A 57671-nucleotide genomic window follows, 5' to 3' on the forward strand; every position below is an offset into this window, starting at 1 on the left:
GCCGCAGCTGACCGGCTGATAAAACTGCTTGTGGAAGTCGACGCTGATGGAGTCGGCCCTGTCGATACCGGCCAATTTATAGCGGCGGGTTCTGCTCAAAATCAACGCCCCGCCATACGCGGCATCAACGTGAAGCCAAAGCCCGCCGGCATGCGCGGCATCCGCAAGCTCGGAAAGCGGATCGATGCTTCCGAAGTCCGTCGTACCGCATGTGGCAACAATCGCAAATGGATGTAAGCCCGATTCCTCAAGCAGCGTTGTTTTTCGCTTTAAATCGTAAAGGCTCATCCGCTTTTCATCATCTGTATCGACGAGTACGACGGCGCGCTCTCCAAGTCCGAGCTGGGAAGCCGACTTTTTCACGGTAAAATGAGCATCCTTTGAACAGAGGATCCGCAGCCTGTCCGCTTCCGGCGGCAGTCCGTCCTTCTGTACGTTCCAGTTCCACTGCTTTTCACAGAAAGCATCGCGGGCCAACAGAAGTCCCATGTAATTAGACTGTGTGCCTCCGCTCGTAAATGTTCCGTCAGCATCCTTTCCGTACTCGAACTTTCGGCAAAGCCACTGCACCATTTCTTCCTCGATCAATGAAGCCGCTCCGCTTTGATCAAACGAATCCATCGACTGATTCAGCACACTGATCAGCATCTCTGCAGCGAGTGCCGGGATGAGCGGCGGACAGTGCAAGTGTGCGGCGCATTTTGGATCTTCAACATGAATCCGGTGCGGCAAATAGGCTTCTTTTAGATCAGCGAGAACATCCGCAAGCGGTTCTCCCGCTTCCTTAAACGAAAACAAGTTTTTAATTTCGTGCTTTAATTCATTCGGCATCTTCCCGCTGTAGGGCTTCATTTTATTTTTCCAATCGGCCCACAGCGTCTCTACAGCGGCCTCGGCCGCGTCACGGTATGCTTTGATCCCCTGTTCGCCGTTGTGCATAAACAGGGAATCAAAGTTTTTCTGTTTACTTGACTGCTTCATAGACGGCCTCTCTGAAGATCGTGATGATATCGTCGATTTGCGCCTCTGTTACGATGAGCGGCGGCAAGAAGCGGATCACGCTTCCATGGCGTCCTCCCGTTTCAACGATCAGTCCTTTTTCAAAGCATTTTCTTTGAATCACGCTTGCAAGCTCCGCATCAGCCGGATAGCTGCCGTTTGCGTTTTGTTTTTTATGCGGTGCGACAATTTCGGCGCCGATCATCAGCCCCCGTCCCCGGACATCACCGATTTCAGGAACGTGTTCCTGAATGTCTTGCAATTCCTGCATGAGCTTCGCGCCGACTTTTTCTACATGTGACAGTACATCGTGCTCTTTTATATATTTTAACGTTGCACTTCCGGCCGCCATCGCCATCTGGTTCCCTCTGAATGTACCGATATGCGCCCCCGGTCCCCATTGATCAAGGTCTTGATCATAGATGACGACAGACAGAGGAAGGCTTCCGCCGATCGCTTTTGAAAGGACGATGACATCCGGTATAATGCCGGCGTGCTCGAACGCAAACATTTTTCCGGTTCTGCCGATGCCGGTCTGCACTTCATCAATGATCAGAGGGATTCCGCGTTCTTTTGTGATCCTTCTCATTTCTTTTATCCATTCAGCCCGAGCCGGAACTGAGCCTCCTTCTCCTTGTACGGCTTCAAAGATCATCCCGGCCGGCTGTAAAATTCCGCTTTCCGGATCATCCAGCATATTTTCGATATATGCGCTCGACAGCTTGTGGCTCGCCTCTCCTCCTCTTCCAAACGGGCAGCGGTATTCATACGGATATGGCAGGAAATGCACATCAGGCATAAGTCCCTGGACATTTTCCTTTGGAGATAAATTACCGCTCAGCGCCATCGTTCCATGAGTTGCACCATGATAGGCACCGTGAAACGACAAGATGGTTCTTCTGCCCGTTGCCGTTTTGACAAGCTTGAGAGCGGCTTCGATCGCATCGCCGCCGGTCGGACCGCAAAACTGGATCTTCGCCCGTTTGGCAAACGCCTCAGGAAGGCTTGCAAATACTTCGCTGACAAACTCTTCTTTGATTTCCGAAGTGATATCAAGCGTGTGCAGCGGGCGTTTTTCATCAAGCATTTTTTGAATCGCTTCAATCACAACTGGATGATTATGACCAAGCGCAAGCGTCCCCGCTCCTGCCAGGCAGTCATAATATTGCTTTCCATCCGCATCAGTCACCAAGACGCCTTCCGCGGTTTGCATGGCGAGCGGAAATCTTCTCGGATATGAACGCGCATTAGACTCTCTTCTATTTTGCTGCTCCAAAAACACTTGATTTTTAGAACTCGTTTGTACAGGCATAGAAAGCATTCCTCCAATTGATAAAGATTATCATTTTCAATGACAAAAAAAGTGTATATTTTGTGACACCGGCATGTCAATAAGATTCAGAAAAATAGGACGTTTCTCACAATGAGGCAACATGAAGATTTCCTCTACTGCAAATCCAGCTGCTAATATGAATCAATAGTTCCTTGAATGATATGTTAATGGGATTTTTTGGACTGTTTTTAAATAACCCCAGACCTGAAATAAAAAGGGGCGGCTGCTGAACGTCGATTTTTCAGCAGCCGGTACAGCCGGGACTCACATGAGCTTCCCGGCGAGTTCTGCGATCGTTTGAATGCCGTAGCGAAGCTCTGGCAAAGAGGCGTACGAATAGGACAATCTGATGCTGTATTTGGCTTCTTTATCGTAGAGGGTGCCGGGATTGATGAGGATGTTTTTCTGTAATGCTTGTTCGAACAAAGCGCTGAGCGAGAGCGGCTTTAGAAATGTGACCCAAATGTAAAACCCGCCTGAAGGCTTTTCCCAGCGGGCGATTCCTCTGCAATAGGTCTCAAGACACCGGAGCGCCTCATCCCGCCTTCGTCTCAGTTCGCCTTTGATCCGGCTGAGATTTTCATCATAAAGTCCGCTTGAAAGCCACTTTGCAGCCGCCCATTGCGACAATGAACTTGAGCCGTAGTCAGTCTGCATTTTAATATCGGCCAGCCTCTCGATGACGGGCTCCGGGCCTGCGATCCAGCCGATGCGAAGGCCGGGGCTGACGGTTTTCGATAATGTACTGACATAAAGAATGCTGCCTTCTCTGTCCATGGCCTTCAGCGGCGATGACGGCGGACCGTCAAGCCGCAAGTCGCCGTATGCGTCATCTTCAATAACCGGGAGCGACAGCCTTTTGCTCATTTGAATCAGCTCGCGCTTCCGGTTTTCCGACATCAGTTTGCCCGTCGGATTGTGAAATGACGGAATCGTGTACAGTAAATCGGCGCCATGCCGTTTTTTTACCGCCGGAATGACGGACGGGTCTAATCCCCCGCCATCCATTGGAAGCCCGCAAAGCCGCATGTCCATCGATTGAAAAACGTGCAGCGAGTATAGGTATGACGGCTTTTCCGCCAACACGACGGCTCTCCGCTTCAAAAGGCCGATCGATATGAGCTGCAGCGCTTGGAGCGCTCCGGAGACAATCAGAATCGAGTCGGCCGATACACGCACACCCTTCCGGCCCAGATGCTCCGCCAGCACCTCTCTTGTATAGCGGCTTCCTTTCGCTTCTTCATACCCGAGCATCAGCCTATCAGACGGTGCGCGGCGAAGAATCTCTTCCATCTGTTGATAGGGCAGCAGTTCAGGCGCTAATTCACCTGTGCCGAGCCTGATGATCCCTTCTGTAAACTCCTGCCTGTTGATTTCCTGAACCGTCATTGAATTGGGACGGTGAATTCCCGAACGTACATAACTCGTCCAGTCAAGCGGCGGCCCCGCCGTCAATTGTGACCATGTTTGATTGGCCACCTTTGTGCCTCCGCCCCGGTTGCCTTCAAGAAATCCTTGGGCTGTCAGCTCGTCCAGAGCCGCGGTAACCGTGCTTCTATTCACTTGAAAGATAGATGCCAGCTTGCGTTGTGAAGGGATTTTCGTCCCGGCCGGCCATTCGCCCTGTAAAATCTTCTCTTTTATGATCTGTTCGATTTGCTGGTATAACGGAATGTCTGAATGTCTGTTCAGCTGTCTGTTCACTTCATGTTCAGCTCCTTTTTTAAAAGATAGCATTTGGCTGGGCAATTAGACCAGCCAAATGGCCGGAGACATTCCCTGCTTCTTACTCTACAATAAAACGGATGTTTTGAATGAAAGGGGTTTTTACAGTCATGAACGCAGTTATTCACGGAATGATTCTCGCTTTTGGACTGATCTTGCCGCTCGGCGCGCAAAATGTCCTGATTTTTCAGCAAGGGGCCGCATCATCGAGCATTTGGCGTGTCTTGCCGCTTGTGATCTCCGCATCGTTGTGCGATTCCCTCCTGATTATACTGGCAGTCACAGGTATTTCCGCGGCTGTCGCCGGCCTTCCTGAAGTTAAATTTGTCCTTTTGACCGGAGGATTTTTGTTTCTCATTTATATGGGATGGATCACATGGAAGAGCAAACCGGCGGTAGGAAACGCGTCCGAAGCTATGCCGCCCAAAAAGCAAATCGCTTTTGCTGCGGCCGTATCGCTCTTAAATCCGCACGCCTTGCTCGATATCGTCGGCGTGATCGGCACCAACTCTTTAGCGTATGAAGGTGCGGATCTTTGGCTGTTCACCTGTGCATGTATGATCGTTTCGTGGCTATGGTTCCTTGGACTTGCCGCAGCGGGAAGACTTCTCAAACAGCTCGATTCACAGGGGATCGTCATGACCTTGTTCAATAAAGGATCTGCGGCTGTCATGTGGGGGCTTGCCGCCTACCTCGGCGCCTCGCTGTTTACCTGATCCTGCGGGAACGCGGCTTCTGTCCGCATAAACCTGAGAAGCAGCGAGCACAATAAGGACATCCGGTAACCCGGCAATGATCAATCGCTGATGAGGGATGTCCATGTTTCGAAAATATAAAAGAAAGGGAGCCGGATTGCGGAGCGCTCCCATTACGAAAGATGCCCTTCTTGACGCCACCGCCGGTATGGCTGATGCGGTGATCGAAGAGCATGAAACAAAAGGCGGACAAAAAGCAGTATTTTACTATTTACATACCATCATTGATCGGGTCATGCTGCAACAGTCGATCATCAGGCCTCTGATCATGAGCGCCGAAGAAGAGTCAATATATCGCTGTTTAAAAACCTTTGTTTTGCACGTTGAACCGATCGTATCTTTAGAAACCGCAAAGGAGTGGCTGATGTCCGGTTCGATCATCATCCATGATCCGGACAGGCAGCAGTGGTTTGCCATTCCCATTGAAAATCGGGTCGGCCGGCAGATCGAACCGTCTCAAACCGAAACGGTGATGTACGGTCCGAAAGACAGTTTTACCGAGCAGCTCGACGTCAATCTTTCTTTGCTGCGGCGCAGGCTGCCTTTAACCAATTTAAAAGCGGAAAGGCTGACGGTCTGTTCGCTCAGCAAAACATCTGTTGTTATCGTTTATATTGCCGGATTAACCAATCCGGAATTGATTGAGGAAGCCAGAAAAAAAATCGCGGAAACCGATTTTGACATGATCTTCGATTCCGCACAGCTCACTGAATTGATTGAAGATCATCATCATTCGATTTTTCCGCAGTTCCAGCAGACCGAGCGTCCCGACATTTCCGCATACAATTTAAGCATTGGCAAAGTCGCCATTTTGGTCGATCAGACGCCGTTTGTATTACATGCACCGATCACGTTTTTTCACCTTTTTCACTCCGCTGAAGATTATACGACGCGCTGGCCGGTTGCCAGCTTTTTTAGAATGCTGCGCTACGCCAGTTTTTTTCTGTCTATTTTGCTCATCCCTTTTTATGTGGCTTTGTCGACTCATCATTATCATATGTTTCCGCTCCAGATCCTTTATGTGCTGATCGAATCAAGGAGCAAAGTGCCGTTCACCCCGTTTTGGGAAGCGGTTCTTATGCTGCTCGTCATTGAAATTATTAAGGAAGCCAGCGTGCGGATGCCGACAAAATCAAGTTCAACATTGGGGGTTATCTCGGGGATTGTGATTGGAGAAGCGGCGGTGCAGGCGGGCTTTGTCAGCAAAGTGCTAATCGTTTTGGTCGGCATCTCAACGGTCGCGTCATTTTTGGTGCCCAACTACATCGTAGCTAAAGGGCACACTTTGATTCATTTTACGATGCTCGTGTTCTCCGCCTGCCTCGGTTTTTTCGGATTGATCTTCGGAATGATCGGACTGTTTGTTCATTTGAACGGGCTTACTTCTCTCAAGCAGCCTTATTTTGCGCCGATTACTCCGTTATATTGGCGCGATTGGCTCGATCTTTTTATACGAAGTCCTTTGATCTGGCTGAAAAAGCGCCCCGAATATCTGCATACCTTGCAAAAATGGCGGTACGTTAAAAGGAGATGAAGCGGCTTGAGTTCTTTTCAATTATTTCACAAGACACGGCCTCTCGGCGGAATTTACATCGCCCTCATCGCCAACCGTATGCAAGTTCTTTTTTTCATCTTAGTTCTGCCGATGTATCTGGTTCACCCTTACATGATGTTCGTTATGCTCGCTGTCGGAATGCTGTCACAGTTCAACTTGTACCTGTTGTCCAAATGGCTGTCTTCTCCAGCGGCCGCAAAAGGCTATGAAGGCTTTGCCGCTCTCTTCGGCGAACGCAAGCTGCGCTTTTTTATCCTGATCGGCTTAATTCAGCTCGCGTTAAAGATCGCGATCATGATCACAAGCTACGCCGAAACGGTGAGACACTTCATCTTTCCCGCCATCAATATCAACTGGCTTGTGATCTTGATTCTGGTGATCAGCGGATATGCGGCCTCCCGCGGCATGGAAAATACGATGCGATTTGTCATCATTGCCTTTATGTCATCATTTTGGATCGTGTTCATTTTTATCAGGTTTTATATCCCCCCGATCGCTTCCTTGACCGATTTATATCCGTTGATTCCTTTTGACTGGACTGAACATTCTTGGAAGGCGCTGCTCGTCATGTGGTCTTCTTTTTCCAGTCCCGAGTATTTGATTTGTCTGGCTCCATGGTTCAGCAAGGAAGCTAATGTGCTGAAATGTTTATCGGTCGGTAATGCGATTTCACTCTTCGAATATTTGTTTTTGTTTATCGGTGCATTATTTTTCTACGGCTCCTCTTATTTGCTGGAAACCATTTTTCCGGTGATAAACATGCTCCGCTATTTGCAGTCGCCGATTTTGGAGCGGATCGATACGTTTCTACTGTCTGCCCATATGTTTCATTTTGCGTTTGTAATCGCGATTTTTTTACTCTGCTTTTACGGAGGCCTCCGCATTTTGTTTAAAAGAATGGCCAAGCCTGTGACGCGAAGAGGATTTCTGTTCAGCTTCCTATTGCTCATGGGATGTTCGCTCGTGTTAAGCACTTGGTTTTGGCAATCCGGAAAGCAGCAAGATATGTGGTTTTTGATCGAAGTATCCATCGGAGCCGTCACTTACGCATTGACTCCGGCTATTCTTGTCATCGCCGGAAAACGAAAGGGGCGCATGCAATGATCAACGGGAAACGTCCCATATTAAACGGCTGTATCGCACTTGTGATTTTCATGACGATTGAGGGCTGCTCTCCATTTGTTGAAAACAATGAGATTGAAGAAATCTCACCGGTTACCTTTTGGTATATCAAAGAAGGAAAAAAAGGAAAGATCTCAATGAGCACCACCGTCCCTCCGGTGGGCCTTGAAAAGAAGCGGCTATTCAGCACCGAAGTCAATATGATCAAACAAGTCGGCAAGCGATTTAATTTAAATTATTACAACGAGCTGAAAAACGGGCAGCTGAGAATGGTGATGATCGAAGAAAATCTCGCCGACAAAGGCATACTTCCGATTATCAACACGCTTCTGTCAGACCCGAAAATCGGCCCTCGCCTTTATCTCATCGTCGTCAACGGCGATTTTGACAAATATATACTGAACGAATTGAAGCAAAGCGAGAATTTTGACTTTTATCTTTATCAGACGTTAAGGCATTTTGAAAGAGCCAACCAGGGTGAAATGAGCATCGTTAACCTGCATCAATTCAAAAACCAGCTGTACACCCACTATTCAGATCCTTACGTGCCTGTTTTCAGAACCGATGGTAACCAGTTCACATATGAAGGAACAGGACTTTTCCGAAACGACAAATTCGTGAAGACACTGACCGGCATAGACGATCAAATTTTTCAGCTGCTCAACAATAACAGGTATCTGAAGTTCCTCACGATTCCCAACTTGTCAATCATAATCGGCCAAGCCCGCTCAACCGTCACATTTGACTTAAATCAAAACAATACAGCTTTATCAATGAAAGTCAGCATAAACGCGGGCATTGAAGAATACACAGGCGACAAAAACCTGCAGGATCAAAGCGAGTTCAGCGCACTTGTTCATGATGTGGAATCCGAATTGGAAAAGAAAACAACGGACATGATAAAGGACATGCAAAACATTTGGGTTGATCCGCTTGAAGTCGGCGGTGAAGCGCTGTTTCCGTTTACGAAGCCGATGAGCGACAAAGCGTGGCTGCATCGTTGGGAGAAGATGGATGTCGAGGTGGACTATCAGGTGAATCTGAGACCGAATCTGAATGTGCAATAAGGGGCTTGCAGTTGATTGAAAACGCTGAGAGAAAGGGCGGCATCGGGCGGAGAAATGCTTTCTTCCGCCCTTCTTTCTGTTGATCCTATTGACCGCAGGATGATCTCCGGCATACTTTGTCTTTATCACAGCCCGTTTATGAGCCCCGTTTCATACCGTAAGCTGTTTCGTCTGATACTGAATCTTGACGGTCTTGCCTGTTGACCAGGATTCTGTGGCCGCAAGCGCGATTTCCAGATTGACTGCCGCATCCACTTCAGTCACAATCGGTTTCGTTTTGTTGCGAACACACTTGGCAAAGTGCTGCATCTCTAAGCAGTACGCTTCATGGAACCTCGCCTGGAAATCCGGAATGATATTATAGCTGCTCCCCTGCCCGGTCCGCACGGTAACCGCCGGGTTCCGCAGCGTCCCGATGAAGATGCTGCCGTCCGTCCCGATAATTTCGGCGCGTATATCGTGGCCGTAAGACGAATTGCGGCTTGCTTCCGCATCACCCGCCGCCCCCGAATCAAACTCCATATAGGTGAGCGCTTGATCGACATCATGGCATCCCGGCATGAACGCGTGCTTCAAAACCCTTCCGTGGCCGGAAACCGAAGTAATTTCAGCCCCCATTAAATAACGCGCGATATCATAATCGTGAATCGAACAATCGACGAAAATACCGCCGCTTTTTTTAATGAATTCGGCCGGAGGAGAGCCAAAATCGCGCGTAAACCCTTTATAATAGATCGGTTTGCCGATCTCTCCGGCATCGATCCTCCTTTTGGCATCCGCATAAGCAGGATCAAACCGCCTCATAAACCCCACCTGGCAAATCACGCCCGTTTCTTTGACTTTAGAAATGACTTCAATCGATTCTTCAAGATTTAATGTCAGCGGCTTCTCGACGAAAATCTGTTTGCCGCATTCGGCCGCCTGTTTGATCACTTCGGCATGGGTTGATGTCGGTGTAACGATGACGACGGCATCAATCTCTGGATCGTGGAGACATTCAAACGGATCTTCAAACCACTTTTCAACACCCAGTTCAGCGGCAATCTCCCTCGCCCTCCCCTCTGCCGGATCGGCCACAGCGGCGAGCAGGACCCCGGGCACCTCGGTTTTGAGGTTTTTCGCATGGTAATAGCCGAGCCTTCCGAGCCCTAATACGGCGCATCTCACTCGTTCTGTCATTTTCTTCTCTCCCTTCTCGCATATTGAAAGCGCTTTATTAATCAGAGAAAGCGCTTGCTCATTTCAATTCTGATTTTACCCTGTATTTATTTTATCCGCAATCCTTTTTAGGATTTAATGAGGGCAAGCGCTTGCTCTTATTTTTTTAAAAAAAGAGCGTTTTTTTCTATCAAAACCCGCTCTTTTCAGCATGTGCATCTTTTTTAAATGGAGGTGCCGTCGACTGTCTGACGACAAGTTCAGGCATGAGAATGATTTTGTTTTTCGAACTTTTCTCGCCGCTGATTTCTTCGGCCAGCAGCTCGGCCGCACGGCGGCCCATTTCTTCAATCGGCTGCGACACTGTCGTAAGCGGCGGATCGGTCATTTCGGCTAAAAACGTATTATCAAAGCCGATGACAGATAAATCCGTTGGAACTTGGAGCCCCCATTCCCTTGCAGTCTGAATGACTCCGCACGCAAGCACATCATTCATGGCGAAAACGGCGGTCGGAATGTTGTTTTCGAAAATCTGAGCGGCTGCTTTTTTGCCGCATTCCAGGGAAAAACCGGTACCGGCGATGAGCGATTCATTCACTTTGATGCCGGCTTCATCCATCGCTTTTTGGAAGCCTTTCAGCCTGTCTTTTTCTCCGGTTGTCGATCCGTCGCCGGCGATGCAGGCGATTGTCTTATGGCCGAGTGAAATTAAATGCCGCGTCGCTAAGTATCCGCCCATAAAATCGTCGATGACCACGACATCCAGGGGAACAAGGGCGCGGTCCTGAGAAATCATCACGAGCGGTATGCCCTCTTTTGCAATATCCTCGAGCGCATCCATGCTCTCCTGATTTTCGATGCCGGTCGCAAAAATGATGCCGTCGACGCTTTTTTGCTTGAGCACCGAGAAATACGTTGTCTCCTTTTTCGGATCGCGGTCGGTACTGCATATCATCATGCTGAATCCAAGCTCGCCCGCCCGCTCTTCAACGCTTTTGGCAAGCTCTCCGAAAAAAGGGTTTGCAATATCGGGCGTCAACAGGCCGATAATGTTCGTGCGCTTTCCGGTAAGCGCAGAAGCGTGAACATTCGGCTGATAATCGAGTTCTTTCATGACGGCATGCACTCTTTGCCTTGTCGACCTGCTGATTCTCCCGGTATTGTTGATCACCCGGGAAACCGTGGAAATCGAAACGCCTGCCGCTTCCGCTACATCATAAATGGTTTTTTTCATTTTGGTCCCCTCTAGTCCGCTGATGAAAGATATCTAATATTACATTATAGAGCGTGTCAGCTACCGCCGCAAATCAGCTCCCACTCCTCCCGCAATATTCCGTATCTGATTGAATCATAATAGACTCCGTCATAATATCTGACTTTGCGAATCCGGCCTTCCATCTTAAACCCCGCTTTTTCGGCGCACCTCATCATCCGCCTGTTGCCGGACCACGTCGTCATTCCGATTCTCGGCACATCGACGTTTTCAAATAGGAAGCCGACCCATAATTCTACGGCTTCCGTGCCGTAACCTCCGTTCCAGAACCGCGGATCATAGATGCCGATCCCGCATTCCAGCCAGCGTGTCGGCCGGCACTCCCAATAGTAAGAAACGGTTCCTTTCAGCTCTCCTTCGATCTCAATCGCCAAATAGCGCGGCGGTTTTTCTTTTAAAGCCGGCACAAAAGAGTCGAGAAAATATTGAAACGGTTCGGGCTGAAGCGGAAAATAAGGGGCATCCCATTTTTTCCATTCAGGGTTTCGGGTTCCGTAAATCATTCTCCATAATCCGGGCAGGTCATCCATTGTGATCGTGCGCAGCTTTACTTTTTCACCATTGATGGATGCCAAACTTTTCTCCTCCTATGCTTTGAAAATATCACTCAATATTTCTCTTCATCATCTTTCTGTATTCAACAGGCGAAATCCCTTCTATTTGTTTAAACAGCTTTGAGAAATAAGTCGGATCATCGATTCCGACTTGTTCGGCAATCGATGACATTTTGTCGTTTGTCGAAGAAAGGAGCCGCTTCGCTTCAAAAACCTTCGCCTTATTGGCGTATTGGCCCGGTGTGATGCCGAACGCCTTTTGCATGCAGCGGGTAATGTAGTCCTGGTGATAGTGAAGGGCAGCCGAGAGCTGCTCCATGCTGAGCTTCTCCTTATAGTGGCGGTCGATGTAATGCTGCGCTTCAGATGCCACACGCTCACTCGCCGAAGGAATGTGGAACGCCTCCTTCTGCAGGTGAATCAGCAGCTCTTCGAACAAGAGCTGCTTCCGAAGAGGCAGGTCGGAATTTTGGGCAGAATCGTCAATCAAACGTCTAAACTGCTGTTCAATAAACGCTTTTTGGTCGATCTTTCCCTTTCTCGGAATCTTTAAATGATATAATGTCGGCGTTTCAAACGTCCCCTTCTTCAGCTTGAGCTCGGTCCAGTTCTCACCTCCCTGCTGTGCAAAGCCATAAGACGGCTCCTGAAAGTGCAGCCAAAAATAGCGGGTATCGTCTTGACAGCCTTGGTGTCCATAATGCTCAAGCCCCGGTACAAGGATGATATATTCCCCTTCCCGGATCTGATGGGGGTCGCCGTCCTCAGTCAAAAATAGTTCCCCCTGTATTACATATAAGAGATCAAACACGGAATATTCACGCCTCACATGCTTTTCCCCTTTTTTGAACAGTCCTTCTCCGCCGGTAATCAACACAGGGAGCGGCGGAATTGTAAAGATGATATGTTCCATGTTCTCTCCCCTTTTCATCAAGTCGTATTTCTCCAAGAAGTATCGGTTTCGTCTCTTCTTATTATAAGAAAATGGCGTTACACTATAAAACGGATTTTTTAAAAGAAAGGGGTCAAACGCCATGAAAAAAACAGCACCTCAAAACCTCTCTTTATTCGCATTGACCTGGCCTATATTTATCGAGGTTTCATTATATATGTTAATGGGCAACGCAGATACCCTGATGCTCAGCCAATATTCCGATGAGAGCGTGGCAGCCGTCGGCGTCAGCAACCAAATGCTGAACTTGATCATTGTGATGTTCGGTTTTATCGCCACAGGAACAACCGTTATTATTTCTCAATTTTTAGGAGCGCGGCAAAAAGCCGAAGCGATGGAAGTCGGCTATGTTTCCATCAGCGCCAATTTTATCATCAGTCTATTCATCAGCGCAGTGATTTATATATTTGCCAAACCGCTTTTATTGATGATGGGCCTGTCCGCCAACCTGCTGGCCGAGGCCGGCATCTTTCTACAGATCGTCGGCGGACTGTCCTTTATTCAAGCGCTCATTATGACGTTCAGCGCCATTTTGAAAAGCTACGGGCATACAAAGGACACAATGGTGGTAACCATCGGCATGAATATCCTGAACATCGCCGGCAACTATCTTGTCATATTCGGGCCGTTCGGCTTTCCGGTTTTAGGCGTGGCCGGCGTAGCAATGTCCACTTCCATCGCGCGCATCATCGGCCTGTTCGCGATCGCTCTGATCGTCAAAAAGCGCGTCGGCATGCCATTGTTGTCCAAACGGCTGTTTGTCTTAAAGAAAAGCCATCTGAAAAAACTGCTGAAAATCGGGATACCTTCAGCAGGGGAGCAGCTTTCGTATAACGCGTCACAGATGATTGTCACCTATTTTATCACGCTGATGGGCGCGCAGGCGCTGACAACAAAGGTCTATACCCAAAATTTGATGATGTTCATCATGCTTTTCGGCACAGCGATCAGCCAGGGAACGCAAATCTTAATCGGACGCCATATCGGCGCGAAACAATTTGATGAAGCGTACAGCCGCTGTCTGAAGAGCCTCTCGTGGGCTCTGGCCATTACAACATTTACTTCCGTTCTCTTCGCTGTGTTTTCCAAACAGCTGATCGGCATTTTCAGCAGCAATCCCGATATTATCGCAACGGCCAGTATACTGATCCTTTTGACGATTATCCTGGAGCCGGGCCGCTCGTTTAACGTGGTCATCATTAATTCTCTCAGAGCTGCTGGAGACGCGAAATATCCGGTTTATATGGCGATTGTCTCAATGTGGGGAATCGGCCTTCCGATCGCTTATATTTTCGGCATTCAGCTCGGATTCGGCCTGGCGGGAATATGGTTTTCCTTCATCGCCGACGAGTGGGTCAGGGGAATTTTGATGTACAGAAGATGGAGATCTAAAATGTGGCTACAAAAAGGCTTTGCGGCATAACCTGCTTTCAACTGAAAGCAGGTTTTTTTATGTCATAAAATATCACAATAATTTCATTCTGTGAATACAGACCTCTCTGATAATAGGTCTAATAGATTAATTTTTTTGAAAATTCGTATTGATTTTCAATTTGATATTACGTATGATAATAAACATAACAATACACGTAATAAAACCTTACACTAAAAGGAGGATTTACATTGTGAAAAAAATCGAAACGATTATACGCCCTGAACAGTTTCCCCGCCTCCGCAAAAAGCTTGAAGAGGTTGGCATAAACGGATTAACGGTCTCAGAGGTTGCCGGCTGCGGGCAACAGCGCGGGAAACAGGCTTTGTTTCGCGGCACCTCCTACGAAATCAAGCTGCTGCCTAAAGTGAAAGTCGAAATGGTGATTGAATCGGAGAGCGTTGATGAAATTATCCAAATCATCGAAAGCACATGTTCGACAAATACGGTTGGCGACGGAAAAATCTTTGTGCTCCCGATTGAAAATGCGGTTCGAATCCGGACAGGGGAATCCGGAAAAGAAGCGATTGTGTAAAACGACCGGCTCCATCCCGCCTCTTTTTGCCGATACTTTAAGAAAGGATGATTCTTATGAAAACCAAGGTATCTTTCGTCCTGTTCCTCAGTTTTTTCCTCGCAGCATCAGCTCTGGCCGCCGAACCGACGGCGCAATCGGTCAATGATTCGGTCAACATGACATGGGTGGCCATCGGCACTCTGCTCGTCTTTTTTATGCACGCCGGTTTCGCGATGGTTGAATCTGGCTTTACGAGAGCTAAAAACACGTTAAACATTTTAATGAAAAACTTTCTGACGGTCTCTATCGGCTCCATCCTTTATTTCTTCGCCGGATACGCGTTGATGTTCGGGGACAGCGCCGGCGGGTTCATCGGCACAAGCGGTTTTGCTTTAGCAGGTGATCAGGATGTCGGATTTTTCGTCTTTCAGGCCGTGTTTGCCGCTACGTGCGCGACCATTATTTCCGGCGCTGTCGCTGAACGGATGAAGCTTGGCAGCTATATGATTTTGACGCTGTTTATGACCGGTCTCATCTACCCGGTTGTCGGCCATTGGACTTGGGGGGAAGGCTGGCTGTATGACCTCGGATTTGTTGATTTTGCCGGATCTGCGATCGTTCACATGACAGGTGCTGCGGGCGCGGTTGCGGCTGTCATCTTTCTCGGGCCGCGGATTGGAAAATATGCAAACGGAAAGGTCAATGCCATTCCAGGACACAGCATTCCGCTGGGCGCACTCGGCGTCTTTATCCTGTGGTTCGGCTGGTTTGGGTTCAACGGCGGAAGCACGCTTGCGGCTGATCCCGCCGCCGTCCCGCATGTCATCACCACAACCCTTTTAGCCGCGTCGGGCGGAGTCGTCAGCTCGGCGCTGTTCACTTATTTCCGCTACGGCAGGATCGACCCTTCCCTGACGCTGAACGGCGCGCTTGGCGGCCTTGTCGGAATTACCGCGGGCGCGGACGGCGTTTCATTTACAGGCGCGATATTAATCGGATGCATCGCAGGTGTCATTTTAGTTGTCGGCGTTCAGTTTATCGATCAGGTGCTGAAGCTTGACGATCCCGTCGGCGCCATTGCCGTTCACGGTGTTTGCGGTGTTTGGGGGACGCTTGCAGTCGGGCTTTTCAATACATCGAGCGGTCTCTTTTACGGAGGAGGAGCCGCACAGCTCGGCATTCAAGCCGTCGGCATTTTGGCGATCGCAGCCTGGACCCTCGCTGCTACATCGGCTGTCACTGCAGTAATGAAAGCTTTCACTCCGATCCGGGTATCAAAAGAAGAGGAAATATCCGGACTCGATTATGCCGAACACGGTTCTTCGGCGTACGAGTATAAAGAAAGCTACATCGAACAGGGCGATGTTGACGTCAGCTCCGCTTTCGGAACGGATCTTGTCTCACGGCTCAACAATTTAAAGCCGGGACCGTCTTCCAAAACAGAACAGGTTTGACTCTCATCCATCCAGTCTGCCGATCATTGAAATCAGCGGCGGTGTTCAAATAACGCCGCCGTTTCTTTTGCCAAAACGCAGAACACCCGGCTTATGCCGGGTGTTTTATGTTATTCCTCAATATCAATTCGATAATTCTCAAACCAAGTATGGATTTGGGCAAGGTGTGCGATCAACTGCGGTCCCTTCATCAATTGTCCGTACCAGGGAACTTGAAATGATGCGCCCTCCGTCTCAATCAGCCGCTCCAGTTTTTTCTTGTCTAAGAAAACATAAAGCGCCGAGTCTTTTTGCTCCAGCAATGACTCCAGCCAACGAATGACGGCTTTCGTATAAGCGGGGTGGTGCGTTTTCGGATATGGACTTTTTTTGCGATACAGCACTTCATCAGGCAAAATGCCTTCAAGAGCCTTGCGGAAGATGCCTTTTTCACGGCTGCCATGCATTTTGACATCCCACGGAATATTCCAGACATACTCGACAAGCCTGTGGTCCGCAAACGGAACCCTGACTTCGAGGCTCGCCCCCATGCTCATTCTGTCTTTTCGATCCAAGAGCGTTGTCATAAACCAGAGCATATTTAAGTAAAACAGCTCTCTCCTTCGTTTCTCCGCACCCGTTTCTCCTTCAAGCAGCGGTGTTTCTTTAACCGTTTCCTCGTATTTCGCCTTCACATATTCGCCGAGGTTCAGTTTTTTCTGCCAGCCGTCCTGCAGAAGTGCGATCCGTTCTTCCATTGATCTCATCCATGGGAAACCTTTCACATCTTCTGCCGAATGGAACCAAGGGTAGCCGCCGAAAATTTCGTCCGCGCATTCCCCGGAAAGACTCACGACAAAGTCCTTTTTAATCTCGCGGCAAAACCACAGCAAAGAAGAATCGACATCAGCCATCCCCGGCAAATCACGGACCAGTACGGCTTCTTCCAAATAAGCGGCCAGCTCCTCCTGGGATATCACGCAGTTGTGGTGAACCGTTGCGAATGCATCGGACATTTTTTTAATCCACGGTCCGTCGGCGTTTGGCTGAAATGAACTTGACGTAAAATATTGTTCATTGTCTTCATAATCGATCGAAAACGTATGAAGCGGCCCCTTCCCTTCTTCCTCAAAATGCTTGGCGGCCGTTGCGGTAATGGCGCTCGAATCAACCCCTCCTGATAAAAACGTGCAAACCGGCACATCAGACACAAGCTGCCTTGTGACGGCGTCCTGAAACAGCGACCGCACATTTTTCACCGTTTCGTCAAAGCTGTCGGTATGCTTCTCGCTTTTCACATTCCAGTAGCGCCAAACCGTTAAACCGTCTTTTGAGAAAATCATCGCATGCCCCGGGCGGATCTCTTTTATTCCTTTAAAAACACCGCTCCCCGGCGATCGCGACGGCCCGAGGCCGAAAATTTCGGCCAGCCCTGAACGGTCGACCTTTGCTTTCACTTCAGGGTGAGCGAGAATCGCTTTGATTTCAGATCCGAACAGAAATGATGAGCCCTGTTCGGTGTAAAAGAATGGTTTAACGCCGAGCCTGTCGCGTGCCGCAAAAAGAAGATCGCGCTTTTCATCCCATACCGAAAATGCAAAAATTCCGTTCAGCCTGTCGATGCATTCCTCTTTCCATTCCATGTATGAATGAAGCAAAACCTCTGTATCTGAGTGGCTCTTGAATTGATGCCCCCGCTGCCTAAGCTCTTTCCGCAAATCCTCCGTATTATAGAGTTCGCCGTTATAGCAAATCGTATAATCGTACCCTTGGTGTGTGCGGGTCATCGGCTGTCTGCCGCCTTCCAGATCCACAACTGCCAAGCGTTTATGTCCGAATAAAACATGGCGCTTTCCCCAAATATTCGTATCATCAGGTCCTCTGTTCGAAAGCGTATCAGTCATTTTCTCCATGACAGACTGCTCCTGAACAAGCGGCTTTTTAAAATCGACCCACCCCGTTATTCCACACATTGTCGATCAGCTCCAATTCTAATGTTCTTCCTCTGCTTTAGGCTTCACTTCCTTTGTCACTTTACCTATTTTATGCACCTTAAAATAATAGTTGAATTGTCCAACAGAGTCTTGTATGAGACAAGCCCGTTTTGGAAAAAACGAAATAAGAAAGGAGACCGCCCATGGACACCGAACGCCAAAAACGAATTTACGCCGAAAAGCGCAAATGGATTTACGGCAAAATTTTAATGGAAGACGGGATTTGCCTGATTGAAAACGAAGAAGGAGATTTATTTTTGGTTGAAAGCCTGAACAGTCCCGGAGTTTTCATCAGCATAGACGGAGAATGGCAAAAAGCCGAACTGTTTGATCAATTTGCCGTCACGGAAAAGCCGGAGACCGTGAAGCTGACAGGCGGAGAATCGATCCGTTATCTGAAAACGGTAAAACAGGCATTTCTCGAATTTTTGAACGATCTGGAAGACGGACAGTTCTATTCTTTTTTGGATCAGCTGAACAGCCTCGGCTTTTCCGTCTTTGACTGCGTCTTCGCCTATAACGGCTTGAGCTTTTGGCCCGGGAAAAAGGATGTGAAGGGCGTTTCGTTTTATCAATTTTCTCATGATATGAAACAATGCGCCCTGCAGCATCATTACGAACGAAAAGAGGAATGGAAGGACAGATTCGAATGGACCGCTTCAGACGGGGAACGAATCGTGATGATTTCAACCTTCAAGCCGCCGACATAAAAAGACACCAGTTCTCATAAAGAACCGATGTCTTTTAATTAAAACACTTTAAAGCCGAGTGGAAGACGGAGCCCAAGCACAACCGTCAAGAGCAGAACGACAATAAAGCCGATCCAGATCCCGGTGGCCGCTTTTCCGTTTTTCCTGCGAATTAAAAGCATTTCCATGAATCCGATGGTGATGAGGCCGAGCAAGGCCTTCGCTATGTATTCTCCGTTCCATGCCGTGAACTTTAAAAAGAGCTGCGCCCCGGTAATGATAACGATAATATAGAATAAGCGGAGAATCATATGTGTAATTTTTGCGCCTTTGCTGTTTCCAGATGAGTAAAGTCCGTAAGCAACGAACACTAAAATGAGCGCGATCACCCAAGACGTGATATGCATATGCGTCATATTCATTTTTCCCCCTATCAAATCAGGTATCGTTCTTATCTTATCATGAACCGGTCCATTAAACAAAACAATGTGAACGCTGTCATTTCCGCAGCAAAAAAGACGCTGAGATCATTCATCAGCGCCTTTTTCATTTATTTGCGTTTGTTCTTTTTCATGCTTTTCGTTATCTGTTTCCACCGCTTTTTTTCCTGCTGCGCCGCCCGTTTATCCGTTTTTCTTTCGAGGTATTCGAGCTCTTTTTTTAATTTCAGGTAGCTTTGGAACCGGCCGGCATCGAGTCTGCCGTCAGCCAGCGCCTCCTGCACGGAGCAGCCGGGTTCTGTTTGATGCATGCAGTCTGAAAATCGGCAGTTTTTTGCAAGCTGGTCAATATCGCTGAAGCTCTGTCTGAATCCTTCTTCCGATTCCCAAAGCTCCAAGGCCCGCATCCCCGGCGTATCGATTAAAAGTCCGCCTTCAGGCAGCAAGAACATTTCCCTGTGTGTCGTCGTATGCCGCCCTTTGTCGTCATCTTCACGGACGGACTGGACCGCCTGCCTGTCTTCATTCAGAAAAAAGTTGATGATCGTTGATTTGCCAACGCCTGACGACCCTAAAAGGGCGACGGTTTCTCCTTGTTTCACATACGCTTTCAACTCATCCATCCCATTGCCTTCATGAGCGCTGATGACATGAATCGGCACCCCGAATGCCACGGATTCCGCCTGGCGCACCTTTTCTTCAATCCGGTCAGCGATGTCGGCTTTGCTCAAGACAATGACGGGATTGGCTCCGCTTTCCCAAGCCAGCAGCAAATAGCGTTCGATTCTTCTTACATTAAAATCCAGACCGAGCGCATTGACGAGAAAGATCGTGTTGACGTTTGCTGCGGTGATCTGTTCCTCTGCCGGCTCCCCCGCCGCTTTGCGCGAAAATTTGCTGAACCGGGGAACGACCTCCGTGATCATCCCTTTCTTTTCGCCACCGCGTGGGCGCATATACACCCAATCGCCGACAGCGGGGTAGTCTCCGCGGCTCTCCGCTTCAAACCTCAGCCTGCCTGAGATTTCGGCCAGCCATTCTCCCTCTTCCGTCCATACCCGGTACAACCTTTTATGCTCAAGGGCGATCCTCCCTAAAATCAGACCTTCCTCGTCCTTTAAAGCTTCCATGATATATTTGATGCCTAATGCAGATAAATTCAATGTGGTTTCCTCCTAAAGATCTGATGATTTTTCAAACAAAAAAAGAGCCGCAAATACACGGCTCTCTCAACATATAAACACTCCATGAGCCGCTTCGACAGCCCATGGAAATATCACCAGATCCATTTGAAGAATACCAGTCGAAATATTACATGGGCTGTGCAATGATCGTTTGTTGGGCAAAAAAGACAATATCCATTCTCATCACACATCCCTCATTTCTAAAAAGTTTGACAGCTTCATTATATGCTAAAGCCAATCTTTTGACAATCCTTTATTTCACTGGATTGGAAAGCGTTTCAGCCAAAACTCTGCCTGAACCTTCCTTCGAGATCCTCCTTTATCAGGCAGGGATAACATTTCACCCAGTGTCTCAAACATGCCGTCCTTTGCAATCATTTTACAGATCGGCTGAGCGGATTGTCTGTCTTCCCTTTCATTTTAGCCAGTGATTTTATTGAATATGAAATCACTGGTAAAAAATACGATTAAACCAACCATTAAAATCAAAAATGAAATATTAAATCCTGATTCTATAAAAAATGAATATGCCGAACTTACCGATAAAGCAATCATATAAAAAACAAATCCTACTTTTGTCGCTTTTTCAGTACTTTTCTTTTCCTTTTCCGTCATTTTTCTAAAGAACAATTTCTTTCCTCCCAAACATCAATCATTATTGATAAACAATCTGCGAGCAGCCATAACACATGTCGAAAACAGGCTGTGTACTTGCCGTTGATTCGAAAAATAGCCCCTGGCAATCTCGCATATTTTCATAAAAGTTTTTTATTTCACTGGATTGGAAAGCGTTCCGATCGGTTCGATCGTAATGTCGACTTGATCGCCTTTTCGGAGGAACTTTGGCGGATTAAAGCCTTTGCCGACTCCTGACGGCGTACCGGTTGCGATAATATCCCCCGCTTCAAGCGTCATTCCTTTAGACAGCGTTTCGATCATGTCCGCAATCGGAAAAATCATGTCCTCTGTGCTGCCCGACTGGCGGAGTTCGCCGTTCACTCTCGTCTCAACCCTCAAGTCGCCTGCATCTTCAATCATTGATTTATGTACAAGAAACGGCCCCATCGGGCAAGTCGTATCAAGGCTTTTGCCGATAAAAAACTGCTTGTGCCTCTTTTGCAGATCGCGCGCCGTCACATCATTGATGATCGTATAGCCGAACACATAGTCGAGGGCTTCAGCTTTCGGGATGTTCTTTCCCGTTTTGCCGATGACAACCGCGAGCTCGCCTTCATAATCGAGCGCCTCTGTCACGCCTTCGTGGGCATCAATCCCTTCCATGTGGCCGATAACCGAAGTCGGCGCTTTTGTAAACACCATGATATGTTCGGGAATATCTGCTTCACTTCCCATTTCAATCGCATGATCCCGATAATTTTTTCCGATGCAGATCACGTTTTTCCGCGGTTCGGGAATCGGCGCAAGCAAATCAACGTCTGACAGCGGATAAATATACGAACCGCTCTCTTCGCTGTTTTTCTTTTTTGACCATTCCACTAGCTGTTCGACATGGCGGACAAACTTCTCTCCCTCGCTTACGCATTCGATAAGCGTTTCAGGTATCGTTTCAAGCTCAAACAGCTTTTTTTCCGCCTTTTGCAAATCCATTATCTTCTCATCCATGACAAGCCCTACAAATGTACGGCTGTGTAGCTTTGCTGTCGCAAACTTCATAAATATTCCCCCGCAGTATGATTTAAAACTATTCTACATATTCTCTAAAAAAACGAAAATTCCTTTTCGCTTTCTGCAAACAGCTTCGAAAGTCCCGGGCGTTCCTTCCCGGAAAAGAAAATGGCGGCTCACCATGCAGTAAGCCGCTTCTCTTATTTTTTTCGGTAGATGACTTCGGTCAGATTTCCGTCAGACCATTTTGTAATGGTTTCATAGCCGCCTCGTTTATGATGGTGAGTCTTCTTGCAGCGATGATGATCGGGGCGTTTACTTCTGCATTTATCCCGTTTTTTGCAATCGTGAGGCTTTTTGCTTTTATCCGGTTTTTTACAGTCGTCAGGTTTCTTGCTTTTGTCAGGCTTTTTGCAGTCATCAGGTTTCTTGCTTTTGTCGGGTTTCTTGCAGTCATCAGGTTTCTTGCTTTTGTCGGGTTTGCTTTTGTCGTGCTTGCTTTTATCCGGTTTTTCATGGTCGTCATGCTTTTTGCTTTTATGATGTTTTTTGCTTCTGTCCGGCTTGATCCCCCACCAAAGATCCCAAATGTTATGCGGACGCCGCTCTTTTCCCGAGCCGGCGGATTCTTCGGGTTCCCGGTCTAAATAATGGTCTCTGCCTTCGCTCTTCAGCTGATCTACCGCCTCTTTAATGTCATGATCATGGACACCACTCATCTTGTAACCTCCTGTTCTTCCTTTTTTATGTCCTGATTTATCATACGCACCGTAAAGACAAGTGTACTGAGGCAAATGACTGTTTTTGTTCAAACTTAGGCGGTCCGCTTCCGGGACTGGCTGTTTTCACATATGATATGTCAGCTGAAAAAGGAGGAAATGATGATGAGTGCCACTGCCTTGCCGGCCTTCAGGCTGCACATTCATCCGAAGCATCTGCTTGAGTTGAAAAAAGACGTCTGGAGTGATGAAGCCGTTCCGGGCATGCTCTTGACCGGTTCAGCAAAGACGCCTGTCGCAGTGTCATACAGAGGGGCCCATACCCGCAAACTGACAAAGAAGTCCTATTTCATTCAATATCCGGACAGAAAAGAAAAGGCTGAAGAAGCTGCGTTTCATTTGAACGCCGAATATCACGACCCGTCTTTCATCAGAAACAGGCTATCCTTTCATTTTTTTGAACAAATCGGCGTTCTTGCGCCGGCAGCATCGCACGTTTTCCTTTATATCAACGAAAAAAAAGAAGGCATCTATTTAAAAATCGAATCTGTTGACGATCATTTCTTAAAGAGGAGAAATTTAGAAAGGGGGGCCATTTATTATGCCGTTGATGACGATGCTAATTTTTCTCTGCTGAGCTCCTTCGATAAAAAGGCTAAGCAAAATCTCATGCAGGGATATGAAAGAAAAACGGGGTCAAGCCGCCACGATGATTACCTCCAGGAATTTATCTACTTTATTAATACCACCAAAGACGACATATTTGAAAAGGAAATCAAACGCTATCTCGATGTCAAACAATATTTGCTATGGCTCATCGGCGCCGTCTGCACCCAAAACTTCGACGGCTTCGTCCATAACTATGCGCTTTATTTAAACGATCGCACAAAAACGTTTCAAATTATTCCATGGGATTATGACGCGACATGGGGACGGAATATTCACGGGGAAGAAATGGAACATAACAGGATTCCGGCGAAAGGCTATAATACACTGTCTGCGAGACTGCTCGACATCCCGGCTTTTCAGTCCCAATACTTCAATTTAATGAAAAACGTCTTGCACCGCCAATTTACAATCAGCCGGCTTTCGCGGTTTGCGGGAGACTGGCATGAGACAATCGCGCCTTTTCTTGAATATGATCCTTATACAACCGTCACATACAGCCGACTCGAAGATGAGCAAAAACAAATTTTCCATTTTATCGAACAGAGGAAGCGGTTTCTGCTTTTCGAGCTTTCCCGATTATAAACGGGCGCTCTCCTTCAAAAAAAATGTCACATTTTTTGTCATATTGGCGAAAAAAATCCCTTTAACACAAAATAAGGTATACTAGCAATATCAAGGAACATCATTGCTGAATACCTGAAATCACCGACTCAAAATACAAATCGAAAGTTGGAGACTGCCATGATGAACAATAAAATTGAAGCAAAAAGACTGGCCTTATTTGAAGCTGCCGAAAAATTCGGCATCAACTCCAAAGAGGCCATTCAATGCAGTCAGGAATTGGACAACTTGCTGAACCAACGAATGCAAAAGGATGAGAACTGCGTGATACATGCGGAAGAAAGAAAAGGCCGCCATACGTCATGACCTCCGACTGCAAGCTGCGCCTGATGCCCGGCCTTCCCTCTCCTCCGTTTCCACATCCAATGATTTCAGGTCGCAGCTTTGGCTATTCGGCCAGTGTTTTTTGAACATAAATCACCGTGCACACACCGTAGGCAAGAATGACCGAAGGTGTAAAGGACTCTTGATACGGAATATAAACAAACCCGTTCAAGAATAACAAAAATCCGCTGTTCAAAAAGAAATACCCTGCGATTTTGGCCAGCTTATCCTGATCCCTTACCCTTTCCCGGCGAAATCCCCGCAATATCCAAGTTTGTTTTTTTATTCCAACTGCATAGGCTGCTGAAAAGAACAGCAGGGCTGTAGCGATTGACACCAAATTCCATTGAAAATACATGTCTCCTACCCCTTCCCTTATCGCACCGTTTTTTTATTCATACGTTTTCCCCTCTGATGAGTTTCACCCGCATGTGATTAGCACTCACGAAAAAACCTCTTTTTTTATCACAAAAGCGCCTAAGCAACATAGGATATGGTGTATAGCCCATAAAAAACGTTTGATTATTTAAAGGGTGTGCCATCATGCCAGCTATTGTCGGAGCTTTTAAAGTAAATGCCGTCGGTACGAGCGGCGTTGTTCATGTCGGAGACTGCATCACGATTTCTCCTTATGCAGAAGTTAAAACATTCGCAGGCGCCGGCAGTTTCAATACCGGAGACGGACTAAGCGTATATAACCAGAACAGCATCACCAACACATATGACAACGATATGATTGATCAGCCGATCGCAGGCAACCTGTAAGGAGGTGGGGGCATGAATTTTTATATCAACCAATCGATTCAAATCAACTATTTAAGAGTCGAAGGCATCAGCAACTCTTCCGTCTTGCAGATCGGGAGCGCGGGCTCCATTAAAACACTTTCCAACCTTTATAATACAGGGAGCTACACGGAAGCAGCCCCGCCTGTCGCCGGCGGCGAAGTTTTCCAAGATGCTTTTGAGGAGGGGCCGTCATCGACTTTCGTTCCTCTCATAGCTCCATCTGTTACAACAGGCTAAACGGGGGTGTGATCACTTATGAAGCAAAACAATCCCTCATATTCTCAAAACTGGTACAGCTATGTGCAGCAGCAGGCTGCTCTGATTGAAAATCTCGAAAGGCGAATGGCCGTATTACAGGCAGAATTGAACAACCTGAAAGAAAATCCCGGCACAAGGATTGACCGGATTGAATACAAATTTGACCAGCTGAAGATCGAGCGTCTTGAAGGAACGCTCAACATCGGGCTTAATCCGACAGATCCTGACCAGGTGGAAAACTTTGAAATCAGCCAGCAGCCGCCGGGTATCGGAATGCTGCAGCAGGAACTCGACGGCCAGCTGATGCAGCAAACGAGACAGCTCGTCGATGCCTACTTAAACGAAGAAACCCCTCGTTTGCTGGAACAGCTGGAAGACCGGTATGACAGTAAACTGGACGATACAAACCGCCACCATATCATCGAAGACATCAGAAAGCAAATCGACAGCCGCATCCGCTATTACGTCAAACATGTGCAGCCTGACGAAAACATCCAGCCCCGCGAGCATGCAGAACGGCTGGCCGATTATGTGAAACGTGATATCGCACGGGCAATCGAACACTTTCTCAAATCGATTCCTGACGAAATGAAAGGAAATGAAAACACATGAATTTTACCGTTGTGAACCGCTGTTTGGATGTAGGTAATATTAACATTACCGGGGTTTCAAGCTCATCTGTTTTTTTAATCGGAGATACAGAATGCATTTCCCTGTCATCAATTTTTGATACACCGCCTGAATCTCTCATTGTCGGGCCGTTTGTCCCGCTGGCGCCGGAATCAAGATGATCAGAACGTCAAAAGTAAAGTTTTTGAAAGTTCATTCAGTAGGGATCACCAGCACGCTGCAAATCGGGGATGTCGAAGAGATTATTCCTAAAGTGAAAATTCTCGCTGTTCAGCGCTACCTTTCACTTTTTTTCGGAAATGAAGGCTCATTTAATCAGGAAGATTTCCCTCTCTTTCAGCAGCCGATACCACATTTATTACCGGAAACCGGCGTCTCATCAGCTTTTTTCCATGAGGTTCCCGTCATTCGAGTCAGAGCTGTAAAAATTGCCGGGGTATCTTCTTCTTCAGTTTTTCAGGTTGGTTCGACGCGCCGCATGATTTCCGAGGCGAGAGTCAAACATATCAGAAAGCTTCCTCCTGCAAGGAACTCACAATAACCGCCCGGCCGACATATACTGGTTCAGAGACTTCTATAAAGGATGTCGATCAATCATGCCAGCCATTGTCGGACCCATTAAAATCAATGAAATCTCAGGAGGAGTAGTGAATTTCGGCGATTCTTTTTATCTATCTCCAAAAAGCTCTTCAAAGTCTGCACTCGGTTCTGGTGCTGGTAATACTGGAGATTTCCTTATCGTCAACAATGGTATAAACGCGACAAATTATATAGACCCGGATGTAAGCGACCAGAATGTTGTCGGAAATGCATAAAGCAGCCTCTTCCACTAGAAGAAGGCTGCTTTTTGGTTACCAGGTTAAATCATTTCAAGCGATACAGCTGTGCCTTTGCCGCTCGGTTCAGCCGGATGGACAATCAGCTTCTTCGGCAGCCTGGCCCGAAGTTCCTGAACGTGGCTGATCACACCGACCGACAGATTGTCAGACTGAAGCTTCTCCAATGCGGTCACGACCGTATCCAGCAAATCCTGATCAAGCGTGCCAAACCCTTCGTCCAAAAAGAAGAATTGGAGCGGATACTCTCCGCGAAGCTGGATCTGTGCCGAAAGTGCAAGCGCAAGCGCCAGTGAAGTCAGAAACGTCTCCCCGCCTGACAGACTCGTAACAGGGCGCTTGACTCCGCCGTTGGCATCGTCCCTCATCACAAAGCCGCCTTCTGAGTCGACTTCAATCGCATACCTCTGTCTTGTCAGTTCGCCGAGTCTTGCAGATGCGTCTCTTGTGACGCTTTCAAGCTGCTCTTCTGCCAAGTATTCAACAAAGCTGTTTCCTTTAAAGACGGCTTGGAGTTTATCAAGACGGTCGATGTATGTCTGCCATTCAGCCAATGATGCTTCAAGTTCCTTAAACCTTTTATGGTTCTCGCGGATGACGGCGAGAGCTTTGCCGGCCGCGCCCCTTTCTTCCAAGGCTTTGCTGAATGCCTCCTCAGCTTTGTCCTTCGTGACGGCGGCTTTTTCCCAACTCTCCTCAGAAACCGATCTCCCATCAAGCTTTTCCGTAATCCGCTTGATATTGGACTCGCACTGTTTTGTCTGATCCCAATGCATTTGAATGTCTTCTTTCAGCCGGGCAAGATCATCGCGGTCTAAAATGCTCGCTTTCACTTCAGAGGCCTTTTCAAACGGTGTACCTCCGGATTTTTCCTGCCAGATGTCCGACGCTTTCGCAAGCCTTGCTTCCGCTTCACGCAAAGCGAGCTCACACCCTTTTGTCTGTCCTCTTAAACGGCTGACTTCGGATTCGGTCTCTTTGAGCCGTCCGTAAAGCGTCTGTTCCTGCTCATGCAGCTTGGCCAATTGCGTTTTCACGTCTTGAAGCTTTTTGTCGATCGCAGCTGTATCGGGATAGCCCATCAGCTCTTTTTGATAATCGTTTATTTCTTTATTAAGGCTTTCGACTGCATAGCGGAGGTCGAGCTTTTCTTTATCAAGCGCAAACAAGCGCTCAGTGAGCTTCTCTTTTTGCTGTTCATGTTTTGTGAGAAAGCCGACGCTCGTTTCGATACGCTTTTCGAATTCCTCTGCGGCCAGATCTTTTTCTTCAATCGTTTTTTGCCATTTTTCAGCCTGTTCATAAGAGAGGCCGTCGAATTGTTCGCCGAAGCTTTTTCGGCGTTCATTTAACTGGTCATTTAATTCGCGGACGCGGTTTTGAAGCCTGTTACGCTCCTTTTCTTCATGGCTGAGTCGCTCGCTGATTTGGTCGCGATTCTTGCAGAGCTCTTTATATGTGTGAAGGAGCTTGGACATCCTGCTTTTTGTCTCTGCGAGATCCTGTCTGATTCCTTTCCATTCAAAGCTGATGCGGTTGTACCGTTCGGGAATGGTGCCTTCTTCTATCGATGCAGCGGTTTCAGGCAGTTCATGTTTGCTCTTGACTAAAAACGGGCATTCGCTCACCAGGTGGTCGGATTGCTGTTCGAGTGCCACTTTAGCCGAGAGAAACTCCTGAGCCAGCGCACCGGCTTCAGCGATGATGGCTTCCGTTTTCTCCAGTTCGGAATCCGCCTCTTTAAAGGACAGGCTTTCTATGCCGACGCGGGCGGGCATTTCATGATGTACAGATCCGCAGACCGGACAAGGCTCTCCGTCTTTGAGCTGCTTTGCCAGTTCGATTGCCAGCTGATCACGGTTTGCCTGTTCCCGTTTTGCCGCAATCTCTTCTTTTTTTTGAGATGCCACACGGATGGTCTCAGAGAGCGATCTGTCTGTTTCGCAAACGAGCGCGTACGCTCGTTCGACAGCGGCAAACAATGCCTCGATGCGTTCGGTTTCAGCTTTTACCTTTTGATCCACCGCTTGCTGTTCTTGCTGGAGCTCTTTAATCAGTGTCTCCTGCTGACCAAGCCGTTCCTTTTCTAAAGCGGCATCGTTGTTAAGCTGTTGAATGTGAAAAGCAAGCTGATTGGCATTTCGGCAGTTTTTACGCTCTTCGCTAGATACCTGGACAGATTTCAGCTCCGCTTTCAGTTGATTCTGCTTGGCTGTCCCGCGTTCAAGCAGACTTTTCACCTTGGCCAGCTCGTCTGCCGCATGCTTGATTTCCTCTTCTTTCAAACGCTGTTCGCGCTGCTTCTTCTCGGCCTCGGCCTGTGCGGCTAGCCGCTTGTTTTCAATTTCCTTCAAAGCGGTGAGCTGTTCTTCTTGCTTGAGAAGCTCCGGTTCCTTTTCATTTTTAAGACGCCTGAAATCCTCGTACTCGCGCTCTGTTTTTTTATGAAGCTCTTCATATTGTTCTAATTGTTCCCGCGCTTGTTTTTCTTCCCGGTGTGCGCGTTCGGCATCTTCCCGCGCTGCCAGCAAGGCGTCTGCATAAGGCTTGAGCGTATTTGCCGTTTCGGCGAGGTGCAGGCGGCTTTCTTTTTCCCGAATCTGTTCCTGTTTCTTTAAAAGCTCCGCCTCTTTTTTCAGATAGCTTTCTTTTTCCTGCTGCAGGTTCCAAATCTCCTGATACTCCGCAAAGCGCTGCGCTTCTGCGTCTCGTTCGCGCTTCTTGCTTTGCAAAAGGCTTTCAGCTTCTTCGAGATGCTGTTCCGCCTGTTTCAGCGCCTCTTCCCCCGCATCGCCCAATCCAGCCTGCTCGGCAAGCATCTCATTTTTTCTGGCCTGCGCTGTTTGCGCCTGTTTCTTCAGTTTTTTGACGAGCCTGTCCCCGTATTGTTCGAGGTTGAACAGGCGCTGAAGCATCTGCCGCCGCTCCGCTCCTTTTAAGGAAAGAAATTCGGCGAATTTCCCTTGCGGCAGAACGACTGCCCTTGTAAAATCGTCGATCGTCAAGCCCAACAGCTCTTCGATTTTCCGGTTCACTTCATTCGCTTTATCGGCTAGAACGATTTGTTCCTCTTTCATTTCAATGAAGCGGCAGATCGATGTTTTGACCTTGACGGCATCTGTCCGCTTAAAGACCCGTTCCACTTTATAAGCCGTCTCATGGCCTGTCTGCAGCTTAAACGTAAACGATACGGCAAGCTCATCTTCGGCATGATTCAAAATACCGTGCGTATTATTGGCGGCCCGCTCCACCTTCCCGTACAAAGCGAGAGTCATCGCGTCAAGAATCGACGACTTGCCGCTTCCGGTCGGCCCGAAGATACCGAATACACCGGCATCGCACAGGCGCTCAAAATCGATCACCTGCTCCTGCCTGAAACTGTGCAGCCCCTTAATAGACAGAGAAATCGGCTTCATGTTTCATCACCCTCTTCCTGTTCCGATCCTGCGGCGAGCTCCAGAAACAGTTTGACGGTTTCCTCATCGGGAACCGCTCCACCGGTTTGTCTTTCATAAAACGCTATAAACCGTTCTTCAATCGGAACGTTTCTGGACCGGATCTTCTCTTCATCCGAGGCGGCTTCCTCAAAAACCGGACGAATATGGATGATGCCTTGATGCGCTTTTCTCAAACGGTGAATTTCTTCAATCGACAGCTGGTCTGTCAGATGGATTTCAAGGTCGATCCACGCGTTTTTGTCCCGCTCTTCCTCCAGCCAGCTGTATACTTGGGACATCCCTTTTTCCGCCTTCCATTTAACGAGCGGTTTTCCACTCGTCAAATGGACCTCTTCCCATGATGCCGTTTGACCGGGTGCGGCTTCGACAATGGTGACCGATTTTGCGTATCCCGCTTCAGAGAAGCTGTAAGCAAGCGGTGAACCTGAATATCTGGCAAGCGTGCGGGCCCGTTTGATCGTCTGCGGGCGATGAAGATGCCCGAGCGCCACATAGGCGGCGGTTTCCGGCAGGCTTTCCGCAGCCACCGTATATGCGCCTCCGACTTCGATCGGCCGCTCAGAATCCGTCTGGCTGCCGCCCGCCACATAAATATGGCTTGCCGCAATCTGCACCGCATCCTTTCTCGCCTTGCCGCACATACGCTGGAAGGTCTGCTTGATTTTCTCATCATACTGGTCGCGCAGCAGTTTTTCGTCAAATGTTTCCGACAGCACTTCATTCAGTCTGGACTCGGAAGGATAGGCGAGCGCTGCGACTGACAGGATCTCCCCACTAGAAGCGACTTCTATATCAACTGGCTCAGTCTTCGGGTACCCGATCAAGTGGATGCCATGGTCTGTCGTTAACGGAGAGGCCGCGGAAAGGCGGTCCGGATTATCATGGTTGCCGGCAATCACGACGACCGGACGGTTTCCTTTGTCAGACAAGGCGGAGAGGCTTTCATAAAAAAGCTGTTCAGCCAGTGCAGGCGGATTCACTGTGTCAAATGCGTCTCCGGCCATGATAACGGCGTCGATCTTTTCATCTTTTACGATCCTTGTGAGCTCTTCAAGAAAGTCCGCCTGTTCTTTCAGGCGGCTTCTCCCTTCAAGCGTTTTTCCTAAATGCCAGTCCGCTGTATGTAAAATTCGCATGTGTGCCTCACCTCTCTTTTCATTAAAGCTCCCCCCGAAATCGTCAGGGGGACGCCGGTTACATATTAAAATAAGAGCACATGTCCTCCGTCAAAAAAGTACAGTGCACGCCCTTTGAGCGGCATTTTAATCATCGTTTCAACGGCTCGTGCATAAAGCTGAATTTGTGTTTCGTAACGCTTCCTTAAAATCGGTTCGGCCCCTTCGAATCCGTTTCGGTACTTTCCGTGTATCCGGTCGGTTTTGTAATCAAGAAGGTAAAAACCGTCCTCCGTCTCGAATAAACAATCGATAATTCCCTGTATCAATACAGGTTCGTCGGCTGACTCAAGATCAGGATAAACCTCTTTGGCGGACAGCGTCATGTTAAAGGGAACTTCCCGTTCGACGCGGCGGGCGCCGAGAAGCTTTTGTCCGATTTCCGTATCAAAGAATGCGAGAATATCGTCTTCCTCAATCGCTGCCCGCTGGTCTTCTGTTAATAGCTCTTTCTCAACAAGCCTGTCTAGGAGGCGGCTGAGCTCATTCATTTCAAGCGCACGGGTCAGCGGAATATGCTGCATGACGGTGTGCATCGCCGTTCCCCGTTCGGCCGCGGTCAGGCCTTTTGCCATCATAAAGGACGGCCGTTTAAACAGGAGAGCATCCTTAGTTGGGCGAATCAGCGAGCGGTCGCCGTACTCATCCTCATACTCCTTCTGCCTTTTCATTTCTGAGACAGACTGTTTTGTTCGGACTTTGGCGGCGTCTTTGTATGGATATGACCATGTCAGCCTTTCTCTGACTTGTTGCTCATACTCAAACGAACCATCGATCGGAAGCCCCATTTGAATTTGGGAGAGCCGGCCGTGTCTTTCTTCACCGGCCTGATCAATATCTTCTGCTTGAAGATCCGCGGCCGACAGCCAGCTGATCTGAAAGCGCGCCGGATGTTCACGGATCTCATCAATCACCAGCGGCGCGCCGGATTCATCCATATCTCTGTGTCTCATCAAAGCAGGTCCGATGAAATCCAGGTAAGATTTCGCCTGAAACCGTTCATAATCCGGAAGCAGCCACTCAGACCCCGCCGCTTGTGACCGCCAGTCGGCAAGCAGCTTTTCTTTATCCTTAGCCGTCCCGACCAGGTACAGCTTTTCCTTGGCCCGGGTAAGAGCGACATACAAGACGCGCAGCTCCTCTGATAAAAGCTCGCGGCGGAGCTTTTTCTTCATCGCGATCAGCGGCAGCGTCGGATAGCTGATCCGCCACTTCGGATGAATAAACTTCGTTCCGAAACCGAGTTCTTTATCCAGCAGATAAGACTTGTTCAAGTCCATCATATTAAAATTCCGTCCGAGACCGGCGGTAAATACGACAGGAAATTCAAGCCCTTTGCTTGAGTGGATCGTCATCAGCCGAACAACGTCTTCCTGTTCGCTCAGAGCTCTTGCCGTTCCGAGATCATCACCCCGCTCCTGCATCCGCTCAATAAACCTTAAAAAGCGGAACAAACCGCGGAACGATGTCGCTTCATAGGATCTTGCCCTGTCGTAAAGCGCGCGCAAATTGGCCTGTCGCTGTTTTCCGCCCGGCATTCCGCCGACATAATCCAAATACTTCGTATCCCGGTAGATTTCCCAGATCAGCTCTGCCACAGAGTGGTTTTTCGCATACGCTCTCCACTTTTTGAGCAGGGAGTCAAAGCGGCGAAGCTTTTCGCTGAGCCTTTCATCGTCGTCTGCTGCAGCAAGGTATGCTTTCATCGCTTCGTAAAACGGCGCTTTTTTATCCTTGATTCTGATCAAGGAAAGCTCATTTTCGTCAAGACCTACAACAGGCGATCTGAGAACGGACGCAAGCGGGATGTCCTGATAAGCATTATCGATGATTTTTAATAAAGACAGTGTGACCGATACTTCTGTCGCTTCAAAATAACCCGTTGAGAGGCTCGCGTATACCGGGATCCCCTGCTGTTTAAACTCGTCCATAATTTGCGGCGCCCAAGGCATCGACCGCAAAAGCACCACGATATCACGGTACTGGATGTTCCGTGACGCTTTCGCTTTGGCATCATATACTTGAAATTTTTCTGTTATCAGCCTGCGGATTTGTCCGGCCATCGCTCTTGCTTCAAGCTGGACCGCCTCAAGCTCTTCAGCCTCTTCATCCTGCGCGCCGCTCTGGTTTTCGATGAGCAGAAGCTCCGTTTTTGTCGCTTCGTTCGACGGATAAGACGCGCCAAGCTTCAATTCGGCTTGTTCGTCATATTCGACTTCCCCGACCTTTTCTCCCATGAGCTGCTTGAATAAAAAGTTCGTGCTGTCCAAAATATCTGAACGGCTTCTGAAGTTTTTATTTAAATCGATTTTTTGACCGGAACCCGAGCCATCGTCTGTAAAGCGTTTATATTTCGAAAGGAACAAAAGCGGTTCTGCCAGGCGGAACCGGTAAATCGACTGCTTGACATCGCCCACCATAAACAGGTTCCCCTCATGCTCCTCTTTGGCGACGAGCTTTAAAATCGCTTCCTGGACCAAGTTCGTATCCTGATATTCATCAACAAGCACTTCATGGAACTGATGGCGGTAAAACTTCGCCGCTTCGCTCGGCACGGCTTCGCCGGCTTGGTTTTTCCCGGATAAAATCGCAAGGCAGTCGTGTTCAAGGTCTGAGAAATCGACGATCGCTTTTTCCTTTTTCGCGTCCGCAAACCGCTTGCCATACTCCAACACGAGCTGGACGAGCGTCTGAATGACCGGCTTCATTTCCCTCAAGCTCTCAAGGTGCTGCTCGGGAGTTCGCGTAAAATAATCGCTTTTCAGCTTTTCAAGTTGCTTTTTCGCGCTGTTGCGGAGATCTGCGGCCTCATCAACCAATCGAGGATCGTACGCATCTCCTTTGCACGGCTTCAATCTTTGAAACGAAACGGCCGGTACAAGCTCGTACAGAGCCGAAAAATCATTCTGCTGCTGAATCAGCCTGTCAATCTGCGCTAAATCATCGAGGAAATTTTCGGCGCGCGGCGCAGGCCCCCCTGGCTGCTTTGTCAAATCAAGCGCACGCGTCAGCTTTTGCCGCATCCCCTCCAGAACAAGTGCGATGTCTTCTTTAATGTAAGAATAAAACGGCAGAGCCTCAACTTTCGTATCTGAAGCCGCGTCATACAGATCAACAAATGTGTGAAGCCAGCCTTCCGGATCGGGATGCGAACGGGAAAACTCGTAGACCCGCTTGACGAGATGCTGCAAATCGAGGTCATGACGGTCTGTCGTATATCTGTCCACAAGTTCAAAAAAGGCCGGATCTTGCTTTTTGTATTCTTCTTCAAACAGCTCGTCCAGCACCTCATCGCCAAGCAGCTCGCCTTCCGTCTGATCGGCGATCCGGAAAGCCGGATCAACATCGATCAAATAATAGTATTTGCGGATGACTTGAAGACAGAATGAGTGCAATGTTGATATGCTCGCTTTGTTTAATAAAGCAAGCTGTCTGCGCAAATGAAGCGATCCCGGATTTTCGGCAAGCTCTTTTTCGAGCGCTTCGCCGATCCTGTGCTTCATTTCAGCCGCAGATGCATTCGTAAAGGTGACGACAAGCAGCCTGTCGACATCTACGGGATGTTCCTGATCCGTTATTTTCCTAATGATCCGCTCAACCAGCACGGCCGTTTTTCCGGAGCCGGCCGCTGCCGCAACTAAAATGTCCCGGCCGGATGAGACGATCGCCTTCCATTGGTCATCAGTCCAATTGCTGCCCTTCGGTTTAGAAATCTCCATCTGTCTCATCCTCCTTTTTCAGCCGCTCCAAAATCACGTTGTCTTTTTCGGGTTTTAATATCCGGTATTCGTTTTCCTCAAGCGATTCGTCAAACTGGCAGAATGACCGGTACGAACAATATGTGCACGGTGTCCGGTCTTTTAGCTTGTAAGGCTCGATCGACACTTTACCGTCTGTGATCTCCTCACCGGCCTTCTGAAATGTCCGGCGGATATGGCGCCTTAATACATGAAAATCCTCTTCTGCAATAACGTCAGAATCCGAACGGAGCGAGCCGTCTTTTTTTAAGCCTGCGCTGATCATGTTCGACCTGCCTTGTTCCAGCGTGGTATCCATCAGCTTGACCGCTTCCTGGTCTCCCAAGAGCAGCCCTTTCATCTTGAACTTTTTGAAAATCTCTTTTTCTATTTCATCAAGGCCGAGCGGCACCGAAGCCTGGATCATCGGATCGTGCACATGAAAATAAAGCACGCCTGCAGGGGATGCCTCCATGCCGAGCCAATCGGTTGAATGTGTGATCGACAAATCGAGATATGTCAGCATTTGCAGGGCGAGGCCGTAATACACCTCGGCCAAATCGAGGCCTTTATCGCTTGATTTATAGTCGACAATCCTAAGCAGCAGCCCTTTTGAGCTCTCCGCTTTATCCACTCTGTCGATCCGGCCGACAAGCTCCATTGTGCAGCCGTTCTTCAAGGTAAAACGCATTGGAGGAAGCGGACCTTTCCCCCCGAATCCGAGCTCAATGCCGACGGGGGCAAACCCGCTTGCTTTTGCATGCTCGCTTAAAATGCCCGATACCCTGGCAATGATTTTTTGCAGCTTCTGCTTCACGTAATGATGACGGTTCGAACTGAGCAAAATCTCTTTTTGCAGCTTTGGCGCGAGCCGTTCAACTGCATCGCTTGACAAAGTCTCGCATTGGGCTTTCGTTAAGTCGCGCCAATCCAGTTTAAGCTCGTGAAGCCGATCTGAAATCAGCTTCAGCGCCGAGTGGAACAGCTGACCGATATCCGGAGCTTCAAGCTTGAAAAATTGACGTTCCTTCAGCTTTAAACCGTGCGAAGCAAAATGGGAAAACGGACAGGCTTTGAACGTCTCCATCCGCGACACGCTTCCCTGAATGTGCTCCCCATATAAATCGCGGCTCACATGCCGGTTCAAGTTTTCGACCTTGTTTCTGAAAAACAGGCTGGACAGGATATTTTGAGAAAAGATGCGGTCAGGCTCATTCATTAAAAAGTTGTATGTACTCCACCATACATCGCTGATCGCATACTGCCTCGTCCAAATGCCGAGCTGTCCTGCCAAATGGCTCAAGGCGGCGCCTTTATTCACGAGAAATTCAAGCTGGGCTTCGTCGTCCAGCTGCTCGGGTTCATGAATCAGCATCTTCTCTTCGCCGTCCGGGAACAGCTCATTCAGCCGTTTCACTACTGTTGAAGGAAGCAGCGTCTTCCCTTCCGAATCTGCGATCGGATAGGAGACATAGAGCTTTTCAGACGGGCTGGAAAGCGTCATGTAGATCAGAAAATTCTCATCCAAGAGCTGCTCTCGACCCGTCGCAGCCAGCTGTGCGCCGTTTCGTTTCAGCCACTCCCGGTCATCGTCTGAAAGCACGCCGTCGTCCGCAGGCCTCGCCGGAAGTATACCGTCGTTTACACCGATGAGAAATGTGCATTTCGTGCCGTACATCCTTGAAAGGTCCATATTGCCGATAAACACTTGATCAAGAGCGGGCGGAATCAGCGCGAATTTCAAAGACTCCAAGCCGGTTTCAATCATTTGCTGAAATAAAGCAAACGATATCCGCTCTGTGCCCATCATTTCAACAAACTCGTCCAACAGTTGAATAACGGCATCCCATACTTGCTCATGCTGGCGCGACTCTGCAATCCTACCGCTTTCTTCGGCCAGCCGCCTTTCCTGTTCAAGCTTCATCGGAACATCGGCTTCTTCAAGATAAAGGTAAACGGCTTCGGCCATTTCCCTGACGGTTTCAGCTTTTTTCAAGCGCTTCTGCAGCCTGTGGATCGGTGGAACGATCCAGCCCTTTAGTTCATTGAGCATATTTTCCGTTTCAATCTCTTTGTCTGTCTTGGCAAAATCCTCATCCAGTGAAGCGTACCTTCTGTAAACAAACGGATCTTTGCTTGTCCATCTGTCTCCTTTAATGCCATACGCAATACAGTAGTTTTCAAGCTGGTCAATCTGTTCGCGCAGCCGTTCCTTCGGCTGTCCTTCCGGGAATAAAAGTTCCGTTTTGACACAGCGGAACACCGCTTCATACCGCCAGTTTCCTTTAATGATATCAAGCGTCGAACGGATCAGCTCAATGAGCGGATGATTTTGCATCGATTCCTTGCCGTCTATGAAAAAAGGAAGTTCACAGTCTTTAAAAACTTCTTTTATCGTATCTTTATAATCTTCAACATTGCGGGCAATAACGGCGATATCCCTAAGCCTGAAGCGGCCCTGGCGAATTAAAGAATGAATCTCGCGCGCAATTCCTTCAATCTCGGTTCTTCTGTTCGACGCCTGCATGATGCGGAGCGATTCCGTCCGTCCGCGATACGGTTTTGCAGGACGCTCGTCAAAATAGCGTTCAAGGTGCCGGAGCTCCGAATGTTGCTGGTGCCGTTTCGTTTCTTCCAGCCGCACTTCTGACGGATCAAGGCCAAGTTCCTTCGCCTTCTGGTAAAGGTCATAGTACGCCTTCCCGGTCATTCTGAACAGATGGAGCTCATTCGGGCTGTTGGCCGTAAACGGCTGATCCGCCGTCAGCGAAAAAGTGATCTCCTCCGCATGTACCATCAGCTGTTCCAGCACGTTCATCTCCTGTGGCGTAAATTGGTGAAATCCGTCCACGTAAACGGCAGCGTTTCTAATCTCATCCGCATACGGAATCTGCTCGGCCAAAAGCGTCAAATAATCCTCAGATTGAACATATTGATTCTCCAGATTTTCCTCAAGCTTGCTGTATAAAATATATAAGTCGTGCAATTTATCGGAAAGAATCCGTTCATCTTCGTATTCCGATTTGCCCGTCCCCTCTATCATGTCCCGGATGCTTTCAGGCTGCAGACAATGCCGTTTAAATTCGGTCAGCATCCGTTCCACCTGCTCCGTAAATCCGCTTTTATCGCTTGCGTTTTGATAGACTTTAAACTCGCCCTTATGCTCTTCAATCAGTCTCCGCAGCAGCATCTGAATGCCCGTCCCCGTCAAAAACGGCCGATTCATGCCTCCGGTATGCTGGAGCACTCGCCAGGCAAGCCTTGAAAAACTGTACACTTGGGCGCGGATAGTTCCGCCCAAATCGGGTGTTTTGCTAAGCTCGTATTCCATTAAAAACGTCATTTGATCCGGGACTAGAAAAATGATCGGTTTTCCGAGCGGTTCATCGCGAAGTTTTTCTCTGATTTCATTCAGGATAAAGGTCGTTTTCCCACTCCCGGATCTGCCTGATAAAAATACTGCTCCCACTAAGCTCGTCTCCTTTCTGTTTCTTACTCTTTATTCTATCGAAACATCTGCAAAATAACCATTCTCCAAAACTGGGAAAAAACCGTATGGGCACTTGCACCCCATACGGCTATTTTTGCTTGAACTGCACAAAAAACAGCATCAAAAACGAGATGATCGCGATAGAGGCGACCCACATCCATGCCAGCGTCATATTTCCCGAATCGATCGCCAAGTATATCGCCGTAGGCACCGTCTGCGTCACCCCCGGGATGATACCCGCAAACATCAGCGTTGCGCCAAACTCGCCAAGCGCCCTCGCAAAGCTGAGCACAATCCCCGTCATGATTCCATTTGATGCGAGGGGAACGGTGACAAAGAGGAACACCCTCCACTCGCTTGCTCCATCAACCCTCGCGGCATCCTCGATATCGCGGTCGACACCCGAAAATCCTGATTTTGCTGACTGATACATTAACGGGAACGCGACAACCGCAGCGGCGATCACGGCTGCCCACCAGGTAAAAATAACCGGTGCTTGAAATACGTTTTCTATCAAGCGTCCGATCACGCTCTGCCTTCCGAAGATCACGATTAAAAAGAATCCGACAACGGTCGGCGGCAGAACGAGCGGCAGCATCATTACCGTCTCGATAACGGACTTGCCTTTAAAGTTTCTGTTCGCTAGGAGCCTCGCCGCAGCAGTTCCAAGCAAAACTGCGATGATGCCCGCTGCGACTGATACTTGAATTGAAATTTCAATCGGGGAAAAGAATTCCTCAAGCATAACGGCGGTCAGCCCTTCTTAAATCCGTACTTTTCCATTGCCTTAACGGCTTGGTCGCTTTGCAGGAATTGATAAAATTCCTCAGACTGTTCCCTGTGCTTTGTATTTTTTACAATTCCGAGCGGGTAGACAATCGGTGTATGCAGATCGCTTTTCGCCGTCTCGACAGTCTCGACCTGATCTGATGAAAGGGCGTCCGTCCGGTAAACGATTCCGGCATCCGCGTTGCCTGTTTCGATATAAGAAAGGACCTGCCTTACATCTTTGCAGTAGACGATTTTAGATTGCACTTTAGACCATACGTCAAGGTTCGTCAACGTTTCTTTTGCGTATTTTCCGGCTGGCACTGATTCGGGTTTGCCGACCGCAAGTTTTTCAATTTTGCCCTCCGCCAAATCTTTGAAGCTGTTGACATGCTGATTTTTCCCTTTCGGAACGATCAGCACCAGACTGTTTTCGACCAGCTTGACAGAGTCTTTTTTGTCAATTAACCCCTGATTAACTACTCTATTAAATTTGTCCTCGGCGGCAGAAAAAAACAAGTCAGTCGGAGCGCCCTGTTCGATCTGCTGCTGCAATGCACCCGATGAGCCAAAATTAAACTTTATGGAGACATTCGGATGATCTTTCTCATATACGGAGGAAAGTTCCGCTAATACATCTTTGAGACTCGCAGCCGCGGAAACCGTAATTTGAACTTTTTCAGGCTTCCCCTTGGCTGATCCCCCTTTTTCCGCCTGGCAGCCGGCGAACAAAACAACCGACATCAATAAAGCCACGGCCGTCAATATTACCTTTTTCAATAGTCTCACTCCATTTTGATATGTATGTCATTAATTCGGCACTAACAACCATTTTACGTCAAACTTCATTTTTTTAAAATAGATTGTGCTCACCGCACATCATTTTGACACATGTTCGAGGCTCAACCTTCCATAGGCACATGCATGCAAGCACATACATATAATGACAGGACGTCAAATATAAAGTGTTGAGGTGAAAAAAATGTGGTATGTTCAGCCGTATCTTCCCGCCTATCCCGCCAGGCAAAACGACAGGCTGATCAAGGATCTTGAAAAAGCGGTAAACGGAGAGCACAGCGCGGTCGTCTGCTATCAAAAAATCGCCCAAAAGGCGCCGGATTCCGAAACAAAAAAGCGGATTTTAGAAATCAGACAAGATGAAATTCGCCACTTTAATGCGTTCCTAACATTTTATACGTCTCTTACCGGCCGAAAGCCTGACATTTCCATAACTGAGCCTTGTCCGGAACAGTATCGAAACGCGCTGGAGTTCGCATTTAAAGACGAACAGGAAACGGTTGATTTTTATTTGGACATCGCAGACTATGTGAAAGACCGGGCGATACAGGAGGCGTTCAAGCGGGCGGCAGCTGACGAACAAAACCATGCAGTCTGGTTTTTATACTTCTTAACAAAGAGATGATCCGCCTTGATCAATATACCCTTATAGGGTATATTTTTAAAATAGCGGACTTTTATTTTGACTAAAGAGGTGCTAAAACATTGAACGTGCTGCTTGTCGATGATGAAATCCGGATGCTCGATCTGCTGGAGCTTTATTTAGAACATTATTCGTGCACAAAAGCCGCCACCGGAAAAGAAGCCCTGGATTTAATAAAAATGAACAATTTTGATCTTGTTATTCTCGATATTATGATGCCTGAGATGGACGGATGGATGGTGTGCCAAGAGATCCGCAGATTGACAAGCGTTCCGATTATCATGCTCACCGCCAAAAACGGGCAGGATGACATTGTGCGCGGATTGAATTTCGGCGCAGACGATTATTTAACAAAACCGTTCAGCGAAAAAGTGCTGCTTGCCAGAATAGAAGCTGTCCTGCGCAGGACCCGTCGGTTTCATGAAATCCGGTTCCGCGGTTTAATCTGGAATAAACAGCATCATACCCTGCATGTCAATCAACGGGAAATCGGCATTACGCCAAGTGAATTCGATCTGCTCGGGACGCTCTTAAACCACACGGATCAAGCGCTTTCGAGAGACCAATTGATTGAGAACATCTGGGGGTTCAACTCTGATATCGAGCCCCGCACCATCGATTCACACATGAGAAATTTGCGAAACCGATTGAAAAAAGCTGGCTTTCCGGTTGAAGATCATCTCCGGACCGTCTACGGCGTCGGCTACAAATGGACAAGCAAAGGAACCGGAGCATGAAAAAGATTTCATTTAAGCTCGCAGGTTCATTTTTCATTTTAATCCTTTTCATCGAAACCATCCTTTTTGCGGCGCTGTATACAACGATTATCAACACAAGAATAAACGAAGAAATCCGCGCGCTCCAACTAAGGGGCAACAGCCACAGAGACGTCCTCGAAAAACATTTTGACAAAAGGACGATAGACCACGTCACCCTGATGGAAACCGAAGCCCGGACAAACGTAATCATAACGGACCAAAATAGACGCGTATTGGCGCAGTCTGCCCGGGGAGACATGACGGAACACCTTCATTTCGAAGAAAAACACATCCCGAGGAAAGGGACCGCTTTATCGTCCCATTGGAATACATCAAAGTATATTTGTACGATCAGTCCGATCATGAACGGACGGGAAACGGCCGGCTACGTCTTCATGTATTTGGAGACCTCCTCGATAAAAGCCTTGGTGGCAAGCATTACGAAGCGGTTTTTCCTCAGCTTTGGCTTAACCGGCGTCTTAACTGCCGCAGCTATTCTTTGGTTCAGCCGTGTATTAGCGAAGCCGATTATTAAACTGAAGGAAGCAACCGAAAGTATCAAAAACGGTCAAGCTTCGATTCCGCTTGATATCAAACGGAACGATGAACTCGGCGAGCTCGCCGCATCAATCGAAAGCCTTTCTTCAAATCTCAGCAGGCTTCAAAAAGAACGAAACGATTTTCTGTCAAGCGTCGCTCATGAGCTGCGGACTCCGATCACATATATAAAAGGCTACACAGATGTCGCGATGAGAGATAAACTCGATCCACAAGCCAGAAATCAGTACTTGTCGATCATCAAAGAGGAAGCGGACAATTTAAACACCCTTGTTGACGATTTATTTTTGCTGACAAAACTGAAACAGCCCGGATTTCAAATCAGTAAGAAAAAGGTTCACCTGCACACATTCATAAAAAAAGAAGTTCAGAAAGCGGCGGTCGCTTTTTCGGAAAAACGAATCAGCCTTTCGTTCGACATCCCGGCGGATCTTTATGTCTCAGTCGATGAAGTCCGTTTTTCACAAGTGATCTCAAATTTGCTGAACAACGCCCGCCAATACTCCGATCCTGATTCAATAGCGTCCGTCACCGCAACAAAAGCAGAGGATCAGGTCAAGATTACGATAGCGGACGAAGGCTGCGGCATTCCGGAAGAAGAACGGGATTATATTTTTGAGCGCTTTTACCGGGTCGATAAGTCGAGATCGAGACAAACCGGCGGTACCGGGCTGGGCCTGGCCATCGCGAAAGAAATCGTCGAGCTTCACGGCGGTCAGATTGCAATAAAAAACAGAACCCCGAAAGGAAGCGAATTTATCATCACGCTGCCTTCTAATATGTAACAAATGTCGAGATGTCTGCACCAGTTTTGCACATTTCCCGGGTATACTACTCAGTAATCTGGACCAAAAAGGAGGAAAACACCATGAAATTGAAATCCGGTTTACTTTTTGTCATGCTTGTTTTCGCGCTTCCGCTCGCAGCATGCCAAAATTCCGGCTCGGGAAAGACGGACGGACATAAGGAGCATCATACAAAGAATCATTCGGAGATGAAAGAAAAAGACGCCGTTTCTCTTCCGAATGATTTCAATAAGCGGGCGGAAGAAGGGCTTCTGGTGAAAAACACAAAGAACACGACAAGACTTGACGCGAATACACCGGAAGAAATGAGCATCAAAACCTCTCAAACGATATGGCCGGCCACTCATAAACAAAACAGGCCGGGCGCAGTGATTTTAGTTTCGGGCGGATCATGGCAGGCAGCTCTTGCATCAGCTGATCTGATCCATCACCCGAATAACGGACCTGTTTTAATCGCGGAAAAAGGGAAAATCTCCGGGCAGATTCAGAATGAAATCAAGCGCTTGAACCCGACGGGCACTTCAGACGGAACGCAAATCATGGCTGTCGGAGAATTCGATTCACTTCAAGCTTTGAACTCTTTTAAAATAAAAGAGCTGAAAGGGAAGAACGAGGCTGATCTGGCAAAAGAGATTGACAAAGAATACGCGGATGCAGCCGATGAGTATCCGAAAAGCGTTATCATCGGATCATCCGAGGAAGATGCGGAACTTTATTCGCTCCCGGCTGTAAACTGGATCGCCCACATGCCTGAGCCGATCCTGTACGTGAACAAAAAAGGCATTCCCGAAGAGACGGCCGCAGCATTAAAGAAAAGGGACGGCAAAGCAAACATCTATATTCTCGGCCCTAAAAAAGCCGTTTCAGAAAAAACGGAGGATGCATTAAAGGAATATGGAACAGTCAAAAGAATTTCCGGAGATACGCCTGTCGCAAATTCGATTGCGTTTGCGAAATTCAGCGATAAAAACACCGGTTTTGGGTGGGGAATCACAGATCCGGGACACGGACTGTCCTTCGCATCAACGGCCGCGCCCGAGCTGGCGCTTGCCGGAGCGCCATTTTCCCATTTGGGAAAACACGCTCCTCTGCTTTTACTCAAAAATGGACAGGCAGACAGTACGATGTACAGCTATTTATCCGAGATCGAGCCTTCTTTTCGGGACAGACCGCAGGACGGCCCTTATAACCATGCATTCATTCTCGGATCAGAAAATGAGATTTCATTTCGAACGCAAGGCGTTCTTGATGACATATTGGAAATTAAGTCAGTGGATGGAGGACATTCCGGTCATTAAGAAACACAATGGAGGGGCTCTTACAGAAGAGCCTCTTTTTTGTACCAGATGCCGTAAAAATCAATCCATCCTTCTTCGTTAAGCACAATGCCTTGAATGGCTTCCCCCGCTTTAACGCGAATATTGTTTTGATATAGCGGAATCGTGTAAACCTCTTCTGCCAAGGCGCGGTCCGCCTCACACAGAAGGCTGATCCGCTTGGAATGCTCATCAATGAAACGAAGCTGATCCCTCATCAAGGCGGACTTCCTCTGCCATTCCCCCGGCATATGGACGTGTAAAAAGCTGTTTTCCGTTAAAAGGAGGTGCAGCCAGCTCATTTCTTCCGAACGTCCGAATGTCGCACTGTCGTGAATCAAATCGGCTTTTGCGATCACTTCTTCCTTCATGAGCTCATCCGCTTTCATATAACAAACCTCTAGTGCGATGCCGTACCGCCTGCACCTCTTTTGGATCCATGACGCATCCTCCCGGTGATCCGGTTCGGAAAACGTATAAAGCCGAAGCGGATCGCCTTTGTAATGGCCTTCCATAAGCAGCTTGCCGATGTCGTCGTCCCCGGATTCAGGCGGAAGATCCCGGTTTAGAAAGCCTCCCGCCGGAGCCGTCCGTTGTCCGGCTAATTCACTGACCATATGTGAAGGGGAAATGATTTGCCGCAAAGCCTTCCTGAACGCCTTATGCTTGAGAGGCCCCGATTTGTTTGCATTCACCGAGATGTACTGAACATTCCTTTCCTCGTGCCATTCATCGAAAACCTGACTTTGTTCTTCTTTTTCCATATAAAAACCGTAGTCGACAAGAGAAAAATTGCCATCCATATACCATAGTTCGATCCGGTCTAAAAAAGCCCGCCCTTGAAAATATCGCTCATGCGCTTCAAGCGCGAGAATCCGGTCATCCCGGCGGACAAGTCTGAAAGGACCCGTCCCGATCAACAGTCCGTCATTCTGATGGCGGTTTAAAATAGACAGCCTTTCATCGCAAAGATGATGCAAAAACAGCGAGTTTTTTGCCTTTAAACAAATATCAAAACTATATTCATCCCTGACCGCAACATTTCCGATATCCTCTACGAGCCATTTGCATTTATTTTCATCATCCAGCATAAAACGCTCAAACGAGTATTTAACATCCTCAGCTGTCAATGTTGTGCCATCATGGAAATAGATCCCTTTCCTCAAATAGAACGTCCACGTTTTTTGGTCGGCGTCACATTCCCAGTGGTGGGCAAGATGCGGCATAAAACCTCCTTCCTTTTCATTAAAACGGATCAATGTATCACATACCTGCTTAACGACATGGCTCTCTGAACGCAGATAAATACGGCACGGATCAAGACGCTTAAAATGCTCTGGCTCCATCGCGGTCATGAGCCTCAGCACATCTTTTTGCTTGCTGCCCTCCGATTCGGTCTGAAAGCCGAAAACGCGCTCAAGCCACTCTTTATATGACGGCAATGCGTCCGGACACGAATGCTGATATGCTTCGAGAAGGTGTCTCGCCCGGTCGATTTTACCTTCTTTCGTATCATTTTTCGCCGTTTCAAGCAGCAGTTCACAAGGTTCTTTTAAAAAGCGGATTTCTGATTTGTTTCCTCTCCCCCTTCCCCTTTTCCAAGCAATCCACTGCAAACCTTCAAGTTTCGCTAAAATCAGTTTTGCGTTCCTCGGTGTGCAATACAGAATATCCGCGATTTCACTGACTGAAATCTCTTCTGCCTCCCCTTCGCTTTCGCATTTAATTCCCGCGGTAAGTTCCATGTAATGTTCGATCGATTTCATCTCCGTTATCCCCCGCTTTATAAAAGGGGAAATTTCTCCCCTGGTTTTCTGTCCTTTTTACTGATGATTTTCCATTTTACACTAATTGCACTGCTATGTTGAAGGAGGATATGAAATGAACCGTTTAAAACAAAGGTACGGTTCTCCCGTGCTGATTTGCTTCTTCGGAGAGTTCCTGACCGGAATAACGGGAGCCATGCTGGCCCCTTTCCTCCTTTTTTATCTGTATGATGTGCTTGGAACTGGCATATTGCCGGTGATGCTCGTCATCGGAGCAAGACCGCTGACCGAGGTCGCGGTGACGCTTGCCGCAGGAGGACTGACGGATCGGATCGGAAGACGGAAGGTGATCCTGGCGGCGCTCGCCTTTCAGACCGTCTCTGCCGCCGGTTTTATGATGGCAGATCACATTTGGCTGTTCGCTCTTTTTTATGTGCTGAACGGCATCGGGGGAGCTTTGTACATCCCTGCGCAGCGGGCCCAAATAACGGACAGCACCGAAAGCGGGCGTCGCTCTGAAGCGTTCGCTGTCCTTCATGCCATTGAAGGGTTGGGCGCAGCGGTCGGTCCGGCCGCCGGACTTGCAGTCTATTCCTATCAGCCAAGCCTGATGTTCGGCTTTCAGGCATGTGCGTTTTTTCTCTATTGGCTTGCTGTTTATTTTAAAATGCCCGAGGTATGGCGGTCAAAAAGGCAAAAGGAGATTTTGGAGAGGGAAAAACTTCTTTCCGCAAAAAAGGTATTTTTTCAGCACCGTCCGGTTCTGTCCTTGATGTTCTTGTCGATCCCCGTCAGCCTGTTCTATGCTCAACTGGAGTCAAACTACCGCCTTTATCTCGAAACTCTTTTTGAAGATTTCCTATTCATCTTGACTGTTTATACAGTGTGCCGCGCCCTTCTTAGCATTACGATGCAAATTCCGCTTGTCAAATGGACGGAAGGACTGAACATCCAAACGGTCGTTTCCATATCATATGTATGCTACGCTGTGGCAGCAATTGGTTTCGCTTTTTCATCATCGATCTTTTGGCTGCTCTCGACTGCCGTTTTATTTACGGCGGCAGAAAGCATGCTGCTGAATCACATGCAAACCTTTGTCTCGCGCCTTGCTCCCGATCATATGCGGGGCAGATATTTTGCATTTTTCGGCCTGCATTGGGATATTTCCCGGACAATCGGTCCTTTTTTAGGCGGGATGATGTTCATCAAGTTCGGCGGGGCAGCGCTATTTCTTGCTATTGCAGGAATCGTGGCTGCCGGCGGAATTGCACAATACCGAACAGTATTAACATTATCTTCCCGGCTAAGAAAAAACTAATTCTTTATAGTACCTGGTACTAGAACAAAGTGCTATAATAGAAACAGTTTTTATTCGGGAGGCAAGGAGGCATTATGATTACATTAAAAAAACAAACGATCGGCGGGCTTTTAAAATCAACCGCCGGCCGGTTTCCGAATCATGAAGCGGTTGTATATTCTGAGCTCGATTTAAGATATTCGTATCAGGAGCTTGTTGAAGAAACCTCTAAAATTGCAAAAGGGCTGCTCGCGCTCGGCATTCAAAAAGGAGAGCATGTCGCCATCTGGGCATCCAATATACCGGAATGGATTCTGCTCCAGTTTGCGACGGCAAGAATCGGCGCTGTGCTCGTCACCGTCAATACAAGCTATCAGGCGAGAGAACTTGAGTACTTATTGGAACATTCCGATTCCACCACCCTCTTTCTAATGGACGGCTACAAAGGGACATCCTATATCGATATGGTCGACGAGATCATGAAAAATCCGGAAAAGCTGCCGAAGCTGAAAAATCTCGTCTACCTTGGCAAGAATAAAGTCCCTGAACATATGACGGCTTTTGCCGACATCGCCAAACTGGGCGAAACGGTCTCTGATGCCGACCTTTTCGAAAGAGAGCAATCACTCACACACGATGATGTGATCAATATGCAGTATACGTCGGGAACAACAGGCTTTCCAAAAGGTGTGATGCTGACTCACTACAATATCGTCAATAATGCGGCGATCGTTGCCGACAGAATGGGGCTGACGAGCGAAGACAGGCTGTGCATTCCGGTTCCTCTGTTTCACTGCTTCGGCTGTGTGCTAAGCACGCTTGCCTGTGTCGCGTCAGGCGCGGCCATGCTGCCGATCATCGAATTCAAACCGGACATCGTCCTACAAACGGTCGAAAAAGAGCGATGTACAGGACTGCAGGGTGTGCCGACAATGTTTATCGCCGAGCTCACCCACCCCGATTTTGCAAACTATGACCTATCTTCATTGCGGACCGGGATCATGGCAGGCTCCCCGTGTCCTAAAGAAGTGATGAAAAAAGTGATGAAGCAAATGAATATGACGGATATCACAATCGCATACGGACAAACGGAGTCTTCACCCGTGATTACGCAGACAACGGTCACCGACACGATCGAACGCCGCGTTGAAACCGTCGGTAAAGTGCATCCGCATGTAGAAATGAAAATTGTGGATCCTGACACGGGGGAAACGCTCGGCCCGGACGAGCAAGGCGAACTGTGCACAAGAGGATACCTCGTCATGAAGGGATACTATAAAATGGACGAAGCCACCAAAAAGGCCATTGATGAAGACGGCTGGCTCCATACCGGCGATTTGGCCGAAATGGACCGGGACGGATACGTGAGGATTACCGGCCGCTTAAAAGATATGATCGTCCGCGGCGGTGAAAACATATACCCGCGTGAAATAGAGGAATTCCTTTATGAACATGAGGATATTGTCGATGTACAGGTTGTCGGCGTTCCTGATGAAAAATACGGGGAAAAAACGGCGGCCTTTATTAAATGCAAACCGGGCAAAAAGCTGACGCTTGAAGATGTCAGAGATTTTTGCAAAGGACAGCTTTCATATTACAAAATTCCGGAGTACGTATTTCTGATCGACGAATACCCGCTGACCGCTTCCGGAAAAGTCCAAAAGTATGTGCTTCGCGACCGCGCAGAAGAGCTGCTTGCGAGCCCTGTGCAGTAAACAAAAAGCCGAAAATACCAATCGTATTTTCGGCTTTTTGCTGTTTAAAATACTTTTTTACTGTCGCGCTCTTCCTTCAAAATTTCGACAGCTTCGCGGAAGCGCTGTGAATGAACGATTTCCCTTTCCCGTAAAAATGCCAGCCCGTCATTTAAATCCGGATCATCCGACATGTCAATCAGCCATTGATACGTAGCCCTCGCTTTTTCTTCAGCCGCTATATCTTCATATAAATCGGCAATCGGATCGCCTTTTGCCTGGATGTATGTAGCGGTGAACGGAACGCCGGCAGCGTTATGGTAAAACAGGGCTTTGTCATGGTCTGCATAATGATCGCCGAGCCCCGCTTCCTTCATCTGTTCGGGTGTCGCGTCTTTTGTTAATTTATATACCATCGTCGCAATCATTTCAAGGTGAGCAAACTCTTCCGTACCGATGTCCGTCAGCAGTCCGACGACTTTGTCAGGAATGCTGTAGCGCTGGTTCAAATAGCGAAGCGCCGCAGCCAATTCGCCGTCCGCTCCGCCGTATTGCTCAATCAAAAATTTGGCAAGTCTCGGATTGCATTCTCTCACCCTAACAGGATACTGCAGTTTTTTCTCATAAAGCCACATGAACCTGACTCCCTTCCTCTATTAAACTTGCCACGGCCAGGGACTTTTTTTCCAGCTCCAATAGGATTCCGTCTGATCCGGGCTCCCTTGCGTCAAAGGGCCGTATTTTGATTCAAACTTCGCTTTCAGTTTTCTTGAATATCCGGCATACTGGTTGTATTGTCTGATGGCGTCGGTATCATCGGGATGTGTATCAAGGTAAAGCATCAGCTCAACGATGACAAAATCGACGGCCTGAATTTCATGGAGCCTTTGATAATAGTCTTGCGGTAAAGAGTTCGTCACCCCCCTTACCTCCCATCTTCATACGGATTTTCATAATGATCGTAAAATACGGGCCAAAGCGTCCCTTTTTGCAGCGCCTCCATCGGGGAAAACTGCGGAAGGCCGCGGGGCTGAAAACCTAGATATAGATTTGGAGGGGTTCTGTAATATCTTTTACCGATCGGAGGACACGGATCAAAAGCGCTGTGAAACGGACGATACGATTTGACTTTGGTGAATGATTCCTTGGAATGTTTCATATCGGTTCACCTCTATTTGTGATCGAATCTAATTTAATGTATTCATATGTTCCATCTGTTATGTTCAAAAATGAACGATCAGTTTTTCTTATTAATCTTTTAAATAAATTCGTATTTTACCAATCACTAAAATTATTATATAGTGATATATAGAAATACTTTACTTAGTGAACAAAATGATTGCAGTAATCAGGAAGAAGGTTTTTCATTTGAGGGAAAAAAGAGATTTCCTTCGGGATATATTATTGATATTAATCAGCAGTTTTGGGGGATTTCTTCTCTCTTTGACCGGCATGACGATCGGCTGGATGGTCGGCACAATGACAGCAGCCGCTTGTCTGTCGCTGTTTCGCCCGTCACCGTTAAAGGCTGCTGTCAGACAAAACGGCATCCATCATGGCTGGCTTCAGTTCGGCCAAATGCTATTGGGGATTGAGCTCGGCCAGAAAATTAACATGTCCGTGATTTCGATTTTTAAGGAAAATTGGCTGATTGTCGGCGTCATGCTCCTCCTTTCCGTCGTGTTCGCCATGCTGTCGGGCTTTGTCTTATGGAGGTTCAGCAAGACCGATATGCTGACGAGTTTTGTGGGAACGGCCCCCGGCGGGCTTTCCGCGATGCCGGGCATCGCTCAGGAAGTGGGAGCGAACACGGCAATCGTCAGTCTCGTGCAGATGATACGTGTGCTTCTGGTCGTCATGACCATTCCTTTTTTCGTTTTTTTCATAAATGCGAAGCAGCCTGACGCCCATGCTGCCGGCAGCCAAGTGATCGCCGCGGGAACATCGGCTTTTGAAGCGCCTCATATCGCATGGACTGCGCTGATCGTGCTGGGCGGATTCGGGGTATGCAAAGCGATGAAAGCACTGCGGTTTCCGGCGCCATGGCTGCTCGGAAGCATGACCGGTGCGGCCGTTCTGCAAATCGCAGGCGCTTCAATGACCGGACTCAGCGCAACAGCCTGGTGGCCCCACGGCTTTTCAGTGCTGTCGCAAATTTGTCTCGGCGCGACGATCGGTTCAAAAATCAGCAAAGAAATGTTTATCGGCGTCAGAAAAACGCTGATCGTCGCACTTGCCAGCTCTGTCGGACTGATCATTGCGATGATTTTAAGCGCCGCCGTCACCGCTAAAGCGGCAGGCATTTCCCTGACAACGGCCATATTGGCGTTTGCTCCGGGGGGAATCGCGGAAATGGCGACAACATCTGTCACGCTTCACGCCGACTCTACGTTCGTCGTCGCCGTCCAAGTGTTGCGGGTGGTGCTCGTGATCGCGATGCTTCCTCCATTCTTCCGATTGCTTCATCAAAAGTCGGAAAAATATTCACACCCCCGCATGAAAAAAGCCCGAGCTGAAGGCTGATCCCTTCGCTCGGGCTTTATTTTTTCATTCAAATTCCGGCAGCCAGTCGCCGTGTGCTTCGATCAATTCATCGCACATGCTTACAATATCATCCATCGATAATTCCGCAGCCGTATGCGGATCAAGCAATGCGGCATGGTAAATGTGCTCTTTTCTTTTTGTTATTGCCGCTTCAATCGTTAACAGCTGTGTATTGATATTGGTCCGGTTTAAAGCCGCCAGCTGTTCAGGCAGCTCGCCCGCGGCGCACGGAGTGATCCGGTTCCGCTCAGCGACGCACGTCACTTCAACGACGGCTTTTTCCGGAAGGTTTGGAATCAATCCTTTATTCAAGACATTTCCCCCGAATGTAAACGGCTGTCCGGTTTCCATCGCTTCGATGATTCTTGAGCCGTATTCGTTTGACCGCTCGTGGGTTAAATGCCGGTTGCCGACGATTTCGCCGCGCATCTTTTCCCAGTTTTGAATCTGCTTCTCGCACCTTCTCAAATATTCGTCAATCGGAATATTCAGCTCTTCAATCATTTCGGGATAATGGCTTTTGATGAAATAAGGGTGGTACTCCGCGTTATGTTCGGATGATTCGGTCACATAGTAGCCGAATTTATCCATCAGTTCAAATCTGACCATGTCATCATGTTTCGTTTTCTGCTTTTCTTTTGCCCGTTTTTTGATTTCTGGATACAAGTCTTTTCCGTCTTGCTTTACTTCAAGAAGCCAGGCCATATGATTGATACCGGCGATTCTTTCTTCGATTCGTTCATGCTTCATGCCTAGGGATTTGAAAAGGTCTTTTGTGCATACTTGTACGCTGTGGCAAAGACCGACCGTTTTCAAGTCCGTGTAGCGAAGCAGCGCACCGGTTAAAGAAGCCATCGGGTTTGTGTAATTTAAGAGCCAGGCGTCGGGCGCCGCGCATTCGATGTCTTTTGCCATATCCAATAAAACGGGAATCGTCCGCAGCGCCCTGAATATCCCGCCGATTCCGACCGTATCGGCAATCGTCTGTTTGAGGCCGTACTTTTTCGGGATCTCAAAATCGATGACTGTGCCCGGTTTATAGCCGCCGACCTGAATGGCATTGATCACATATTTCGCCCCCGCCAAAGCTTCTTTTCTATCGTCATAAGCGCGGATCGATACCGTGTTGTTATAGCGGTTTTTTAAATGTTCAAGCATTTCTTTAGATTCTTTGAGACGCTGCGGATCGATATCATACAAAGCAAATTCAAATCCGTTGACCGCCGGAACCATCAGGCAGTCCCCCAGCACATTTTTCGCAAAAATCGTGCTTCCGGCTCCGATAAAAGCAATTTTAGTCATTCATATCTTCCTTTCCCCGTGAAATTTCCGCTAACCTTTTAGCGCTCCTGCTGATAATCCTTTTATAAAATACTTTTGCAGGAATAAAAATAGAATCGTCATCGGCAGCATCGCCATCAGTGAAGCTGCAGCCACCAAGTGCAGGTTGTTCGCATTTTGCCCAAAGAATCCGGCAATCGCCACAGTCAAAGTCTGCACACTTTTGTCTTGAAGGAAAAAGATCGAAAACTGATAGTCGTTCCAAATGAATACGCAGGCAATAATGCAAATCGTCGCAGTCACCGGCTTTAATAAAGGAAAGACAATTCTGAAGAAAATGCCCGCCGTGCTCGCCCCGTCGATTCTTGCCGCCTCTTCAAGCTCTTTCGGAATCGTCGAACGGATAAATCCGGCATACAAAAAAATTGTCAAGGGCATATAAGCCGCCGTATTATTCAATATCGCGATTTCGAGCGTATTCAGCATGCCGAACTCCACCACCATTTTGTATAAAGGAACCATTGATGTCAGCGGCGGAATGATCATAATGCCGATAAACAGAAAGTATACGGCTTGATTGAGCTTTGTTCTTCGTCTGGCGAGGGGATAGGCCGCCAGAGAGCCGATCATAATCAACAGAGCCGCCGAAGCAAGAGTGATCGCAGCGGTATTGAAAAACGAGCCGGCCAGACCTGCTTTATCCCATGCTTCTGCGAAATTACCGAGGCTGATTTCGTCAGGGAACTTCCATTTCGAGCTGAAATCCCCCTTTGCTTTCAGCGCTGTCGTCAGCAAAATATAAAATGGAATCAGGTGAAAAACGGTAATGCATGCCGCCAGTGCCGTCCACAGCGCCCGCTTCTTTTTCTCTTGGTGATTCATCTAGGCTTCGACCTCCTTGCGCTTAAAATAAATAAGAGCCGTAAAGCTGATCAGCAGTATCAACGCCGCCATGAAAACCCCCTGTGCGGCTGCATAACCGGCATCCTGCCTTTTAAAATACAAATCGTACATAAAAGTCGACATCGATTGCGAAGCATTTCCCGGACCGCCGCCTGTCAGCGCTAAAATGACATCAAACAGCTTCAGTCCGCCGATGATATTGATGACCATGTTGATTGTGACAGAAGGCATCAACAGCGGCAGCGTAATCTTCCAAAACTGCTGAAAACCGCTTGCCCCGTCAATTTGCGCCGCTTCATAAAAATCTTTCGGAATGCTTCCGAGACCTGCTAAATAAATGACCATCGCAATACCGACAAACTGGTACGAATTCACAAATACGATGATCCACGGATTGATTTCCGGGCTGCTCAAAGCGTTTACAGGAGCTGCTCCGAATAATTTCAGCACATCGTTCAAGGCGCCTCCTTCATAGGAGAAGAAGAAATACCAGATATACCCCATGATCAGCGGGCTGATGATGACGGGCAAATAGACAACCGTACGTGTCAGCGCTTTCATTCTGATGCTTTTAAACAGCAGGAGAGCATAGAGAAGACCGATGACATTTTGCAAAATCGTACTGCCCAGTCCATACAGCAGGGTGTTTCTGACGACAAGCCATGTGGCCGGGTCGGCCAGCATCCGTTTATATTGGGCAAAGCCGATCCAGTCATACGACTGTGAAAAACCGTTCCAGTTCGTAAACGTGATTTTAATGCCGCTGGCAAACGGATAAATCATAAAAATGGATACAAGCGCCAAGGCGGGAAGATACATCCACCAGAGTGATCCGCTTTTCTTCACAAATCCCCTTTTACTTTTCGTAATAGTCAGACTTTTTCCTTTAGCTAATTCGCTCATCATTTCACCCTTCTTTTTTCATCATGATGAAAACGATCCTTTCTATTGATCTTGCAGTCTGCTGTACTCCTGTTTCATTTTTTCCGATACCTGCTTCGGCGTTAACGTACCGGCCAAAAGTTCCTGTCCCGTCGTCCCCATGACGTCCCACATTCCGCTCGGGAGGTAGACACGGTCAAAGTACGGTTCGATTTCGATTTCTTTATATTGATCATAAAACTTAGAATAGTAGTTTTCGGCTTCTGTGTTGGTTAACGCTTGAGGAAATGAGGTGGCTTCGGCGATCTTTTTCGCATATTTGGGCTGTGCGGCGAATTGAATAAACCGCTTTGCTTCTTCGAGGTGTTCAGAGTCTTTCCAGACAGCAACGGTATGGCGCTCTCCTCCAATCCAGCTCGGTTTGTCGCCTTCATAAACGGCTGGCGTCGGCATCACGCCTAACTGGATATCAGGATTGACTTCTCTCGTATCAGGGCCGATCGATGTGACCGAGAGAGTAAAGCCGATTTTTCCTTGTGCCATTAATTCGACCAATTGCGACGGTTTTGCCGTTAGGATATCTTTATTGATCAATTGCTTTTCCTGCATTTCTTTAAAGGTTTCTGCGAGAAGTGTGTAGCCGGACCAGTTGAATGTGCCGTTTTCCAAAGCTTTTTTTTCATTGCGGCGATCATCTGTGATGAGAAGCGGGGTGGCAAACTGATCATAAAACTGAGCTAAAGCGCCTTTATCTGAACCTGCAAACCAAAAAGGAATGACATTCCCATTGCTTTTTTCTTTGATCGTTTCCAGCGCGTGCATCAGTTCATCCAACGTGTGTGGAGGCTTGAGACCGTATTTCTGCAACAAACCGGCATTATAGACGATCCCGTCTTTTGCCTGATTGAAAGGATAGGCATATACTTTGCCTTTTTCATCCTTCAAAATCGGATCGAGGTTTGGGTCGAGATGCTTCACCCATTCCATGTCTTTTAAATCTGCGGTGTATTCCCCGTAGCGGATCTTCGCCCAGCCGTGCGTATCGAACAAGTCAGGCATGTCATTTGCCGCCATTTTGACACGCAGCATATTTTCATAGTCCGGTCCGGGAAAGCTGATATCGATTTTGATGCCTTCATTTTCTTTTTCAAAATCATCTGCGATGCTTCTGAGCGTCTGTTTTTCACTGTCTTTTGTCATTGTCGAAAACATTGTGAGTGTGACGTCTCCGTTCTTTCCGGCATTCTTTCCCGAGCAGCCCGCTGCTAGTGCAGGCAAAATGATCAGGAGAATAAAAGAGAAAATGATTTTTTTCATCAATTTCACTCCAATTATGAAATTTTGACGGTGGGTAAAATGCACTTTCATTATTTACTGTCATTTAGTAAACCTATTTGCCTCACCTCCTTGAAAAGCGCCTGATCCTTACTATTAGCCCCGCTTGCTGAATCCGCAGCTTTCCCGAATCATCAGTTCTGAAGGTACGGTCACTTTCAGCGGGAGTTCCCGTCCTTTCATTCTGTCGAGCAGCAGTTTCACACCCGTCCGGCCCATCTCTTCTGTATGAACCTTTACGGTAGTCAATGGCGGATTAGCAAATTCGGACGCTTCAATGCCGTTGAAGCTGACGATGGCAACATCTTCGGGAACCTTGAGTCCCGATTCTCGAAGAGCCCGGAGCGCGCCGATGGCCATCGAATCGCTGGCGATAAAAAAAGCTTCGGGAACGTTTTTCTCAAGAATCGCTTTTTTCATCAGCTCATAGCCTTGCTGCATCGAATACTCGCCGACATAAATATGCTTCGCGTTTTCCGAACCGGCCGTCTCCAGAAACGCAGTCAGCCGTTTGTCTTCAATTTCAATGACGTTTGTCTCCTGATCGCTGATTCGAAAGTGCTCTTTTTCTCTTCCGCCGATATAACCGAGCCTTGTATAGCCGAGCGATTTCAAATGGTTCAGCGCCCTCCCCGTCGCCTTCTCAAAATCGACGACAACCGAGTCGCGCAATTCTTCATTGTCTGTATGGTTGATGTACACGACGTTGTTGAGCGCGCCCATGCACTGCTGCAAGCCGGCAAAATCGATCCTTCCGATGACGATTAAGCCGTCGACATCGCCTGCAAGCTGATTTGAGCGGATGCTGCTCAGCTGAATAAACTTCGTAATAAACGCTCCTCTATCAAAACACTCGCTTTCAATTCCTTGCCTGATGGAATAAAAGTATGGATCGTTCAGCTCTTCTTCCTGTGATTGGCAGACAACAATGCCGATTCGCGGGCTTTCCCCGCTTTCTGAGACATATACGTCGCGGCGTCTGCGCGTGTTTTTATAGCCGAGCCGGTCTGCAATATCCAAAATCCGCTGCCTTGTTTCAGGGGCCACCGCTAATGACTGGTCATGGTTCAAAACCCTTGAAACCGTTGTGCTTGATACTTTAGCCTGAAGCGCAATTTCTTTAATCGTCGCCATTTTCATCCCGCCCTGTCTTTAAGATCCATATTCACTAAACTTTACTAAAGGCATCATAACAAACAAAGTAAATGTTTTCAATATTTAAAAAATTAAGTACCAAGCTCTTTTAGGACCTCTCTAGATCTTGCTGCTTTTCCTGAAGCTGCTTATCTTATCTTTGCTTTCGCCTTATCACCCATTACTTACCAAAATATAAGAGGTTGAACATTGATTAACTTTGATTCTAAAATCCTTGACGTAGTTCGGATTAAGAGCCTATTCAAATTAATGACACAGAACTTTTGGCAATTATAGATGAATTTTAAAAGAGCAGACAGCAGCCTGCTCTTTTAGTTGTTTTTTTTCTGTATGTTTTTCATGGTTGCCTTATATAACCGCCTTGAAACAGGATATGCTACATTTATTAGCAAATACAAAGCAAACAAAAATAAAGATACTAAGAACACACCATTATTCCGTATAACAATCTCCTGAGAATTCATTGAATAAATCAATACATAGAGATAAAAAACACAAAACATCAACAAAGCTTCAATAACAAAATTGAGAAATCCCCGTTTTTTCGATAAAATTTGAGAAAAGACTACGTCTACAATCCCTACAACTACCACAGTGAGAACAAAAAACTTAAATAAAACTATCACAGAATCAAAAGTACCTTTTGTATTGATTGA

53 protein-coding genes (2 of these 53 running past the window's edge) are annotated in these 57671 nt (G+C 47.9%); 23 read left to right on the plus strand and 30 right to left on the minus strand.

The genetic code is table 11. The features are described 5' to 3' along the window. The 3 genes from LQ247_RS12645 to LQ247_RS12655 all read right to left on the minus strand — a co-directional run. Window positions 1-981, minus strand: partial view of a pyridoxal phosphate-dependent decarboxylase family protein gene (locus LQ247_RS12645; protein ID WP_035338989.1) — the 5' portion only. It extends 531 nt beyond the left edge of the window; the window shows 981 of its 1512 coding nt (coding positions 1-981); it begins with the start codon at window positions 979-981; its stop codon lies beyond the left edge, outside the window. Next, window positions 965-2311 carry an aspartate aminotransferase family protein gene (locus LQ247_RS12650; RefSeq protein WP_035338991.1) on the minus strand — a complete coding sequence of 449 codons (1347 nt, stop codon included), beginning with the start codon at window positions 2309-2311 and terminating at the stop codon, window positions 965-967. Before LQ247_RS12650 ends, LQ247_RS12645 begins: the two co-directional genes overlap by 17 nt. Before the next feature lie 285 nt (window positions 2312-2596). Continuing rightward, window positions 2597-4069, minus strand: a complete 1473-nt coding sequence (locus tag LQ247_RS12655) for an aminotransferase-like domain-containing protein (RefSeq protein ID WP_051967087.1) — start codon at window positions 4067-4069, stop codon at window positions 2597-2599. Window positions 4070-4167: 98 nt separating this feature from the next. Between LQ247_RS12655 and LQ247_RS12660 the strand changes: the two genes are divergently transcribed. From LQ247_RS12660 to LQ247_RS12675, 4 genes are all read left to right on the plus strand, one after another. Then, window positions 4168-4773 (plus strand): LysE/ArgO family amino acid transporter, encoded by a 606-nt coding sequence (locus tag LQ247_RS12660; protein WP_026579919.1) that lies wholly within the window; start codon window positions 4168-4170, stop codon window positions 4771-4773. A 103-nt stretch (window positions 4774-4876) separates the two neighbouring features. Then, window positions 4877-6346, plus strand: coding sequence for a spore germination protein (locus tag LQ247_RS12665; protein WP_023856625.1), 1470 nt, complete (start codon window positions 4877-4879; stop codon window positions 6344-6346). 6 nt (window positions 6347-6352) lie between these two features. Further along, window positions 6353-7471: a GerAB/ArcD/ProY family transporter gene (locus LQ247_RS12670; RefSeq protein ID WP_103749052.1), complete on the plus strand. Its 1119-nt coding sequence runs from the start codon at window positions 6353-6355 to the stop codon at window positions 7469-7471. Beyond that, window positions 7468-8556 (plus strand): Ger(x)C family spore germination protein, encoded by a 1089-nt coding sequence (locus LQ247_RS12675; protein WP_231006126.1) that lies wholly within the window; start codon window positions 7468-7470, stop codon window positions 8554-8556. The genes LQ247_RS12670 and LQ247_RS12675 overlap by 4 nt, the downstream gene beginning before the upstream one ends. Before the next feature lie 150 nt (window positions 8557-8706). Here LQ247_RS12675 and LQ247_RS12680 read toward each other — a convergent pair whose 3' ends face one another. From LQ247_RS12680 to LQ247_RS12695, 4 genes are all read right to left on the minus strand, one after another. Beyond that, window positions 8707-9735, minus strand: a complete 1029-nt coding sequence (locus LQ247_RS12680; RefSeq protein WP_023856622.1) for a Gfo/Idh/MocA family oxidoreductase — start codon at window positions 9733-9735, stop codon at window positions 8707-8709. A 169-nt stretch (window positions 9736-9904) separates the two neighbouring features. Next, window positions 9905-10948, minus strand: a complete 1044-nt coding sequence (locus LQ247_RS12685) for a LacI family DNA-binding transcriptional regulator (protein WP_231006127.1) — start codon at window positions 10946-10948, stop codon at window positions 9905-9907. Between the two features lie 56 nt (window positions 10949-11004). Then, window positions 11005-11562, minus strand: coding sequence for a GNAT family N-acetyltransferase (locus LQ247_RS12690; protein WP_020450889.1), 558 nt, complete (start codon window positions 11560-11562; stop codon window positions 11005-11007). Between the two features lie 28 nt (window positions 11563-11590). Then, complete coding sequence (locus LQ247_RS12695) at window positions 11591-12454, minus strand: helix-turn-helix transcriptional regulator (RefSeq protein WP_023856620.1); 864 nt, start codon at window positions 12452-12454, stop codon at window positions 11591-11593. Window positions 12455-12575: 121 nt separating this feature from the next. Here LQ247_RS12695 and LQ247_RS12700 point away from each other — a divergent pair, with 121 nt between their 5' ends. The 3 genes from LQ247_RS12700 (at window position 12576) to LQ247_RS12710 (ending at window position 15896) form a co-directional block, all read left to right on the plus strand. Next, window positions 12576-13916: an MATE family efflux transporter gene (locus LQ247_RS12700; RefSeq protein ID WP_231006128.1), complete on the plus strand. Its 1341-nt coding sequence runs from the start codon at window positions 12576-12578 to the stop codon at window positions 13914-13916. A gap of 202 nt (window positions 13917-14118) precedes the next feature. After that, window positions 14119-14460, plus strand: a complete 342-nt coding sequence (locus LQ247_RS12705; protein WP_020450886.1) for a P-II family nitrogen regulator — start codon at window positions 14119-14121, stop codon at window positions 14458-14460. A gap of 56 nt (window positions 14461-14516) precedes the next feature. Further along, complete coding sequence (locus LQ247_RS12710; protein WP_020450885.1) at window positions 14517-15896, plus strand: ammonium transporter; 1380 nt, start codon at window positions 14517-14519, stop codon at window positions 15894-15896. A gap of 110 nt (window positions 15897-16006) precedes the next feature. Here the strand turns inward: LQ247_RS12710 and asnB are convergent, their stop codons facing one another. Then, window positions 16007-17848, minus strand: a complete 1842-nt coding sequence (gene asnB / locus LQ247_RS12715) for an asparagine synthase (glutamine-hydrolyzing) (protein ID WP_035339007.1) — start codon at window positions 17846-17848, stop codon at window positions 16007-16009. 164 nt (window positions 17849-18012) lie between these two features. On the opposite strand from asnB, the gene LQ247_RS12720 reads away from it, so the two are divergent. Continuing rightward, window positions 18013-18579: a DUF2777 domain-containing protein gene (locus tag LQ247_RS12720; protein ID WP_020450883.1), complete on the plus strand. Its 567-nt coding sequence runs from the start codon at window positions 18013-18015 to the stop codon at window positions 18577-18579. A gap of 38 nt (window positions 18580-18617) precedes the next feature. Here the strand turns inward: LQ247_RS12720 and LQ247_RS12725 are convergent, their stop codons facing one another. The 5 genes from LQ247_RS12725 to cotG form a co-directional block, all read right to left on the minus strand. Continuing rightward, a complete protein-coding gene (locus tag LQ247_RS12725; RefSeq protein WP_011197750.1) occupies window positions 18618-18974 on the minus strand; it encodes a YisL family protein in 357 nt (118 codons plus the stop codon). 134 nt (window positions 18975-19108) lie between these two features. Continuing rightward, the gene (gene rsgA / locus LQ247_RS12730; protein ID WP_026579925.1) at window positions 19109-20161 is read right to left on the minus strand and encodes a ribosome small subunit-dependent GTPase A; all 1053 of its coding nucleotides are present in this window, start codon (window positions 20159-20161) and stop codon (window positions 19109-19111) included. A 441-nt stretch (window positions 20162-20602) separates the two neighbouring features. Further along, entirely contained in the window at window positions 20603-20812 is a 210-nt protein-coding gene (locus tag LQ247_RS12735) for a hypothetical protein (RefSeq protein WP_023856615.1), read from the minus strand. 138 nt (window positions 20813-20950) lie between these two features. Next, on the minus strand, window positions 20951-21856 hold the full coding sequence (locus LQ247_RS12740) for a fumarylacetoacetate hydrolase family protein (protein WP_020450879.1): 906 nt from the start codon (window positions 21854-21856) through the stop codon (window positions 20951-20953). A gap of 152 nt (window positions 21857-22008) precedes the next feature. Continuing rightward, window positions 22009-22527 (minus strand): spore coat protein CotG, encoded by a 519-nt coding sequence (cotG, locus tag LQ247_RS12745; protein ID WP_231006129.1) that lies wholly within the window; start codon window positions 22525-22527, stop codon window positions 22009-22011. A 165-nt stretch (window positions 22528-22692) separates the two neighbouring features. On the opposite strand from cotG, the gene LQ247_RS12750 reads away from it, so the two are divergent. Together LQ247_RS12750 and LQ247_RS12755 are read left to right on the plus strand one after the other, a co-directional pair. Further along, on the plus strand, window positions 22693-23778 hold the full coding sequence (locus LQ247_RS12750; RefSeq protein ID WP_231006130.1) for a CotH kinase family protein: 1086 nt from the start codon (window positions 22693-22695) through the stop codon (window positions 23776-23778). A gap of 162 nt (window positions 23779-23940) precedes the next feature. Beyond that, the gene (locus LQ247_RS12755) at window positions 23941-24123 is read left to right on the plus strand and encodes an aspartyl-phosphate phosphatase Spo0E family protein (RefSeq protein ID WP_020450876.1); all 183 of its coding nucleotides are present in this window, start codon (window positions 23941-23943) and stop codon (window positions 24121-24123) included. 82 nt (window positions 24124-24205) lie between these two features. Here LQ247_RS12755 and LQ247_RS12760 read toward each other — a convergent pair whose 3' ends face one another. Then, window positions 24206-24499: a DUF3784 domain-containing protein gene (locus LQ247_RS12760; protein WP_224066914.1), complete on the minus strand. Its 294-nt coding sequence runs from the start codon at window positions 24497-24499 to the stop codon at window positions 24206-24208. Between the two features lie 185 nt (window positions 24500-24684). Between LQ247_RS12760 and LQ247_RS12765 the strand changes: the two genes are divergently transcribed. Genes LQ247_RS12765 through LQ247_RS12790 form a run of 6 tightly spaced genes read left to right on the plus strand, consistent with a single transcriptional unit; the run spans window position 24685 to window position 26630 of the window. Next, complete coding sequence (locus LQ247_RS12765; RefSeq protein WP_020450874.1) at window positions 24685-24906, plus strand: spore germination protein; 222 nt, start codon at window positions 24685-24687, stop codon at window positions 24904-24906. A 12-nt stretch (window positions 24907-24918) separates the two neighbouring features. Next, window positions 24919-25164: a spore germination protein GerPB gene (locus LQ247_RS12770; protein ID WP_224066913.1), complete on the plus strand. Its 246-nt coding sequence runs from the start codon at window positions 24919-24921 to the stop codon at window positions 25162-25164. An 18-nt stretch (window positions 25165-25182) separates the two neighbouring features. After that, window positions 25183-25797, plus strand: a complete 615-nt coding sequence (locus LQ247_RS12775; RefSeq protein ID WP_145929678.1) for a spore germination protein GerPC — start codon at window positions 25183-25185, stop codon at window positions 25795-25797. Next, window positions 25794-25976, plus strand: coding sequence for a spore gernimation protein GerPD (locus LQ247_RS12780; protein ID WP_105979078.1), 183 nt, complete (start codon window positions 25794-25796; stop codon window positions 25974-25976). Before LQ247_RS12775 ends, LQ247_RS12780 begins: the two co-directional genes overlap by 4 nt. Next, window positions 25973-26356, plus strand: coding sequence for a spore germination protein GerPE (locus tag LQ247_RS12785; protein ID WP_105979079.1), 384 nt, complete (start codon window positions 25973-25975; stop codon window positions 26354-26356). Before LQ247_RS12780 ends, LQ247_RS12785 begins: the two co-directional genes overlap by 4 nt. Window positions 26357-26411: 55 nt before the next feature. Further along, a complete protein-coding gene (locus LQ247_RS12790) occupies window positions 26412-26630 on the plus strand; it encodes a spore germination protein (RefSeq protein WP_016885923.1) in 219 nt (72 codons plus the stop codon). 44 nt (window positions 26631-26674) lie between these two features. Here the strand turns inward: LQ247_RS12790 and sbcC are convergent, their stop codons facing one another. The 6 genes from sbcC to modA form a co-directional block, all read right to left on the minus strand. Continuing rightward, a complete protein-coding gene (gene sbcC / locus LQ247_RS12795; RefSeq protein WP_231006131.1) occupies window positions 26675-30067 on the minus strand; it encodes an exonuclease subunit SbcC in 3393 nt (1130 codons plus the stop codon). Beyond that, window positions 30064-31245: an exonuclease subunit SbcD gene (gene sbcD, locus LQ247_RS12800; RefSeq protein WP_231006132.1), complete on the minus strand. Its 1182-nt coding sequence runs from the start codon at window positions 31243-31245 to the stop codon at window positions 30064-30066. The genes sbcC and sbcD overlap by 4 nt, the downstream gene beginning before the upstream one ends. Window positions 31246-31310: 65 nt before the next feature. Further along, window positions 31311-35003 (minus strand): helicase-exonuclease AddAB subunit AddA, encoded by a 3693-nt coding sequence (gene addA / locus LQ247_RS12805; RefSeq protein ID WP_231006133.1) that lies wholly within the window; start codon window positions 35001-35003, stop codon window positions 31311-31313. Beyond that, window positions 34990-38490 (minus strand): helicase-exonuclease AddAB subunit AddB, encoded by a 3501-nt coding sequence (gene addB, locus LQ247_RS12810; RefSeq protein ID WP_020450869.1) that lies wholly within the window; start codon window positions 38488-38490, stop codon window positions 34990-34992. Before addB ends, addA begins: the two co-directional genes overlap by 14 nt. 109 nt (window positions 38491-38599) lie before the next feature. Further along, window positions 38600-39256, minus strand: a complete 657-nt coding sequence (modB, locus tag LQ247_RS12815) for a molybdate ABC transporter permease subunit (protein ID WP_025811698.1) — start codon at window positions 39254-39256, stop codon at window positions 38600-38602. A gap of 8 nt (window positions 39257-39264) precedes the next feature. Next, the gene (gene modA / locus LQ247_RS12820) at window positions 39265-40023 is read right to left on the minus strand and encodes a molybdate ABC transporter substrate-binding protein (RefSeq protein WP_245093189.1); all 759 of its coding nucleotides are present in this window, start codon (window positions 40021-40023) and stop codon (window positions 39265-39267) included. Window positions 40024-40261: 238 nt separating this feature from the next. Here modA and LQ247_RS12825 point away from each other — a divergent pair, with 238 nt between their 5' ends. From LQ247_RS12825 to LQ247_RS12840, 4 genes are all read left to right on the plus strand, one after another. Beyond that, window positions 40262-40702: a ferritin-like domain-containing protein gene (locus LQ247_RS12825; RefSeq protein WP_023856606.1), complete on the plus strand. Its 441-nt coding sequence runs from the start codon at window positions 40262-40264 to the stop codon at window positions 40700-40702. Between the two features lie 113 nt (window positions 40703-40815). Then, the gene (locus LQ247_RS12830) at window positions 40816-41457 is read left to right on the plus strand and encodes a response regulator transcription factor (RefSeq protein ID WP_231006175.1); all 642 of its coding nucleotides are present in this window, start codon (window positions 40816-40818) and stop codon (window positions 41455-41457) included. Next, entirely contained in the window at window positions 41454-42821 is a 1368-nt protein-coding gene (locus LQ247_RS12835) for a sensor histidine kinase (protein ID WP_003180417.1), read from the plus strand. Before LQ247_RS12830 ends, LQ247_RS12835 begins: the two co-directional genes overlap by 4 nt. Window positions 42822-42904: 83 nt before the next feature. After that, a complete protein-coding gene (locus LQ247_RS12840; RefSeq protein WP_020450864.1) occupies window positions 42905-44140 on the plus strand; it encodes a cell wall-binding repeat-containing protein in 1236 nt (411 codons plus the stop codon). Window positions 44141-44160: 20 nt separating this feature from the next. Here the strand turns inward: LQ247_RS12840 and LQ247_RS12845 are convergent, their stop codons facing one another. Beyond that, window positions 44161-45924, minus strand: coding sequence for an ABC transporter substrate-binding protein (locus LQ247_RS12845; protein ID WP_023856603.1), 1764 nt, complete (start codon window positions 45922-45924; stop codon window positions 44161-44163). Between the two features lie 115 nt (window positions 45925-46039). On the opposite strand from LQ247_RS12845, the gene LQ247_RS12850 reads away from it, so the two are divergent. Together LQ247_RS12850 and LQ247_RS12855 are read left to right on the plus strand one after the other, a co-directional pair. Next, entirely contained in the window at window positions 46040-47242 is a 1203-nt protein-coding gene (locus tag LQ247_RS12850; protein ID WP_101560686.1) for an MDR family MFS transporter, read from the plus strand. 74 nt (window positions 47243-47316) lie between these two features. Next, window positions 47317-48936 (plus strand): AMP-binding protein, encoded by a 1620-nt coding sequence (locus LQ247_RS12855; protein WP_023856601.1) that lies wholly within the window; start codon window positions 47317-47319, stop codon window positions 48934-48936. A gap of 44 nt (window positions 48937-48980) precedes the next feature. Here LQ247_RS12855 and LQ247_RS12860 read toward each other — a convergent pair whose 3' ends face one another. Genes LQ247_RS12860 through LQ247_RS12870 form a run of 3 tightly spaced genes read right to left on the minus strand, consistent with a single transcriptional unit; the run spans window position 48981 to window position 50074 of the window. Further along, window positions 48981-49550, minus strand: coding sequence for a manganese catalase family protein (locus LQ247_RS12860; RefSeq protein WP_023856600.1), 570 nt, complete (start codon window positions 49548-49550; stop codon window positions 48981-48983). Window positions 49551-49571: 21 nt separating this feature from the next. Next, window positions 49572-49835, minus strand: coding sequence for a spore coat protein CotJB (locus LQ247_RS12865; RefSeq protein WP_020450859.1), 264 nt, complete (start codon window positions 49833-49835; stop codon window positions 49572-49574). Window positions 49836-49840: 5 nt separating this feature from the next. Continuing rightward, complete coding sequence (locus tag LQ247_RS12870) at window positions 49841-50074, minus strand: spore coat associated protein CotJA (protein WP_020450858.1); 234 nt, start codon at window positions 50072-50074, stop codon at window positions 49841-49843. A 209-nt stretch (window positions 50075-50283) separates the two neighbouring features. Between LQ247_RS12870 and LQ247_RS12875 the strand changes: the two genes are divergently transcribed. Beyond that, window positions 50284-51438: an AbrB family transcriptional regulator gene (locus tag LQ247_RS12875; RefSeq protein ID WP_231006135.1), complete on the plus strand. Its 1155-nt coding sequence runs from the start codon at window positions 50284-50286 to the stop codon at window positions 51436-51438. A 24-nt stretch (window positions 51439-51462) separates the two neighbouring features. Here the strand turns inward: LQ247_RS12875 and melA are convergent, their stop codons facing one another. From melA to LQ247_RS12905, 6 genes are all read right to left on the minus strand, one after another. Continuing rightward, complete coding sequence (gene melA, locus LQ247_RS12880) at window positions 51463-52761, minus strand: alpha-galactosidase MelA (protein ID WP_231006136.1); 1299 nt, start codon at window positions 52759-52761, stop codon at window positions 51463-51465. Between the two features lie 30 nt (window positions 52762-52791). Beyond that, window positions 52792-53622 (minus strand): carbohydrate ABC transporter permease, encoded by an 831-nt coding sequence (locus tag LQ247_RS12885; protein WP_025811718.1) that lies wholly within the window; start codon window positions 53620-53622, stop codon window positions 52792-52794. Further along, window positions 53623-54546, minus strand: a complete 924-nt coding sequence (locus LQ247_RS12890) for a carbohydrate ABC transporter permease (protein ID WP_025811719.1) — start codon at window positions 54544-54546, stop codon at window positions 53623-53625. It lies immediately after the preceding gene. Window positions 54547-54588: 42 nt separating this feature from the next. Next, window positions 54589-55842, minus strand: coding sequence for an ABC transporter substrate-binding protein (locus LQ247_RS12895; RefSeq protein WP_020450853.1), 1254 nt, complete (start codon window positions 55840-55842; stop codon window positions 54589-54591). A gap of 114 nt (window positions 55843-55956) precedes the next feature. Beyond that, window positions 55957-56994, minus strand: coding sequence for a LacI family DNA-binding transcriptional regulator (locus tag LQ247_RS12900; RefSeq protein WP_020450852.1), 1038 nt, complete (start codon window positions 56992-56994; stop codon window positions 55957-55959). A 332-nt stretch (window positions 56995-57326) separates the two neighbouring features. Beyond that, window positions 57327-57671: the 3' portion of a hypothetical protein gene (locus tag LQ247_RS12905; protein WP_152847519.1), read on the minus strand. It continues 150 nt past the right edge of the window; the window shows 345 of its 495 coding nt (coding positions 151-495); its start codon lies off the right edge, out of view; it ends in the stop codon at window positions 57327-57329.

The organism is Bacillus sp. BS3(2021) (assembly GCF_021043345.1).
Classification (GTDB): domain Bacteria; phylum Bacillota; class Bacilli; order Bacillales; family Bacillaceae; genus Bacillus; species Bacillus paralicheniformis.

Coding starts and splice junctions, on each gene's coding strand:
- LQ247_RS12650 (WP_035338991.1), bottom strand. CDS start 2,311: ATGCCTGTACAAACGAGTTCTAAAAATCAAGTGTTTTTGGAGCAGCAA.
- LQ247_RS12655 (WP_051967087.1), bottom strand. CDS start 4,069: ATGCTATCTTTTAAAAAAGGAGCTGAACATGAAGTGAACAGACAGCTG.
- LQ247_RS12660 (WP_026579919.1), top strand. CDS start 4,168: ATGAACGCAGTTATTCACGGAATGATTCTCGCTTTTGGACTGATCTTG.
- LQ247_RS12665 (WP_023856625.1), top strand. CDS start 4,877: ATGTTTCGAAAATATAAAAGAAAGGGAGCCGGATTGCGGAGCGCTCCC.
- LQ247_RS12675 (WP_231006126.1), top strand. CDS start 7,468: ATGATCAACGGGAAACGTCCCATATTAAACGGCTGTATCGCACTTGTG.
- LQ247_RS12680 (WP_023856622.1), bottom strand. CDS start 9,735: ATGACAGAACGAGTGAGATGCGCCGTATTAGGGCTCGGAAGGCTCGGC.
- LQ247_RS12685 (WP_231006127.1), bottom strand. CDS start 10,948: ATGAAAAAAACCATTTATGATGTAGCGGAAGCGGCAGGCGTTTCGATT.
- LQ247_RS12695 (WP_023856620.1), bottom strand. CDS start 12,454: ATGGAACATATCATCTTTACAATTCCGCCGCTCCCTGTGTTGATTACC.
- LQ247_RS12700 (WP_231006128.1), top strand. CDS start 12,576: ATGAAAAAAACAGCACCTCAAAACCTCTCTTTATTCGCATTGACCTGG.
- LQ247_RS12710 (WP_020450885.1), top strand. CDS start 14,517: ATGAAAACCAAGGTATCTTTCGTCCTGTTCCTCAGTTTTTTCCTCGCA.
- asnB (WP_035339007.1), bottom strand. CDS start 17,848: ATGTGTGGAATAACGGGGTGGGTCGATTTTAAAAAGCCGCTTGTTCAG.
- LQ247_RS12720 (WP_020450883.1), top strand. CDS start 18,013: ATGGACACCGAACGCCAAAAACGAATTTACGCCGAAAAGCGCAAATGG.
- LQ247_RS12725 (WP_011197750.1), bottom strand. CDS start 18,974: ATGACGCATATGCATATCACGTCTTGGGTGATCGCGCTCATTTTAGTG.
- LQ247_RS12740 (WP_020450879.1), bottom strand. CDS start 21,856: ATGAAGTTTGCGACAGCAAAGCTACACAGCCGTACATTTGTAGGGCTT.
- cotG (WP_231006129.1), bottom strand. CDS start 22,527: ATGAGTGGTGTCCATGATCATGACATTAAAGAGGCGGTAGATCAGCTG.
- LQ247_RS12750 (WP_231006130.1), top strand. CDS start 22,693: ATGAGTGCCACTGCCTTGCCGGCCTTCAGGCTGCACATTCATCCGAAG.
- LQ247_RS12755 (WP_020450876.1), top strand. CDS start 23,941: ATGAACAATAAAATTGAAGCAAAAAGACTGGCCTTATTTGAAGCTGCC.
- LQ247_RS12760 (WP_224066914.1), bottom strand. CDS start 24,499: ATGTATTTTCAATGGAATTTGGTGTCAATCGCTACAGCCCTGCTGTTC.
- LQ247_RS12765 (WP_020450874.1), top strand. CDS start 24,685: ATGCCAGCTATTGTCGGAGCTTTTAAAGTAAATGCCGTCGGTACGAGC.
- LQ247_RS12770 (WP_224066913.1), top strand. CDS start 24,919: ATGAATTTTTATATCAACCAATCGATTCAAATCAACTATTTAAGAGTC.
- LQ247_RS12775 (WP_145929678.1), top strand. CDS start 25,183: ATGAAGCAAAACAATCCCTCATATTCTCAAAACTGGTACAGCTATGTG.
- LQ247_RS12780 (WP_105979078.1), top strand. CDS start 25,794: ATGAATTTTACCGTTGTGAACCGCTGTTTGGATGTAGGTAATATTAAC.
- LQ247_RS12785 (WP_105979079.1), top strand. CDS start 25,973: ATGATCAGAACGTCAAAAGTAAAGTTTTTGAAAGTTCATTCAGTAGGG.
- LQ247_RS12790 (WP_016885923.1), top strand. CDS start 26,412: ATGCCAGCCATTGTCGGACCCATTAAAATCAATGAAATCTCAGGAGGA.
- sbcC (WP_231006131.1), bottom strand. CDS start 30,067: ATGAAGCCGATTTCTCTGTCTATTAAGGGGCTGCACAGTTTCAGGCAG.
- sbcD (WP_231006132.1), bottom strand. CDS start 31,245: ATGCGAATTTTACATACAGCGGACTGGCATTTAGGAAAAACGCTTGAA.
- addA (WP_231006133.1), bottom strand. CDS start 35,003: ATGGAGATTTCTAAACCGAAGGGCAGCAATTGGACTGATGACCAATGG.
- modB (WP_025811698.1), bottom strand. CDS start 39,256: ATGCTTGAGGAATTCTTTTCCCCGATTGAAATTTCAATTCAAGTATCA.
- modA (WP_245093189.1), bottom strand. CDS start 40,023: ATGTCGGTTGTTTTGTTCGCCGGCTGCCAGGCGGAAAAAGGGGGATCA.
- LQ247_RS12825 (WP_023856606.1), top strand. CDS start 40,262: ATGTGGTATGTTCAGCCGTATCTTCCCGCCTATCCCGCCAGGCAAAAC.
- LQ247_RS12830 (WP_231006175.1), top strand. CDS start 40,816: ATGCTCGATCTGCTGGAGCTTTATTTAGAACATTATTCGTGCACAAAA.
- LQ247_RS12835 (WP_003180417.1), top strand. CDS start 41,454: ATGAAAAAGATTTCATTTAAGCTCGCAGGTTCATTTTTCATTTTAATC.
- LQ247_RS12840 (WP_020450864.1), top strand. CDS start 42,905: ATGAAATTGAAATCCGGTTTACTTTTTGTCATGCTTGTTTTCGCGCTT.
- LQ247_RS12845 (WP_023856603.1), bottom strand. CDS start 45,924: ATGAAATCGATCGAACATTACATGGAACTTACCGCGGGAATTAAATGC.
- LQ247_RS12850 (WP_101560686.1), top strand. CDS start 46,040: ATGAACCGTTTAAAACAAAGGTACGGTTCTCCCGTGCTGATTTGCTTC.
- LQ247_RS12855 (WP_023856601.1), top strand. CDS start 47,317: ATGATTACATTAAAAAAACAAACGATCGGCGGGCTTTTAAAATCAACC.
- LQ247_RS12860 (WP_023856600.1), bottom strand. CDS start 49,550: ATGTGGCTTTATGAGAAAAAACTGCAGTATCCTGTTAGGGTGAGAGAA.
- LQ247_RS12870 (WP_020450858.1), bottom strand. CDS start 50,074: ATGAAACATTCCAAGGAATCATTCACCAAAGTCAAATCGTATCGTCCG.
- melA (WP_231006136.1), bottom strand. CDS start 52,761: ATGACTAAAATTGCTTTTATCGGAGCCGGAAGCACGATTTTTGCGAAA.
- LQ247_RS12885 (WP_025811718.1), bottom strand. CDS start 53,622: ATGAATCACCAAGAGAAAAAGAAGCGGGCGCTGTGGACGGCACTGGCG.
- LQ247_RS12890 (WP_025811719.1), bottom strand. CDS start 54,546: ATGAGCGAATTAGCTAAAGGAAAAAGTCTGACTATTACGAAAAGTAAA.
- LQ247_RS12895 (WP_020450853.1), bottom strand. CDS start 55,842: ATGAAAAAAATCATTTTCTCTTTTATTCTCCTGATCATTTTGCCTGCA.
- LQ247_RS12900 (WP_020450852.1), bottom strand. CDS start 56,994: ATGGCGACGATTAAAGAAATTGCGCTTCAGGCTAAAGTATCAAGCACA.